The sequence below is a fragment of the Paenibacillus sp. JNUCC 34 genome (assembly GCF_058269055.1).
The window spans coordinates 2,271,617-2,329,287 of sequence record NZ_CM177770.1 but is presented as its reverse complement, the minus strand read 5'-3'; the positions used below and the strand labels follow the sequence as shown (position 1 = coordinate 2,329,287).

Below are 57,671 nucleotides of genomic sequence, written 5' to 3'. Positions count from 1 at the left end.
CTCATTCCGGAAAAAGATCGTAACGATGCCGACAGCGACAACCCACGATAAAAAGTGAGGCATGTATACTACCGACTGCATCACCCGTTTCAGCAGTGGATTAGCGATCTCGTTAAGCATGATGGCGAGCAGAATCGGTGCAGGAAACGCAAATGCAATCTGTAAAAATGAGATGATCAGAGTGTTCCATATGACCTGCAGCACTTCGGGATTCTCAAATATCCTGCGAAAGTTGTCTAACCCGACCCACGGGCTATCCGCAATTCCTATGAAAGGACTAAAATTCTTAAATGCGATGGTAATACCCAGCATCGGCAAATAGCGATAAATGAGAAAGTACAAGAGACCTGGTAGCAGTAGCAGATATAAGTAACGGTCCTTCCACATTCTCGTTTGAACCTGCTGCCAGCGATTACGTTTTGGTACGGTTTGTTTCAAATCATCAGCGGTCTGAATGACGGTTTCCAATCCCTTCACTCCTCTCTCGAAAATGCACCGATGCATTAAATAAAGTAAACGCTAACATTTTATGTTGGATGTATTGACCGATTATGTATTCTGACAGAGCTATACATGTCTCATTAGCTAAATATCCTTTGAGTGTCAATCATGTCAGTCAATATACATACATGTATTTTACTTGTATATAAAGTTAAATGTCAATTCAATTTTAGGACATAATTTCATGAAATTTTAATTAGAGATGACATAGACGCTTCTTTGGCTTGGTTTGCAGATCATAAGAATCATAAGAAAAAGACTCTACGATAGTTCGCAGAGTCCTCCTCGATTCAGTTCCCAATTGCTATTCAGCTAACAATTCATAAATCCTTCTTAAGTACTTCGATCAACCCGGCAGGCAGCTTAAATTGTTGATTGTTCATTTGAAAGCTTCGAAGTTCTTCTAACAAAGCTTCCTCAGCATGCGAGTCCTTGATAAGCTGAACTTCACGCTGCAGTCGCTCCATTTGATGATCAAGGTCATTTGCCGTATCCGCCGCAGCTTTCAGCTCAAGCAGCAGCTGTTCCGGTACAGACTGATTGTATTTGTAAAATATTTTGTGCTCCAGACTTGCCCAGAAATCCATGGCTATGGTCCGTATCTGCACTTCTACACACACATTCTCTACACGGTCAGACAAGAACACGGGTACTTCAACGAGTAAATGAAGACTTTGGTATCCGTTTGGCTTCGGATCTTTAATGTAATCCTTCACGTTTATCACTTTCAGATCGCTTTGCTTCTGCAGCATTTCACTGACTTTGTAAGTATCGGAAAGAAAAGAGCAGGTGATGCGCAAACCCGCAATATCTTTAATATTTTCTTCAATGGATTCCAGAGAAAGATCGTTTCCTTTACGGTACAACTTCTTTAAAATACTCTCCAAGGATTTTAACCTTGATTTCGTGTGCTCGATTGGGCTGTAGTCATGTAGAGCCTGAAACTCCTCTTTCAATATCTCGATTTTTGTCTCGATTTCATCCAAGGCGAATTTATATTTCATCATAAAACGGGTAATTTCATTTCGGATTGTTTTAAGTTGTCCTATTTGCTGTTGGTTCATTTCAAGTCGTCCTTTCGGTTACGTGATGGATCAAATGAATAAATAGCATCATTTCTTCTCCCCTATAGATTTTAAGCCTTTAAGGAGCATCACTGCAACTTTCTATGGTTATGATGTACTTTAAGTATCCGTTTTCGTTCCGAACCTTCGGCTAATTGTCAAATTTTTCACGCTTTTTTAATAACATACAAGCTCTTTTTCGCTCCATCTGCCTTTATCCTTTATATTTTTTGTGCTGTCTTAGCTCTAACAGTTGCGATTTGCGGATACGCGATACCTAAAAGGATGACCAATACCCCAATCCATTGCAATCCCGTGACAAGCTCATTCAAAAAAAGGACAGATACGATCACTGCAACCGGTAGCTCTCCTGCTCCAAGTATGGTTGCCAGCCCCGTGCTAATCTTAGGCGCACCCATGGCGAACAACAGAACTGGAAGCACCACCCCGAATGTGCCCAGTATTAGCCCATATACCCACAGGCCGCCGGCAGGCGATACTTCTAAAAATACTTTGGGTGTAAAAAGCACGGTTAACAGGATCAAGCCGCCACATGACATATAGAAGCTGCGGGTAATCGACGGCATTTGTGTCTCCACTCTCCCGCTGAAAAATACAAACAACGCCATCATGAGAGCAGCAGCGAGTCCAAGTAACGTACCTTTCAGATTAAGCTGGAGATGATCTGCTCCAATCAATCCTCCTGCTAATATCGTACCGATGAACAATATAACGATAGACACCAGTTTTGATTTGTCAGGCATTGACCTGGTCACAATCGCTTCAATAATAACCCCCATCCATGTGAACTGAAACAATAGCACTACTGCAATAGATGCGGGAATACTCTGCAGAGACTGGTAGTAGAACACCCCTGTTAAACAGGTGCATAGACCGACACCCGCGAGTCTGACAAATTGTTTGAGCGATACTTTTCTCCTCGCAAAAAATAGCATCAGAACAAGCAGAATCATCCATCCCGTTCCGAATTGGCTTATCATGATCTCTTCGAACACAAACCCTTTGCTATAAGCCAGCTTGACTACCGTCGACAGAATACCGAAACAGCAGGCTCCCAAAAATACATACAGCGAATTTTTCAGCAATTGAAACAAGACTCTCTCCTCCATAGAAAAACCCCACTCCTTTTTGTTTTGGATACCAGAAAACAAAAAAAAGTGGGGTAGAAAATTTCAATATATTATTAATATATTGTATGATAAATTATGGTGAATGTAAATGGTCGCGACTCTTATCTTTCGCGCTTTACAACCCTTTCAGAATCTTACGCAGTACCTCAACCACCTTCATCTCTTCTTCTTTAATAAGACGCATTTGTTCAATATCCTCAGCTCTTGACTGTCCATTCGGCGTCCCTCCTTCAGGGAACGGATACCGTTCATGCAGCTTATCAAAATGTTTCGTAATATTTCGATAAGCAGCTTCCGCTTCACCGAACCAATCCCGGATGTTCCGGTCTTGATCCTGTTCCGCCGGCCAATTTTCCAGAAGCTCCTTGAAAAATGCAGCCGCATTACCTCGAGCGTCTCTGACCACAGCGATATTGTAAGCATTCCCGTTTGGCTCAATGCTACCATTCTCGAAAGCTTTCATCCACACATCGTATCCTGCCAAACCTTTAACACTATCAACTGGGATATTTCCCTCTTCCCCATCGTAATGCTCCAAAATCGATTGCAGTGCATTTTGCAGCTGTTCACGTAATGAGACCTCGGTGAAGTCCTCAATAGCAAGAACGAATATTTCTTCGAGCACACTGCGTCCTAGATTATCGTAAGACAGCGTATCCTTTCTTCCACATTCCTCGGCGAACAGGGAGCTCTGTGCATCATCATACCCATATATAATACCAAACTCCGGGAAAAATAGATCCCACGCCAGCACCGGCACTCCACGGTCCAAAGAACGATGTATAAGCTCCAATGCCTCCGGTAGCGCCTGATGGATATCACGTTTCTCCATTGCGTTAACGTTTAGTTGGTCTTGTTGAAGCAAGTTCGTATTGGGACCTATTCCAGCCAACTTCCCATCTACCGTCTTAGAGCGGAAGCCCATGTTTTTTAATCCTCTTGTCAGAACTTCTGCAAAGCTGTACGCTGTTGGACCCGCAATATGAACACTCTCTGGTACGATATTGATTCGGAACGCATGACCTGTAAGCCCCATGATCATAGGGAGTGACAGCTTATGATCCGTATATTGAAGCATTTTATAGATTGACTCTGCAGCCGATGTCCAAGTTTTGACCTCTGATAGAGTCTCTTTGTACGCAAGTACCGTTTTTTTCATAATCCCCAAATCCCTTCTCGATTTAATATAAGAGTCAACTGTGACACGGATTTTTTGTTGAATAACTTTTTTTCGCGATCGAGAAATAATCTGGTACACGTTGGATGTCTTAAGCTGAAACAGATTCGCGATTTCTTGTGGTGACAGCTGTTCGAAGAAATGGGATTCAAAAATCAGACGTTCCCTCGGCTTAAGACATTGAATGATCTCAGCCAAGACGCGAAGCGTTTCCTTCTGCATCAACCGGCTTTCCGGGACATCTGACATAAACATGTCCTCCATGTGGGTCTGGTTAAGACGCCGCAAAATACCATCGAGATCATTCCAATCTGCGGAATCATTAACCTCCCGCTCCATGATGGAAGCCAGCGCGGTAAACGACTGTTCCTTCACAGCTGCTGAGCTGTTCAGTCTAGAGAACGCTTGGTTTCGAACAATTCGGTGTACCCAGGGCAGGAATCGTTCCACATCGACCAGTTTACCAAGATGCATAAATGCTCGAATGAGAGCATCCTGCACAATATCCTCTGCTAGGGAGGATTCTTGAGTATACGCTCTGGCATAGCGGTACACCTTGGCGCGATGCCGACGAACCAGTTCTCCAAACGCCTCGTTTTCACCAGACTGAGCCCGCTTCACCAGTTCTCTGTCTTCTAGCTCTTCCCAATCCTTGATGCTGCTGTCTTCCAAAGTATTCAACATATAACCCCGCTTTCAAAAAGTTGACCTGCTATATAGACTCGGGAAGTTCTTGGTTTCTGACAATTTCTCAAAAAAAATGATCCATAATTTAAGTTACCATATAGCACCTTTGATTTGGGGACATGATTTCTATCTCTTCTAACAAATTTTGAACGAAAAAAAAGACTGCCATGACAAGCAGCCCGGTCTGATTCATATTGGTTTAATAGCTTTTTTCATTCCCTGTGTTTCCAGCGTATTTATGGGTATGCGGAATTGCTCCATTAACCGTAGTGTAGCCTTCAAAATGATGATAATGGCCCCCTTCCGATAAAGGGAATGCAGGCCCTGTCGTGCCCCTAATCGTATGCTTGTGCCCATCATTAAATGAAGTTACGGCATAATAATTGTGGACATGCGGAACTCCGGATGGTGCAGCCTCTGTAATGCCGGCATAGTGATGATAATGACCTACATCATACGAGGTATTACCGGAAAATGGATGAACATGAAGGTTAACAGGTTTACCGTCCCAAGAAGTAATAAACAGCTTATGAGAATGCTCAGAGTTAGCATCAGAATCGTCTAAACAGAACAAAACCCCTTTTACTGGTTTGCTCATGAAAAAGCCCCTCCCTAGATCCCATTTAAGATTCAATATATGGAAAATAGAGAAGATGGTTCAATGACTTTGCAGCTTAAAAGAGCAATTCTCTTTTGTTGACATGATGACCTGATAAGGATCGATCAAACATTTCAAGAATGAAGAGGAACCTTTCGGCTTCGCGGAACACGTGGTCTGCCAACAACGGATGAATAATGCTCTTTATTCGGCACTGCTCAATCAAGTCAGCCGCTGTTTTCTTGAAATCGCGAAGGGACTTTACCGATACTTTGTTTTCATCGACAAATTGACTTAATAACGGTACGGTTTGTGATTGTGGTCGCATCGAACTTAAATCTATAGCCTGAAACATCAATTGGTCAAACTCATGACCGAACTCCCTAGCCTGCTCTACAAGCTTCCGCTCTGAGGGGTCCAGCAGATGGCCTATAAATTTTGCATGGTCAGCCATGATTCTTAAGAAAAATACATTTTCGTCGATAATCGCATCATGCAAAGGCTCCAGTTGCCCAGTATTCAATTCATGGAGCCGATTTCGAAAATAATTCGCTTCTCTGCTTACATGATCGACCAATAGCGGAAAATTGGTTTGCCCGGGAAGTTTACATCGTAATATGAGACCGAGCACCTTTCTTTTAAACGCCCAAATATGAGTTGCTGCGTTTTGCACTTCCGAATTAAACTCCCTAATCGTGGAAGGATCCGTATTTAAAGAATATGCGTGGGACCTTCTCTCGATATCTTCGAAAGTGGCTTGAAACTGCATCGCCTCGGCAATAAGCTGGGTATCTTCGCATCTAAAGCCTAATCGAAGAAACAAGGAGTGCTCCTTCATGATTCTTGACCAGAATTGTATCTCGTCTAACGACCGTGCCACGAAAGCATCTGTCAACCTCATCCCTCCTCCTGTAAATTTTACTTATCCTCATTTATTTACAATATATGTAATATGCTTGTTTCAATATGTCAAAACTCAACGCCACTATTTGATATATGGATTTTGACGGATCATCTGAATGAGGTTCATTGAGGAAGCTGATAATGGTTCGTTTTTTCGTGTACAAATAGCAATTGAATTTTTTAAATGGATTCCTTCAACATAAACTCGGGACAGCTCACCACGTTCTACATATTCGCGCACAACCAATGATGAGACGAAATTTGCACCGTATCCGGCAATAACAGCTGTGATAGCTTCATGCAGTCCGTTAAATTGCAAAGAGATTGTGGGAACTGATGAATTGTATGTACGACATAAAGATAATAGTCTCTCCCTAGTTGAACTACCTTCCTCACGCATAACAAAAGGTTCTTTCATCATTTCGGACAGAGTAACTTGCTGATTCGCATATCGGTGATTAGGTGCAACTACAAACCATAACTCGTCTTGAAACAATTCCTCTGTCAGAATCGTGTCCGGATATTTCTCGGCTATCCCCCCATAAATAGCGATATCCACATCTACATTTAAAAGTTGCCTCAGCGCATCACTTGAATTGGTCGTAGTAATCATCATTTCAACCTGTTCATATTGTTGTTTGAACTTTGCGATCCATGCGGGTATCAGGAAGTGAGCGGGTAAATACGTTGCGGCTAATCTAATGCATCCTTTCGTACCATTACGATAATCCTGAGCGAATTGTTCAATTTGCTGTTCAACCGCGAAAAGTCTTTTTGCAAGTAAAGCAAGCTCTTCACCAGCATCAGTTAGTGCAATCCCTCTTCCTAGAGGCTTAAGCAGGGTGAGTAACAACTCTTTCTCAAATTTCTTAATTTGAGCGGTAATAGCTGGCTGACTTATATTTAACAATTCTGAAGCGCGTGTCACGCTTCCAGTAGATGCGACCACATGAAATAAGCGTAATGCATGTAAATTCATTTATACGCCCCCTTCGCTTTAAATATATATATTATATGTATGAATCAACCAGAAACATATATTATTTTTATGATTAATTCTCACATACAATACAGCTGAAGGTAAAAAAATTAAGAGGAGAAGTGATAAGTATGAATCAAGCGAATACATGGGTGAAGGTTGATCAGTATATTACGGAGCGTCTGATTCCACATGACTCTGTACTGGAAAAAGTGTTGTCCGCAAATCAACAGGCAGGGTTACCACCCTATGATGTTACACCAAGTCAAGGGAAGTTATTAAACTTATTAGCTCAAATGAAAGGCGCAAAACGAATTTTGGAGATTGGTACATTGGGGGGATACAGTACAATCTGGTTGGCGAGAGCACTACCGTCTGATGGACAATTAGTGACATTGGAACTCAACCCAGTTCATGCTCAGGTAGCACAGGCGAATATATCCCTTGCTCAGCTAAGTGATATTGTAGAACTTCGAGTAGGAGAAGCTTTAGATCAATTGGCTCAAATGGAAAGGGAGGGTGTAGAACCCTTTGATTTTATATTTATTGATGCTGACAAACCAAATAATCCAAACTATCTAAAATGGGCACTTCATCTCTCTCATCCTGGAACTGTTATTATTGGAGATAATGTCATTCGTGAAGGCGAGGTCATTAATGAAAATAGTCAAGACCCCCGTGTCAAAGGAGTAAGGACGTTTTATGATCTGTTAGCTGAGGAACCCAAGATTACGGCAACTGCCATTCAGACGGTTGGCAGTAAAGGTTATGATGGTTTTGTATTAGGTATCGTAAATAGCTAATACAATCTTCATCAGTAGCAAAAACCATCGTCTTCTGGTTTACAGAAGACGATGGTTTCATGAACACTGTTTTATCAACAAACGCAGATCGATCACCAGTACCGATTTTCGTATTGTCAAACGTTTTTTCTGACATGCATTTCCTCATACCACTGCTTAGTGAAGAATTTCAAAGAAGGACTCCGGTTGGCAACGTGAAGTTTCCGTCCTCATCTGGTATAAACTCTACAATCTGGGTGACCGCATCTAAATTTAAAGGTCCATATATATGTGGAAAAAGCTTTCCTAACTCGTACAAATCTTCATATACGATATTTGATTCAACCTTCTCTTCATCTATAAACAACAGGAAGAGTCCGGTTTGACCTTTGTATATAGAATTCGCAACGTCAACAACCTGATCCGGTTTGGAGCAGTGAATAAAGCCTTCCTTTTTTAAACTTGCTGGAGCGTACTCCCCATCCTGAAGGGTCTGTCTCCAAGCCGAATAACTCAAGATATGCATAATCATAGATTCGCCCACCTTTCATTCATATAAGTAAATCATATATTATCTCTATTTAATTCGCTATATGGACCTCTCTCTAAAACTGTCAATGAAACGCTGAGCACTTTTGGATAAATAATGGTCCTTAAGCCAGACAATCCCCACTTCGGATTGGAAGTCTGCATCCTCGATTTCAAGCATTTGAACAACGCTGACGGGGTATGATGACATGACCGATTTAGGAAAGATCGTCGCTCCGATCCCGCTTGCTACAAGTGACATAATAATCGCCACACTCGAACATTCACAGATAATATTAGGCTGAAAGCCGTGACGTTTACATTCATTCATGACCTGCTCATGCATACGTGTCGTCTTGTCCGTCTTCAGGGTCAGGAATGGAAAGTGTGCAAGTTCCTTCATCTGTACGGACTTTTTTCCGATCTGAGAAGTCCACGAACTTGGAATGACGGCTACATAAGGATCTGATGGAAGAGGAAGCACCTCACAATGATCAATATGTGTCAGTGCTTCAAAAGGAAGCCTGGCTACAACCAGCTCAATGACTCGTTTCTGCAGCAGCTCTCCCAAATAAATATGATCACCTTCCAGAATCTTAAAGGTCACCTGCGGGTATGTTTCTCTAAACAACTGGATGCGGTGCGGCAACAATGATATACAAGATACCACGGATCCAAGTGAGAGAACTCCCCTTACACCTTCTTCTATCTCCTTGACTTCCTTAATGGTTTCATCAAACTGTGCCAGCAAAATCTCTGCTCTCTGCCTAAGAAGCTCCCCTGCTTCCGTCAGGTTTAGGCGTTTGGAGGTTCGATCAAATAATCTGACGCCCAGCTCTTCTTCCATCAGCTTCAGCTGACGGCTAAGCGGTGGCTGCTCCATGTTCAACTGCTTGGCCGCACGGGTGACTTGACCTTCCCTGGCAATGGCAAGAAAATACTTCATTTGTCGCATGTCCATAACATTCACCTGTCCGCCCATACCTAAATGATATGATAATTAAACAAAATAGATACTTTAAATATACCTTCTGAAGTGATAGCATTCAATTAAGAATAAATATGTTAGGGAGCGATGGGAACAATGGCTAGATCAATAGATATCCAAACAACAACAAAGAAAAAACAAAAACCGCTTCAACATGAGTTAGGGTTCGGTATTCACTTTACAGATCACATGTTCATTATGGATTACACTGACGATCGAGGCTGGCATGAACCCCGGATCGTGCCTTATCAACCGATCGTACTGGACCCCGCTGCCAAAGTATTTCATTACGGCCAGACGATTTTTGAAGGATTGAAAGCATACAAAACCACAGAAGGAAAGGTCCTTCTTTTCAGACCGGAAAGAAATATTCAGCGTCTAAACCGCTCGAATGAACGTCTGGGTGTGCCGGCATTGGATGAAGAGTTAGCTCTTGATGCATTGAAAAGCCTAATTGCCGTTGATCAGGAATGGATTCCTACGGAACCCGGTACCTCTTTATATATCCGTCCGTTTGTTATTGCAACGCAGCCGGCGCTTGGGGTTGATGCTTCAACCCATTATCAGTTCATCATCATCATGTCGCCAGTAGGCAACTACTACGCAGAAGGTGTGAACCCAGTTAAAATATTTGTAGAAAGTGAATATGTGCGTGCGGTAAGAGGCGGAATTGGTGAAGCTAAGACCGCCGGTAACTATGCTGCCAGCTTGAAGGCACAAGAAATTGCTAAGGAAAAGGGTTACTCCCAGGTTCTGTGGCTGGATGGTGTCCACCGTAAATATATCGAAGAGGTCGGCAGTATGAACGTCTTCTTCAAGATCAATGGAACCGTTCATACCCCTGCACTAAATGGAAGTATCCTGGACGGCATTACCCGGAGCTCGATTATTCAGTTGCTACGGCATTGGGACATTCCCGTGGAAGAGAGTACGATGTCCATCGAAGACCTGTTCAACGACGCAAAGAGCGGCGCTCTGGAAGAAGCATTCGGCACAGGTACTGCAGCTGTCATTTCTCCGATCGGTGAACTTGACTGGCTTGATGAAAAACGTGTCATATCTGATGGCAAGACAGGTGAAATCTCCGGTAAGCTGTACGACACATTAACAGGCATTCAGCGCGGAACCATACCGGATCCGTTCGGCTGGATGGTAGAAGTAAATATCTAAATAGTAATAACAACAAGGTTCCTGGAGATGTTCATTCCTGGGAGCCTTGTTCCTTTTATATTGTAGAAACTGGGGCTTCTGAAATCGGTAGCCTTATCGTGAAGACAGTTCCCTTCTCCAACTCACTTTGAACGGAAATCGAGCCTCCATGATCCTCCACGATTTTTTGGCATAAGGATAACCCAAGCCCTGTTCCTTCTTCTTTGGTTGTATAAAACGGATCAAAAATTTGATCGATATCTGCTTCGGCTATTCCCTTCCCTGTATCCGAAACTTCAATTATTGCAGTCTTACCCTCTATATGTAATGAGAACTGGACATGACCTGTCGTCTCCATCGCCTGAAATGCGTTACGTATAAGGTTAATCATGACCTGGATGATTTTGTCCCTATCCATATAAACCATAGCCGAATCATCCAGAATATCCATCGTAAACGAATGACCGCGAGAGGCTGCCTCGGATTCACAAAGAGAGAAGACTCTGGTCATACAAGAACGTAAAGAGTCCGGCTTCATATTGCTCGCATGAGGCTTGGAAAACTGAAGAAACTCTGCGGTCAGCTCTCCGACCCGCGTTATTTCACCCATGATGACTTCATACCATGGCTCAATGTTGTAATTTTGAATTTTGGAGAGCTGGACAAACCCTTTAATCGCTGTTAATGGATTGCGGATTTCATGAGCCATACCGGCCGCTAATTCGCCGACCGTTTTCATTTTAGCGGAGCGCATGAATTCTTCCTGGGTTTTTAGCCAGCTTTCTCTACGCATTTGGAATATTCTTTCTTCGGCCATGCTGATGATTTCTTGAAATGTTGATGCTTCTTGGGGAAATTTAGTTACGCTGTAGGTGATCTGTATGCCGAGTTCATCAAAAGGCATTAAATCCCTTACCCTATCAGTAGATGGTAGAAGAATCGCAAACCGATCTCCTGCATATCGGGCGGAACCAAGCATGTTCGTGAAGTGGTTTTGTATAGAGCGTGAAAAATGAATAAGAATCTCATTTGCTGTGGCTATATCTTTGGCATTCAATGATTTGAAGTTGTTAATATCGAGCAGTACAAGCTGAAAGTTAGTCCTGTTATCGGTAAGCTCTTGAACGGTTTTCATGTAGCCTTCGTAATTCAGGAAACCAGTAAGCGAATCATGATTAATGAGGTAATCGTTCTGCTTCGTTAAAGTTATTTTCTCCGATTCAATACGGATAATAATGTGGAACGTCATAATGATAACAAACAATGATATGATATCAAAAATCGATACGAGCAAGTTGTATTCATCTAATGGAGTGTAGGTCAGTCGAATGATGGAGTATTGCAGGACTAGCAGAAAGCCCACGGGCATCGTCTCTTTAAACTTCTCTTTGTGCTGGTTTAGATTAATAATCACGATGTAATACAGCAGTATACACCAATTTAAATTGCTGGCGAAATGAAATGCACCTAAAAAGATAAACTGAAACGCTTTGAGTCTCGGGTATTTACAATCCAGAGCCAAACTCACTGATAATAACAAAGCTGTAAAAATCATCAGTCCCAAACTCACATGTTTCCCTAATAAAATCGATGAGACGATAATAAATAGGGAAATAAAAGGAACAAACAGGAGTTTGATAATATTAATAGACAATCGAAATCACTCCCAAACTCAACTTACAAATGTTACTAATCATTCACTTTCATATGTTATAACATAAATAGGTGTTCTGAACAGTTAAAGTACAAAAAAACTTCACTGACAGTTTCGGTCAGTAAAGTTTAAAAAAGACACTTTTAATTGATGATCCAAAGAAAACTTTAATCCGTATGGGTATTGGCACAGGTACATCTGTCCTTACCGTCATACTATACCCAAGATAAACACACAACTTAACAAGAAGGAGCTGTTGTAATGGCTGGTCTGGGTGGAGTAACAGGCGGAGCAGGAACGGGACCCTTAAGAACTGAAAAAGGTGTTCCTGATGTTCATATGAAAACAGAATGGGGTGGTGGGCACCACATGACTGGACATGGATATGGTCACATCCATCACGAACACATGCATGGTCACGTCCATCACGATCACATGCATGGTCACGTCCATCACGGTCACATGCATGGTCACATCCATGGTCACGGTTGTGTACCTGCCCCAGTTCATGTGCCTGTTATCAAAAAAGGTGTCGCTCCAGAACTGGTTCTGTTTATTTTACTCGTTATCGCGATTCGGTGCTGTCACCATTAAATATAGGCTGGATTAGACTAAAAGATTGCATTGTAGTCAATTGACTGCACTGCAGTCTTTATTTTCATAAGATTTGTTATTTACACACACCACCTGATAATGAGAAAATGATATGTACTTTACATGTTCAACGGGAAAGGAAATGAGAATGGCACAGTTATATTTCAAATATGGAGCAATGAACAGCGGAAAATCGATTGAAATTTTGAAGGTTGCACACAACTATGAGGAACAAAGTAAACCGGTCCTAATCTTCACTTCAGCCTTAGATAACCGCGATGAAGTTGGATATGTCTCCTCCCGGATCGGCCTTAGAAGACAAGCTACTCCGATCATGGAGAATACCGATATATACGGAATTGTAAGTAGTCATGAACCTAAACCTTACTGTGTTCTCGTTGATGAATGTCAATTTTTAAGCAAGAGCAGTATCCTACAGCTGGTTCGTATTGTGGATGAGCTAGACGTCCCAGTGATGGGTTTCGGGCTCAAGAACGACTTTCAGAATGAGCTCTTTGAAGGAAGCCGCCTCATGTTGACATACGCAGATAAAATCGAAGAAATGAAAACGATCTGCTGGTTTTGTGAACGTAAAGCGATTATGAACCTTCGGGTAAAAGACGGAAAGCCTGTCTACACCGGAGAGCAGATCGTCATTGGCGGGAACGACACCTACTTCCCTGTCTGCCGCAAATGTCACACCAATCCCCCACTATAATAAAAGGAGACACAACCAACGTCATGCCTATTGTCAGACCTTTGATTACAGACCAGGATTTTCAGGAAGCAGCGGATCTCCAGTACAAAATTCGAATATTTAAAGATAATCATCTCATTGATTCCGGTACGATCGTTATCCGGTTTACAAATGAGACGATTATTACACAATCCGGTGTCAGCTCTCTCGGTTACCATAAACGTGATGAATGCGAATTTTTTGAGATACGGAAATAAATCAATCTATAACAAAAAGCCCTTTGCTAGGTTATACCTGTAAAGGGCTTTTTGTTGGATTTAAATGAATAAAGATTACTAAATTTTTTCAAGATAAATTAACTATTTGTATGAAATAAAAAAGCATCCCATGCGTTCTGACACATGAGATGCTTTCTGTAGTCTATTACGTCTAATGAATATCTTTCTTCACATTGCTGCCGCCAAGTACATCCGCAACATTTTGAATCGAAATAAATGCGTTCTTATCAATTTCCTGGACGACGGTTTTCAGTTTAGATACTTCAAGTCTGTTAACTACACAGTAAATCATTTGAGTCTCTCCCTTGGAGTAACCTCCTCTACCATACAGCAGAGTCGTGCTGCGTCCTAGGCGATCGTTAATCGCATCTGAAATATCCTCATAATCATTGGAGATGATTGTAACGGATTTGGACTCGTCCAAACCTTCAACAACTATGTCCATAACTTTCGCGGCGATATAATAGGTGAAGATGGAGAACATCGCTGAATCTGCACCGAAAACAAAACCGGCTACAATAAAAATAAATACGTTGATGAACATAACGATCTGGCCAACGGGTATACGCATTTTTTTGGAGAGAAGAATAGCAACGATTTCCGTGCCGTCAAGCGCCCCGCCGTTACGGATTACCAGCCCTACCCCAAATCCAAGAATCAATCCGCCGAAGAGAACGGCCAATATTTTTTCATTCGTAAAAGGCTCAACATTATGAAGCAGCGCCGTTGTAACTGATAGGACGATAATGCCGTACAGCGTGGATATGGCAAACGTTTTGCCAATTTGCTTGTAACCAATAAACAGAAAAGGCAGGTTGAACAAGAAAAGGAACAATCCAAGTGCAATAGGAGTAATTTTGGATAAAACGATAGAAATACCAGTTATCCCTCCATCAATGATGGTATTAGGGACGAGGAATACTTCGAGTGCTACGGCCATCATGATAGCTCCAAGTGTAATAAAAATGAAGCGTTTGATGATCTCGCCGACAGATAGCTTTCGGTGCTTTTTGGACATGCAGAGGACCCCTTCAGTGTAGAATATCATCGCTTTCGCGATAATTGTCGAAAATTACTTAAATAATAATATAGGAATTCTTAGCAATGATCAAATATTGTTGCTTTACATCAGCATTATCTCCTGACAAACTAAAAAAATTACCCGCATTCAATATCTTCTAACAACTGTTTTTCAAACCCCCGATTTGCTCATATGCGGCCCAATGGGTTAATATGATATAATAAAATTCATTGATTTTTTACATAAAACGACTGCATAAGTTTATCAAATAAAAGCATTATTTAAATAAACAGATAACCATAGGGGAGATCGTACTTATTATGTTAGATTGGATTGAGCAGGTTTTGACGTTTATGAAAAATATCGACATGAATCAGGTAGAATCCTGGCTTCACAAGTATTCCAGCCTGGGCCCTCTGCCGGGCATATTACTTCCCTTCATTGAAGCATTTCTTCCGATTCTGCCGCTTATCGTCATTGTAATGGGCAACGCAGCCGCCTATGGCTTGTGGTTGGGGTTCCTGTTCTCATGGATCGGCGTGTGCGCCGGCTCCATTGCTGTATTTTGGCTGGCACGTAAACTGGGAGGAAAGCTCGGACTGTACATCCAAAAGCGAATGCCGGGAACACAGCGTTTCTTTCACTGGATTGAGGAAAAAGGTTTTACTCCAATATTCATACTCTACTGCTTTCCCTTTACCCCATCATCGCTCATCAATGTAGCCTCCGGTATTAGTACCGTATCCATAAGAACATTCATCATTGCCGTTATGGCAGGCAAATCGGTCATGATTTTTATGGTCGCTTTTATCGGTCATGACTGGCAGGGATTCATTCATCAGCCGTGGCGTATACTGATTGCCATTGGTGTCCTTTGGCTGCTGTGGCTCGCAGGAAAAAAGATGGAGAACCGCTACCAACATGCCTAACATAAACACTTCTATACATTAAAAAACCGCCATATCGGCGGTTTTTTCGTTCTTCTATTCCAAATAAACAAATTCATCGGGATGAGAACGGATATATTGAGCAATCCTTTGATGAATTACCTCAGTGTGTTTTTGAAGCCTTTCATAGTAATCGTTAAATGAGTTCAGAAGTTCAAGGTTCTCCGTCATATCCGAACGGGAAACATTAAATATTTCTAAACTCTGGGAATACCCTTTAGCAGTCAATAAGCTTTCTATATCTTCCAATAACCGGGTAGCATCCTCATCTCCATGAACCTGGAAACTGCCTTTCAAGGCCCACCATTTCGGTGGCTGAGCCAGGAAATATGCGCTCCACCAAAATAATTCCTCCGGCGAGTGATGTACGTGATTATAATACACGCGAAAGATAAACAGCTGCTGTTGCCCCTCTGATAGACCCGCATAGAAAGTACGCTCATCCCCTCCACGCATACGAACTTCCTTGAAAGCTTGAATTAACGGTTCAAAACACGTTGTTCCGAGTGACATCTCATCCAGACTATTGAATTCATGACGGTTCAAATGGACCATTGACAATATATCAGCTCCTTCAGCATTATTATATCGCCAACGATCCAGTAAATGTCAATATACTTATTTTTGTGTGATCCTTCTATTTTGCACCTCTATCCTTGCTGTTTTTATATTCCTTCTCGAGTGCAGGGCGAAGGTCATCATGCGTGCTTTGATCCCACAGTGGAACACCTGAGCGGTAAGCGGCTCTCCCATTCAGATGGCCTGCAACCGGTGCCGTGATGAATACAAAGATAATACCTAACACAAGCTTAGCGCTAACATGGTCTACATAGAACATAAAGTACAGAAACGCACTTGCTAGTATTAAGAGAACGCCCAATGTTGAGCTTTTGGTCGCCGCATGCGATCTCAAATACACATCAGGCAGGCGGATTAAGCCAAATGCGCTCACAGCGCTTATCAACGCACCGATCAGCACCAATAGCCCGATCAACAGTTCTCCAACTTCACTCATCGTTACTCCGTTCAATGACATCACCTCTTTCAATAAATCTTGCCAAGGCTGTAGAGCCTATAAATGTCAGAATACCAATCAGCAATATGATGTCAAAATACGCTTCTGTCCGAAACAACATCGAAAGAACAGCGATCATAGACAGCAAAATAATTCCGATCGTATCCAGCGCCATAATCCGATCGTTCATGGAAGGACCTTTGATCAACCGATATAAGCATCCGAGCATAGCAAGCGACAATATAACCAGGGAAGCGATAAGCATGTTATTAAGCATTACTTAGTCACCTCCAAAATTGCTTTTTCAAAGGTATCCTTGATCTGTTGAACAACATCGCCCTTATCCTCTATATCCATGGCGTGAATGTATAACGTCCGTTTGTCATGGGACACTTCCATGGTCAGCGTGCCAGGGGTCAGACAAATAAGGCAAGATAACACGGTGATCTCCCAATCACTTTCCAGCTCCGTCTCATATGCAAAAATACCCGGGCGAATATCCAGTCTCGGTCTAATAACTTGACCAAGTACGGTAAAACTCGACTTAAACAGCTCTTTCAGAAACAGCAAGAGCAGTGCAATAATCGCCCATAACTTCCGTAAATAAAATCCACGTGGCCAGAATCGGTTTAAAAGTCCAATGAGGATGGCACCGATCAGATATCCAAGGATGAATCGCTGGGGAGACCAGTCCGAATAAAGAAACATCCAGACGAAGGCGATGATTAGATTTAATACAATTTGAAGGCCCATCTCCACTACTCCTTTAACACGGCTTCAATGTATATCGACGGATTGGTTAGAACCTCAGCCGCCTGTCCGGCGAAGGAATAAATCCATTCCGAACCGACCCCAAGTCCAATAACCAATACTAATAGACCGATTGCAGATACATAAGCCGAACCATGCCATTTTTTCTTGTCCCGAACAGGCAGCATGTGATCTTCCCGCCAGAATGCTCCTATAAATACACGCATTAAGGAGTACAACACAATCAGGCTCGAAGCTACCGCAACCGCCGTCAGCAGGAACTCACCTTCACTCAGACCGCCGCGAACCATCAGTACTTTACCTGGAAAACCGCTAAGGGGTGGAATCCCAACCAGAGCCAAGGCTAGAATGAAAAACATCCATCCTAGAAGCGGGTAACGTTTAATTAATCCGCCCATCTCGTTCAGCTTGTTCGTACCAGCAGCGGAGATGATCATTCCTCCCAGAATGAACATCAGCGCTTTTGCAATCATGTCATGAATGAGATAAAGCACCGCGCCATCAAGCGAATCCTTCGTTGCTACAGCCAAACCGAAAGCGATAAATCCGACACTGATGACCACATTATAGTTAAGAATCCGATGAATATCCTTGTACGCCACAGCTCCAAGCCCACCCAGAATCATTGTAGCCATTGCCATCCAAGCAATGATATTGTGCGTGAAGCCTTGGTCGTGATAAAAGATGAGCGTAAACGTACGGATGATCGCATACAACCCTACTTTTGTCAGCAGTGCACCGAATAACGCAGTTACAGCTGCGGGAGGAACACTATAGGACCCCGGCAGCCAGAAGAACAGGAACAGCCCTGCTTTCAATGAGAATACAATCAAAAACATGATGGCGATCACACTCAGTAAGCCGCCTTGTCCTGCTTCTGCTACACGAACGGATAAATGGGCCATATTCAGTGTACCGACCACACCGTAAAGATTAGCCATGGCAGCAACAAACAGCGCAGACGAAATGATGTTGATCAAAATGTATTTTAGCGTCTCTCTAAGCTGTCGTTTGGTACCTCCCAGAACGATCAGCGCATAGGAAGATATAAGCATGACTTCAAAGCAGACAAACAAATTAAACAGATCACCGGTCAGAAATGAACCGATAACACCCGCTAATAGAAATTGAAAAAACGGATAGAAGTAATACTTCTCTCTCTGCTCGCCAATCGTGTAAAAAGCGTATAAGAGACATCCTGCCGCCACAATTAGTGTTGTCAGCACAAGCAGTACCGCAAACATATCCGCCACGAACACGATGCCATATGGCGGCAACCAGCCACCCATATATAACGTCTGAATCCCCTTCTCCTGAACCTGATCCATAATGAGCACAACCGATACCCCATTAAGGAAGACACTGACCAGACTTATCCATCGCTGCACCTTTACTCTTTTAGAAAGGAAAATGAGGATAACTGCTGTGAGCAATGGAATCAGGAGCGGAAGAACGATCAAATTATTCATCCTCTTCCCCCCTCAATTCTTCCATATCGTCAGTCCCGAGCCGCTGATACGCTTTATAAGCAAGTACGAAAAAGAACGACGTCACGCCGAAGCTGATAACAATGGACGTCAAAATAAGCGCCTGTGGGAGCGGATCAACATACGATTCCGCCTGTTCCCCTAACAGCGGTGCTGCACCTGTCTTAAGCTTAGCCGTTGTCAGCAGCAGCAAGTTAACCCCATGTGAAATTAGAGAAGTTCCCAAAATGATGCGAAGCAGGCTTTTGGAGAGAATCAAGTACACCCCAACAGCAAACAAAACACCGATCGCAAGTGACATATATAATTCCATGGCTAGTTGTCCCTCCCAATTGAATAAATGATCGTCATGGTGACCCCTACAACAGCCAAATATACACCCGTATCGAACAGCAGAGCGGTAGCAAGCTCAGTATCTCCCAGCAGCGGCAGTTCAAAATGGCCGAAAGCATGACTGAGGAACGGCATGTCAAACAGGAAGGATCCCATGCCTGTAAAATACGCGAAAAGAAGGCCTATAGCCGTGACCGTTCTGAAGTTTACCGGGATCATTTTCTGGCTTACATTCATACCAAACGCCATCGAAAGTAGCACTAACGCTGAGGAAGTCATTAATCCCCCGACGAAGCCTCCACCTGTGCTATTGTGTCCGGCAAGGAATAAATAAAGCGCAAACGTCAAGATGATAAAGATGACCACTTTCGAGATCGTTTTCAGTATTACGTCGTTGCTTTTCGGTAAGAGGATATCCAATCTCATCTCCCGTTGCCCGAGAATAGCATCACCCGGATCGATCTTGATCATGGCATAGATACCCAAAGCTGCAATACATAGCACCGTGATTTCTAGCATCGTATCAAATCCACGGAAATCTACTAGAATGACGTTGACAACATTTTTACCTCCGGCTGACGTATAGCTTTCTTTCAAGAAGAAGTCTGAAATAGGCTCAAACATTCTGTCACTGGTTGCTCCTAAAGCAATGAGTGTTATCACAACACCTACACCGATCGAGATTAGCGCATTGGTCCATTTGAATCTCAGAGGAACATGCTCCTTCTTGAGTTTCGGCAGATGATAGAAGCACAGCAGGAACAGCATGACGGAGACAGTCTCCACAACCATCTGTGTAAGAGCCAAATCCGGCGCCCGAAACAATACAAAGAACAATGTGACCATATAACCTGACATACCTGTCAAAATGATAGCAACTAGACGTGAGCGGACAAATGGAAGCGCCAAAACTGATATCATAAGCACGATAATGACGATCGATTCGTAAAACGATATCGGAGCGTATTGTGAAATATTAATCTTGATCCCATCCGAATACACCATGGCGTATCCTAAAAGTAAGATCATGAACCCAAAAATATAAATCATGTAGTGCCGAATAGACCCGGTCATATAGCTGCTTGTCAGCTTTCTCCCGCCCTGTTCAAGAGAAGTTAATCCACGGTCGTAAAGCTGGTTGAACGTAACACGGTTGAATAATGGGCGATTAAGCACACGAAGTTTCCCATAAAGCTTGTACAGAATCGTACCCAGTACGATAATGCCTATCGTCATAAAAATCTCGGTTGTCCAGCCGTGCCAGAAGTCGATCTTCACCATAAATTTTTCACCCGGTGCGAGCATATCTGGCATAATGGCAGCCATCGCCGGTTCAATAAGTGAGTAGGACAACAGGTTTGGGAACAAACCGAATACAACGGCAAGTGATGCCAAAATCACTGGCGGTATCAGCATTCCAAGCGGCGCCTCATGCGGCTTCTTATCCAACTTGGCCGGCTGCAGTTTGCCTGTGAAAGTCTTGAACACCAAAATCATGCTGTACAGGAATGTGAATACGCTCGCGATCCAAGCCACAACAGGAATGAGTACGCCCCAAGTCTGTACATTCCAGAAATCCATTTCCGTTGCATGGAGAACGGCCGTAAAGAACATTTCTTTACTCAAAAATCCGTTGAACGGCGGTAACCCGGCCATAGAGAAAGCTCCAATGGCAGCTACCGTAAAGGTGATTGGCATCAGTGCCATCAGACCACCAAGCTTCCGGATATCACGCGTTCCAGTTTCGTGGTCGACAATACCAACCACCATAAACAGCGCACCCTTAAACGTAGCATGGTTTATCAAGTGAAAAATAGCGGCTGTCGTTGCTTTCGTGTAAATCAGAGATTCGGGACTCCCGGAATAAAAAGCGGCAGCCGAGCCAAGCCCGAGCAAACTCATAATCAGACCGAGTTGGCTTATCGTTGAAAACGCAAGTAGTGCCTTTAGATCCGTCTGTTTAATGGCCCGGATGGATCCGTATATCAACGTAGTAAGACCGACAGCTGTAACCAGCCAGAACCATTCCGCCTGCCCGGCAAACACCGGACTAAAGCGAGCAACCAAATAAAGCCCTGCTTTAACCATTGTTGCCGAGTGAAGATAGGCGCTGACTGGAGTCGGTGCTTCCATCGCGTCCGGCAGCCAAATATGAAACGGAAATTGAGCCGATTTCGTAAAGGCGCCAAGCAAAATCAAAATCATGGCGGGGATAAATAAGGTATGGTCTGTTATTTCAGGGACCTGACCAATGATCTCCCTTACACTCATGCTTCCGGACATTATGGAAAGCATAAGGAAACCGGTAAACATGGCAAGACCACCGAATACCGTAATGAGCATCGATTTCAGAGCTCCGTATCTTGACCGTTCCCGGGAATACCAGAAAGCAATCAGCAGAAAGGATGAAACGCTCGTCAACTCCCAAAAGCCGTAAAGAACCATCACATTATCGGACAAAACGACACCAAGCATCGCACCCTTGAACAGAAGCAGGTATACATAAAACCGATGAACCGCTTCCTTGTTCTTATCCATATAAAAGACGGAATATAGGATGACAAGTAAACCGATTCCGGTAATCAACAGGGTGAACAAAAGACTGAGCCCATCAAGGTATACCGAAAAATTGATGCCCAAGGAAGGTATCCACGGTAAGCTTGAGAGCACTCCCTCACCTTCCTGTACAGAAGGAATTCTGTTTAGGAAATAAACAAATAAGATGACCGGTACAGGAAGGACAAACCATCCTGTGTGAATACGTTTCGTAAACTTGTAAATAAGAGGTACCAGAACGGCAAAAATAATAGGTGCCATAATGGCGGCATGAAGCAGCGACAAGTTGATTCCTCCTTAACCCAAATATGTTAGTCGTTCCTCAGTATTACCAATCCAAAATTCGTAAGACCAAAAAAACGCAAAAAGAGCCTGCTGTTGGCAGGCTCCTCCGGTTATTTCCATATGTAGTTATTAATTCAAAAGTAAACACGTCTCAAACTGTGAATCAGTATAGCCTATGAATAACGCTTTGTCAAAGGTATTGTGAATGAAAACACATAAAATGGGCATCACTCATAAGTGAGGAGTGATTAGAATGATCGTCCGAAAGATTATAGTATGCTGTGTTTTATTCGCTTTTCTTGTGTTGGGTGCCGCTATGCTGAACAGGCATGTCAGCCAGGTGTACTACCCTGAACCCAAGTATGCACCACACAGTCCCAAGTATAATATAAACACAATCAACGCAAAGGAAACGGATGTAGGAGCCCAATTCTTTGGCCCACGTGAATACATCCGGATAATTCAACGTCCGACTGACTAATTTTCTCCGAACACAACACATAAATAAAGCCAGATGGCCTTCATTGTTTATAAACTTTTAAAAGCTTCAATAAAACCTGATGGGTCTTCCTTAACGGTGTACGAATAAACTCCAAGCTTTGTATGCAGGTATAAAAATCCCCCTGCCTCCCCCATCTGACGGTAAGACAGATCAAACACATCAGCAATGGGAAATTCACGATAATGGGTTACGATCTTATCGCGATACAAATATAACGTTCGGTTATCCTCATATGTCATTTGTTCCGTACTTCCAACTTCCCTTTGAATCTTATAATAGGGCTGTACAGCTAACCACTCCATATTCGCCCTCCTTATAAATATACTCAAACTTATGAATTCAACGTTCTTTCAGCGGCATCAACCGTATGTTTTAGCAGTGTTGCAATCGTAACAGGTCCTACTCCGCCTGGAACAGGAGTAATCGCACTCGCATGCGGGAAGCAAGCTTCATAATCGCAATCTCCTATATTTCCTTCGTTATAACCGGCATCCATAATAACAGCACCCGGTTTAATCCAATCTCCCTGTATGAAGTTTGGTTTTCCGACCGCTGCCACCACGATATCACCTTGTGACACCAGTTGATCCAAGTTTTGCGTTCTGGAATGGCAAATCGTTACCGTTGCATTCCGGTTTAAAAGCATCATAGATACCGGTTTACCGAGGATCGGACTTCTTCCAACGACAACCGCATGCTTTCCTTCAATCGGAATGTGGTAAGCATCCATAATTGCCATAATCGCTGCAGGTGTGCAGGATGGGAAAAGGGCCTGGCCAAACGCATTTTGAGCAAAACCGAGCATCGTTACACCGTCTACGTCTTTTTCAATCGAAATAGCTTCAAACGCAGCCCGCTCATCAATGTGATGCGGTACAGGATGCTGCAGCAAAATCCCATGTACAGAAGGGTCGTTATTCAGCTCTTTTATTACATTAATTAACTGTTCAGTAGAAGTCATCTGATCCAATACCACACGTTTAGAGTCAATCCCCAGCCTCTTGCATGCATTTCCCTTCATACGGACATACGTCTCTGAAGCAGGGTCATCTCCGACGAGGACCGTCGCCAGGCAAGGTGTTGTCCCTTCTTGAACCAACCTTTCCACACGTACTTTCAATACTTCTTTTATGCTGTTCGCCACTTGATTGCCATCCAAAATCAACGTTTCCTTGCTCATGTGATCAGCCCTTTCGACAATTTATGTTTTTAGAAACACAAAGAGGTAAGGAGATCCTATGGAATCTCCTTACCTCTGCCCAGGCGTACGGCTGTTATCTATGTGCTCCCTCATGGTATTCCATGTTACGCCAGTTACACATAGTGACTTTTTCTTAATATATCACGTTTTGGTGAGGGGCGCACCTTTAATTGCAGATGAAATTATTAATCTTTTTTTCGCTTGCCGAGCCGGTCCATGACTTCCAGCGCCGCTACAAATAAAACGAATAAAATGAACAAAGGAACAGATCTTCCATAGTCAATCAGTCCGAACTGAGGCGCAACCGCTGCGGTAATTCCAACGATAACAATACCCAGCACAGAAAATTTCCAACCTTTAAGCATAATGAATGACTCCTCGCTTCTTCACTTCCTGATTCGTCCATTATACTATGCGCACGGATAAAAATTACATATCTCTTTTGAACCTATGCCCGAGCCGATCAACGCATGACGTCAAACATGCGATACTCTAATTCATACCGCTTCACAAATAGAATCACGCATAGATTTCGGAAGACTTTTAAATACCAGCTCGTAGGAGTGATCAATCATATCCTGTAAATCTGAAATCGTTAAGGAGCCGTCACAGATGACCGTATTCCAATGTTTCTTGTTCAGATGATAGCCAGGCTGAACGGCAGCATGCTGTTCCCGAAGATTCTCAGCGATTACCGGATCACACTTTAATGCTATATGGGTAAACCCGTTCTCTTCAGATTTGGAGATCAGCGCAAACATTTTACCCCCGACCTTTATGACGAGCGGAGATGGACCGAACGGGTAGTCTTCTACAGCTCCTTTTTGGGTTAGACAGTATGTTATTAGATGGCTATGCACGAGATTTCTCTCCTTCATCCTTCATTTTACCTAAATATAACATGTACAAAGGACGTAGGAAATAGAGCTACAATACAGCTCTATCAACGGATAGTAAACCGAGCTGTCGAAGTCCATGCATGATGCCATCCTGATCCACATCGCTTGTTACATATCTGGCTATTTTCTTGACCACTGGGTCAGCGTTTCCCATTGCTACACCATGGCCAACAAACTGCAGCATTTCCAGATCGTTCAGATTGTCTCCAAAAGCAATAACCTCTTCCCGCTTATAATAACCGAGATGCTGAATAAACTTCTCAATTCCAACTGCTTTGGAGCCCCCGGTCGGAATCACGTCAACGGCCACTTCATCCCACCGCACAAGTCGGAGCAGATCATTATATTCCACGAGATATGCTGACTCTTCTTCTTCAGTACAAAAGAGAGCCGCCTGATAAATATGTCTGCCCAAATAGTAATCGGGATCACATCCCGGTACAGGTATTTTATGCGGGGCATAACTAGCTTCAACGCGCTTATGGTAAGTCATATTCATTTTCGTATTTTCTTCACTGGTGTAAATGATAGGTTGATCCAAGCTTATAGCATATTCATTAAGTGAATGAAGAACCTCAGGCGGGATCGGATTGCTGTAAACTACGTTTCCTTTATAAACAACATACTGACCGTTTAAACTGACATAAGAATCGATGCCTAGCTCTTCCCGCAGCTCCTTGAACAGAAACGGTGGGCGTCCTGTCGCAATTGCAACCTCGTGTCCGTTTGTTTTTAATTCATGAATCGCTTCCTTTGTTGACAAGGGCACCTTTTTATCATGGTCCAATAGAGTCCCGTCTATATCAAAAAAAACTAGTTTTTTGTCCATATTTATTTCCTCCTCATATTTCTGTCACCTATGAAGCATAATTCATGAAAAGCATTTCAGGTCAAGGAAACACATTAGACATTTTTTTCTGAATACCTCATAATTAACCAGCTGCTAATTAATCAGCTGGTTTTTTCTATACTTATGGATGGATTTTTGTTCTTTTCTCTGGGATAATGTGGGATAGTAATTATTTTAATTTATCCACACATATCTGATTAGGGGGATTTTAGCATGAGTGAAAAACGTGTCATTACCGCCGAAGACCTGCACCGTATGCACTGGGTGAATGATCCGGTCGTCTCTCAACAGAGCGGCGCGATAGCGTACGTCTCAAAAACAGTCAGCGATAAACATGACGGTTATCGCTCCCATATTCGCCTGATGGATGCAGACGGAAGCCGTGATATTCCTTTTACGGCGGGAGAACAAGATGCTGCTCCAGCTTGGTCACCGAACGGTTCCCATATCGCTTTTCTTCGAAAACATGAAGACGCACGACAAGTATGGATCATTCCCGCTGATGGCGGCGAAGCTCGCGTAATCACGAATGTTGAGCATGGAGTCAGCGCATTTAAATGGTCTCCAGATGGAGAATCTTTACTGCTCAAAGCTGAAACAGCTGATGGGGAAGAACTGGAACTTGAAAACGAAAAAGCTGATCAGCCTAAAATGCCTGAGGAAAAAACGATAGATCGCATTAAATTTAAAGCCGATGGCGGTGGGTTGTGGAACGGCCGTAGAAGTCATCTTTTCCTGTGGGACCTCTCAACGGAGCATTGCACTCAACTTACTTCCGGAACTTTTGATGTATCTTCCTTTGCCTGGTCAACGGATGGACAAGATATTGCCTATACTGCTAAAATTTCATCCGATGATTATCAGAATCCTGATTTAAGGCTTACGAGTGATTTGTTTATCGTAGATCGTGAAGGCAAGTCGACTAGACAAATGACGGACGGAAAATTATCGATTGATTCCATAACATATACACCGGATGGAAATTCCATTCTCATGCTGGCAGATAACTTGTCCCATGGATTTGCTACTCTGACCAGAATCTATCTGATACCTACACACGGCGGATCATATCGCGCACTATACGATGATATTGATGTTCAGCTCGGTCACAGCTGTGTCAGCGATATGCGTTCTGGAGCCGGAACAGCACCTTTGTTCAGCCAAGATGGGCGGTATGTCTATGTACAGCTCAGCCGTAATGGCGGTGTTCATATTGGACGCTTTGCATTGGATGGTTCGGAACATCATGTGGAGGTCAGCGGGGATCGTGAGATTTACCAGTTTGCACTAACACATGACGAGAACATCGTATTTGCAGCCGCAGATCCTTTGCAGCCAGGTGATTTGTTTACATACAACCGAACCAACAGTGAAGAGAACCGCTTGACCCGCTGCAATGAAGAGTTATGGGCAGAGCTTGAGCTCAGCGAACCGGAAGTGTTCACGTTTGAAACTTCAGACGGCTGGCCGATTCAGGGATGGATGATGAAGCCTGCAAATTTCAAAGAAGGCTCTAAGGTTCCGGCCATTTTGGAAATTCACGGTGGTCCTCAAGTAATGTACGGCCATACCTTTATGCATGAATTCCAGCTGCTAGCTGCTGCAGGTTATGCTGTGTTCTACACGAATCCCCGAGGTGGTCATGGCTACGGACAGGTTCATGTGAATACGGTCCGCGGTGATTACGGCGGAAGAGACTATCAGGATCTCATGGAAGCAGTGGATTATGTACTGAAGACATACACTTATGTAGATGAAACACGCCTCGGTGTAACGGGCGGCAGCTACGGAGGCTTCATGACTAACTGGATTGTTGGACATACGGACCGCTTTAAAGCAGCCGTTACTCAGCGCTCCATATCGAACTGGATATCTTTTTACGGGGTAAGTGATATTGGATATTACTTCACGGAAGATCAAATTTGGGGCAACCCTTGGGATGATCTAGAGAAGCTCTGGAAGCATTCCCCTATCGCTTATGTAAAAGATATTCACACACCTCTGCTCATCCTTCATGGCGAGCAGGATCTGCGCTGCCCGATTGAGCAAGGTGAACAATTGTTTGTGGCGTTAAAACGACTGGGCAAGGAAACTCAATTCGTCCGTTTTCCTGGGGCAGATCACAATTTATCCCGAATCGGTAACCCGCACCTTCGTGTAAGACGATTAAGCCATATCGTCCGCTGGTTTGTAGAACATATTGATCGCTAGAACACAAAAGACTTTGACCGCTTTTACTACGGGTCAAAGTCTTTTTAAATGCGTCTGATCTACACATTAACCATTGGGGATTGAGGTCCGATCTTAAGAACCTCAATGTTGTGTGACTCGGCCCATTTTAAAATTTCACGGATTCCTTCACAATTGGCATCCATAAATTTAAATGTGCTCCGAACCCACGGTCTCTTCTTCCCCTTCAGCTTAAAGCCGAATGCTGCACTTCGGCAGCCTGAAACCCGGATAACCTCAATGTCTTCAGCCTTTATAATCTCTCCATGAATACGAATTACATTAGAATCGCTTTGAATTTCAACACCGCGTCTTACCATTCTGGCGTATATTTCTACAATGAGTGCGATCACCATGATGACGTTCACTGCCATCTGAGCGTAGAACAGCACCGGGAACGATTGTTGGGACCAGACCCCGATCTGAAACATGATAATGCTGAACACCAAGGAAACGAAAATAACTTCTTTCATACGGGTGGCATATTTGATTTGATAGTTCATAATAAATACACTCCAATCTCTGTAAATAAACTCATTAAATGAAAGTGCTTACAAAACATCTTACCTTATTATACCACCTTTGTACATAATTTAGACACATTCAAGCCACATTTTTGTCAATTATTTTTCGGAAATATTCTTGCTTTAATGAATTTTATTGATCTCAATTATAAGTATTTGTCCCATGAAGTGATTTAATAGTCCTGCAAAATAAACAAAAGGCCTCCTTCTTGACGAAGAGGCCTTTACCTTTTTACCCATATTCTTAATGGATCGATCATTTAATGCGGTAAAGCTTCATACCTGTTGCAATGGAATCAATTACTGTAATGAGTGCGATGACATAAATAAGCCCTTCCCTAGAACGCTCCCAGATCGTACTAACCGTTTGGAAACCCTCACTGCCTTCTGTAATAGCACCTGCCTGCACCAGCTCATTCATAAAATGATGATTCCAAATGGATACGTCTGTAAACATGAACAAGGTTAGAATCAGAGACATTACATTAAAAAACAGATGAAAGACAACGATTTGTTGGGTCCACTTTCTCGTAATCATTTTCATACAATCCCTAAGGATACCAATCGCTGCTAGCACCCAAATAAACGGAATGTATTTACGAAACACCTCTTCGTTAAACACAGGTATGATCGTAGACTGTCCGTCACTGATCCGAGTTACGCCTACCAGATTTAGCCAATAGGTAAACAACACAAGAAATACAATTGAAAAAATAATTCCGATAATGGGCTCAATCGGCTTAATTACGGTTTTGGGATCAGGGATGGATGGCAAATCAGATAGTTTCCACCTCTTCTTCGCACCATCTCTGTTATCTGAAGGGCGATCTCCCCGGAGTTCAATCAGCGCAAACACGATTGTCACCCATGCAAAGCCCTGAATACTTACGGAAAGCAAGGAAGCCAAGTATTCTGAAATATGTTTTGCAATATTGACCGTTCCCATAAATAATTCGATGACAAATCCGACGCTTATCGCTATCACAACCGAAAACAAAACAATCTTGAGTACAGCTAGGTAAGGGTCAAACCGTTCTGGACTGATTAAGTATCGTTCCTTCCCCCGATACTTATCTGCCAAGACAGATGGATCACCGAGTTCAAGCAGCACTTCTTCCACGTCGCTGTCTTGCACCGGCCTACCATGACTCCGTTCGTCCAGCATATCTTCGATCAGACCCGTCAATTCTTTTTCAATTTCCAATCTTTGTTGCGCAGGCAGCTTTTGTGTTACCGCATAAACATACTTTTTAATGAGCTCCATTTATTATCCTCCTCCATGGTCAATTAAGCCTTCCAGACTGCTGATCATATTTCTCCATTCCAGACAAAGCTCTTGGTACACTACCTGACCTAAAGGGGAAAGTGAATAGTATTTTCGCGGGCGTGCTTCGTTAGTATCCCATTGACTTTCTAAGAGTTGTTGCTTTTCCAACCTGCGAAGGAGCGGATACAATGTTCCGGGATCTACACTGATCCCCTTTTCCTCCAGAACGGATACGAGTGAGTATCCGTATTGGGGCTCTGACAGTTGACTTAGAACACCGAGAATAATCGTTCCTCGACGCAGCTCCTGCATCAAACCATTGATGATTTCATTCACTTCAGTCATATGATCAACTCCTATGGTTATCATACTGTATGTCACACACTATTGTAAATATACAAATATCATATCTCGCATAATATATTTTATGAAAGTTCCCAGAACACCATAACGCGTCGCATTAACAGTGGTCGAAAAATTGTCCTTATTAAAAAAGCTGGCCCGATTTATTATCGGCACCAGCTTATTGTGATCATTTTATTCCGCTATCTTTCTGATCGCGGTCTACTTCCCACCATCTAACGTATTGCCCCGTATAACAACTGCTTCCTGTTCCCACTTAATGTTCAAGGAGATCGACCCTTCTTCAAAAAGATCAGGATTGTCCGATACCTGAAAATGTAAGTGGGCTTCCGTGGAGTTACCTGAATTGCCGCATAATCCGATCAGATCGCCTTGGCTCACCTGATCTCCCGCTTTCACTATCACAGAACCTTGTTTCAGATGGGCGTATATACTGTATTCGCTATTCCCATGATCAATAATTACGTAATTACCCATAGGCTGATCCTCGTTCGTAACACCTACCGGGGAATTGTCCACTATATCATTTTCTGACATAAGGACTTTGCCTTCAGCTGCGGCTATTATATCTTGACCAAACACATAATAGCTCTCATTGTGCACTGGATCACCCTGATATGTGTACCCATTCTTCATCTGTACTAAGTCCACAGCATAACGCTGACTCTCATGTTCGTAATGATAGTTATTCATCACGTGATGGCCTCCCCAAAACACAAACCACTCCCCTCGAAAAGGAAGCTTGAATGTCGTCTCGGTCTGTTGTTGATCGGTCTCCGGAAACCTTTCAAGCGGACACAACAAAAGGCCGACTATCGTCCCCGAGCCATCCATAGCAGCTTGAATCCCCTTCAAACCACTATTGTCGATCCAGTTCAGTGTTGTGATTCCATCGAAATTACTCTTCAAATCCACCTGAAATGAAATTACACCTTGTATGTATTCGTCGCTCATCGACTTGAATTGGTCAAAAGTTACAATGGATTGAAGTTCTTCACTCATGTTCTGATAGATTTGGCTGTGCTGCCCTATCATTATTAAAGCGGGTATATCTTCTATAAATACCTTTTGTAACATAAACATATCCCCCATCGTAAAAATTTATTGCCGGATTGAATGTTTGTATTTTTTATATTATTCTCCAATCCGACGCTTTCTCATATCTATATGATCAGTATAAGCTCAGGACCTTATGGCAGCAAAAACACAATCTTAACAGACATTGAATTTTTCAAAATTACCCGTAAGCATGTTAAGCGGCTGTTAAGGTACCTAGAGAGAAGGACATAAGTCTTTATCGGGCAACAAAAAGAACCTCAGAATAAAAATCTGATCAAATGAGCAACATTACAAGAAAAAGAGCGAGTGTTGGTGGGGATATGACCCTCAAACTCGCTCTTTTCGTTACATCATTGCTTCTATAATATTTCTAGCTATTTCATGCTTGTATTTCCTCAACTGAATCCCAGCGATGGCTGAACTTCTCGAGGCGCAAATGAACCTGTTCCGGCTTCGACGACAATATAAGTCTCAACTTGACGATCCATTCCTCAAATGAAGAAAAGGAAGCGAAAACATTAGCCATCTCCGGCGACATATAAATAAAATACGGTGCCGGATATTTCTCAGTCAGATGACGAAGCGCCGCATCAATCGGGGTATACTTCTTCCGTTTCCCTTCCCATGACTCCACAACGACACTGCCATGGTTTAACTCGTCTGTCCATGCAATCAGCGGCTTTTCCCGCTTATAAAATGCACTGGCTGGCTCCTTCGACATCCGTTTCACGGTCTCTTCATGAAGTGGATATAGAACCAACTTGGCAAAAGACTGGCTTTTCAGCAGTTCAAGTGCCGTATTCAGATCCGCTTCCCGGGTATCGCCAAACGTATCATAATAAATTAAGGTTCCTTTAGCTCCTTCTTTTGGTGGCTCGAAGCCGTACGGAACATGCTGTAAATTGCGTTTCATACAACTTCTCCCTTCTCTCTTGATGTTACTGTTTCCTATATCATGCTGTCCTACTTATCTATTCCCCATTATTGGAGAATCACTAACACGACGGATCCATAACGGGAGGTTTACGATATTTGGTTGCCTGTTCGTAACCATAAGCAAGCTTGAATAATGTAGGCTCACTGAAAGCAGTTCCTACAAAGGTAACGCCCTGCGGTCCCTTGGTGTTATAACCACCAGGTGCAATAACTCCCTCCTGCGCATAACCACCTGGAACGGTGATAGTCGGGTAACCCATTTGAGCAGCAAGATCGTTGCAGTCTTCATCACCTAGAAACATAATCGCATCTAACTGGTGTTCTCTTAAAACAAAATCGATCCCCTGTTCACCTGCAAGCTCCAAGTTTTGCTTTATACTGTCCAAATACTCCTGCTCTGTAAGTGTACCGCTCGTTTCTTCACACATAATCAATAGATTTTGCCCATATTTCAGAGCTTTGTCAGCATGTTCTTCATTAAAAGCGATCACGTCCGCCAATGAATGCACAGGAATGGATTTTTCTAGTTTGCCTAAATAATCATTGAGGTACTTTTTAAATTCATACTTAAGAACGACCGATTTCCATTGTGTTTCTTGGCTTGGAAGGTCTACCGGATCAATGACGGTTGCCCCCTGCTCCTTCAATACCTCTATGGCTGCCTCAATGACCTCGAGTCTGTCCTTGTCCAGATCCTTGTAATAATGGCGGGGAATGCCGATTCTAGCCTTCTTCAAATAGGCTTCATCCAAAAACTCCGTATAGTCCAGATTCACATGCGCCGCACTTGCCAGCGTTTTCTCATCACGTTCATCCACGCCTGCTAATGCACTAAGGATAATCGCCGCATCGCTAACCGTTCTCGTCATCGGTCCAGGAGAGTCCTGTGTGTATGTGATCGGAATGATACCTGTGCGGCTGACTAAACCAACCGTTGGCTTGATTCCGACAAGGCAAGTCTGACTAGCCGGATTAATGATGGAGCCGGATGTTTCGGTGCCTATGGCAGCTGCGCATAAGTTAGCCGCCGCTGCCGCTGCTGAGCCCGAGCTTGACCCGCCAATGAATAAATCCCCGGGACCATACGGATTTAATACCAGTCCTCCACGCGAGCTGTAGCCTGCCCACATGGTCGTTGACATAGAATTGGCCCATTCGGTCATATTGGCCTTTCCGAGCAGCACCGCCCCAGCAGACCTAAGCTTAGCGGCAACAAAAGAATCCTCAGAAGCATATGAATCAGCTAATGCAAGCGACCCAGCGCTCGTGTGCATCCGGTCACCTGTATCAATATTATCTTTTAGCATGATCGGTATCCCGTGCAGCTTGCCGCGAATCCCTCTTTCCCGACGTTCCATATCGAGGCTTCTGGCGATCTCGACAGCATCCGGATTGACCTCAAGGATAGAACGGAGCTTCGGATCATACTGGTTTATGCGATCTATATATAACTGAACTATTTCTTCTGAAGTGATCCAGCCATTCCCCATCGCCTGCTGCATATCGGTAATGGTTGCTTCAACAATCCAATTTTCTTTATCTACTAGCATATATTTGACCTCCTAATTATTCGGTTCATAAGTTATATCATGACAAATTAACGTTTCATATTTTCACCGCCATTAACAGATTATGTTACGGATTCGGGAACAGAGGACAAAAATCCTCTAATCCGTTCAAAAAGAATGAAATAATCGGAAGGAAGAAACAAACTATTTCTTAACCCTTATATGTAAACACAATAGACAATAAGTTCATCCTTTCAAAAAAAATCAAGGGCTGTCTCCATTGATGAAATCTTATGGGACAGCCCCTGTCATGCATTAACTAATAGTAATGATTGGTGCTGATATAGTCGGCTGTGTTGTTATTGTTGATGTTGTGTCAGCAAAACTAGAAATTTCCACAAGAACCGGGACACCTACTGAAACTTCTGTTGTATCCAGAACTAAATCGGCAGTCGTAAGTGTTGAGAGAGAGCTTTGCTGCAGTACTCCATTGATATAAACATTGGAATAATCGGACCCCGTTAAGGCTGGAAATGCGGTAATCGCTGCATTTGCATCATCTACAAAGCTGGTTGCAGGCATCGTTGTTGAAACTGCACCTATCATATCAGCAGTGATTGAAGCAAAGTAACGTGTTACTTCAGGAGTCACCGAAGTACTAATTGTTCCTCCAGTTGCTACGGGAGCAGTAGCGACTGCATTATATACCGGCTTGATAACTGGCATGTTCTCACTCCTTTCTTTTGTTTTTTTAATAAATGGCAGAAACGATAGCCAATATTAGTAAATGATTAATATCTTTAATTTGCTTCCGCTATAATTACTTTTATTTTCAACTAAATCGATCTATTGAACATAAACATAGTTACATTCACTCCATAAAACAGGTAGATGTCCACTCATCTAAGCGTTCAACCACATATGTTAAATGAACGTATACTGAGGAGGTGATTACACAGATGAAATCCATTACCCCAAGAAAAAAAAGCACTAAAAATAAATGTAGGAGAAGATCTTATACCATTAAAAGGAGGAGAAAGTGCCGCCCTCCAAGAAGGGCTAGGCTATTCTGTTTTAATCGAACTTTAAAGCCTCAAGTGCTGCAAGGACCCCAAGGTCCTCAAGGTCCTCAAGGTCCTCAAGGTCCTCAGGGTTCACAAGGTGCTCGGGGTCCAGAAGGACCGCAAGGATTGCAAGGTCCTGAAGGTCCTCAAGGTCCTCAAGGTCCTCAAGGTCTTCAAGGTCCTCAAGGACTACAAGGTTCACAAGGTACTCGGGGTCCAAAAGGACCAAAAGGTTCTCGGGGTCCAGAAGGACCGAAAGGTTCTCGGGGTCCAGAAGGACCGAAAGGACAGCAAGGACCCCAAGGTTTAGCAGGAACGCCAGGAGCTCCAGGTCCGCAGGGACTCCAGGGTCCACAAGGAGATCAAGGACCTCGTGGGCCCAGAGGTAAACCGGGAGTTGTGACTATCCCCTCTATATTTATCTTACCGGACGTACAAAGATTTTTTTATGAGCTTGACTCGGATATCGTTTTAGATGCTCCCCTCGTTATAAACGCTGATCAATTTACGGATGATAATGGAAACACCGCAGTTTCCTTAGCGGACTCTGGTCCGAACAGTTATACCAATCTATTCATTAACGGCATGATCCAGGAAGGCCGTATATACAAGGTTAATTCTCAGGCTATGATCATTGAATCACCAGGTGATTATATCTATGCAGGTACTCCTATTATTTTGGAGACTCATCGCTTCACTGCGCAAATCGTATCATGATGTGTTTATACTTTATTATCTCTTAAAAAAACCACTGATTTCATCGAGGCCACTAAAAAAGTTCACTTTATGCTAAATAGGTGCAGTTTCCCAAAATTTTGAGGAGACTGCACCTATTTTTCTGTAATAATTTGTTAAGTAACAATAAAGTTGTTTAATTGATGACTCAAAAAGAAAAAACAGTTTCTAAATTAGCACAGCCTTTTGATATGTCTTTGGCTGCTATTTCAAAGCATATAAAAGTTCTGGAGAGGGCAAAATTAATTGATAGGAATGTAAATGGAAGAACATTAGGGTTTACATTTATGTTTTTGGGACTTAAACAGTTAGTTGAAACAGAGAGACAACAACAAAATATTATGTGAAGAAAGGGAAGTTAAATATGAAGAACGTTACACCATTTTTAATGTTTCAAGGCGGAATTGCAGAAGAAGCTATGAAATACTACACATCACTCATTGAGGATTCAGAAATTAAAAGCATTACTCGATACGGGTCTGAAGGACCCGGTGAAGAAGGTACAGTTATACAAGCTGTATTCTCATTAAAGGGGCAGGAGTTTATGTGTATCGACAGTTACATTGACCACGAGTTTACGTTTACCCCATCTTTTTCTATCTACCTTACGTGTGATACCGAAGAGGAAATCGACAGCCTTTATAAGAAAATGATGCAAAATGGAACAGCACTCATGCCTATAGATAATTATGAGTTCAGCAAAAAATTCGGATGGCTGAATGATCAGTTTGGCGTATCTTGGCAGTTGAACCTTCCTGAGTAATCTAGTTGCAATGGAGTGTGATGAATCTGATAAAGTAAGAAACAAACCAAACAGGCCTGCTTAGAAAATGAAAAGACGCCCCTCACCCCAAAAAGCTGGGGATGAAGGTCGTCCTACAAACTATAAGAGAATATTATTCTACAACGACACCTTTCTTCAGAATCACGTTAGCGTAAAGTGCTTTTTCTCCCGTTGAAACAATGGCATACGCTTTTTTCGCACGTTCATAAAAAGCAAATCGTTCAACCTCTTCTAACTCGATCTCCACTGAATGATGCTCTCTTACGATATTTCGGTATTCATCCCAGATTGGTGTTTCCACCGTGTCGCCAGGTGTGACAGCCATCAAGGCAACCGGAGATTCAACATAAACATCCAAAGGGAACAATGGCAGTATCGCATTTAGCAGCTCCGGAATTCCGTGACCATCACAGCGAATCAGACGCTGCGCATGGCTTGCTGCCGGAAAATTGCCGTCACCGAACACAATCTCATCAGCGTGACCCATTTCCATTAATATTTTGAGCAATTCGGGTGAAATCAGGTTCGAAATACCTTTTAACATCGCTACGCAACCCTTCTCTTAGATATCATGCAAGGGTAAGAAAAGTGATACATTAACTTGAGCGCAGACCGCGGGTGATTCCGCTGTATTTGGCAAATGCTTCATTCCATTGTTCTGTGCTGTGTGGATCAAAAGACACTATCGGGAAAGATTTCTTGACGAGCTCTATGCCCTCTTCCCGGCTTTGAAGTGTACCGTTCGCAATAAATTGGACAAGCATGTTGCCTATGGCGCTAGCCTCAACCGGACCCGCCCATACCGGGCGTCCCAGAGCATTAGCAGTGAACTGGCAGAGAAGTTCATTTTGGATACCGCCGCCAACCATATGCAGCCCTGCATACTGATTTCCGGTGAGTTGCTCGATTCTTTCCAATACCTCACGGTATCTAAGTGCAAGGCTTTCCAATATACATCGCACAATGTCACCCTTACTTTGCGGAACCGGCTGATCCGTCTCGCGGCAGTAGTTCTGGATGGCAGCTGTCATATCCGGAGGATTCATGAAACGTAAGTCATCCGGATCAATGAAACTGCGGAAATGCTGGGCCCCTTCGGCCAACTCCACAAGATCACTGAACGAGTATCCGTCCCCCTCACGATCCCATTGTCGTTTGCATTCCTGTACAATCCACAGTCCCATAATGTTTTTCAGTAGCTGGAAAGTGCCATGAGCTCCGCCTTCATTGGAGAATCCATGCTCCAGTACATCCGGGTGGATCAGAGGCTCACTTAGTTCCGTACCGAGAAGGGACCATGTTCCGCATACCAAATATGCAAAAACTGGAGAGTCAGCAGGTACGGCTACTACAGCAGATGCCGTATCGTGAGAAGCAACAGCGATCGCATGAATAGCTGGAACATCAAGCTCCTGGCACACAGAGTCCTGAAGATGCCCGATGATCGTCCCTGGTTCCACAGGATCTATGAACAGAGACGGATCAAGTCCCAGTTCTTCGATAAGCCGTGTGTTCCATCTTCTGTCCTTCACGTGATACAACTGTGTCGTTGTTGCCATAGTAAACTCACATACCTGCTGTCCCGTCAGAAAATAATGAAGCAGATCCGGCGTTAACAACAGCTTATCAGCAATATCCAGCTTCGGAGAACGGGCCTCCACCATCGCATGTAGTTGATAAATCGTGTTAAACGGCATGAACGCCAGGCCACTCTCATCAAATAAACGCTCCCTACCAACCTGTGCACATGTCTTCTCCACCATACCGATCGTTTGCGTATCCCGGTAATGATAAGGAATGCCTACGAGCTCTCCATTTCTGTCGATAAGTCCAAAGTCCACGCCCCATGTATCCATACCATAACTTTTCGGTGTGTACCCGGATTGAAAGGCCTTCTGGATGCCATTCTGCACTTCCTGAAAAAGCTTAGCTATATTCCAGTGCAGGTGATTTCCGAATTGGACCGGAGTATTGGGGAAACGATGAATCTCAGTAATTTTGAGCAGCCCCGGCTTTCCCTTTTCCTGCTGGATGATTTCTCCGATTAACGCCCGGCCGCTGCTTGCCCCCATATCAAATGCCAGTACCGCAGATGTATCGTTCATCAAAAGTACCACCCTTCAAGAAAAAGATTACTTCATCTTTTGCAACAGCTGAATACGGTAATCCTCACTCTCAAGCGCCGCAATATCATCCACTTCCTGATCACTTAACGGCTTAGGCGTACCGGCTGCACGAGCGCTCAAATAAATTTTCGCGCTTTCTTCAACAACTTGGGTACGGTAGTAAGCCTCCCGAAGATTACGCCCAGTTGTGACCAAGCCATGGTTTCCGAGCAGGATCGAGCTTGCTTCGGTCACTTTCTCAGCTACTGCATCGGCCAGCAAATCTGTTGTCGGAATGATATATGGGATGTAGGAAGTTCTGCCGACAAGTGCCGCCTGATCAGGAAACATAATTGGAAGTTCCTGCTCAATCAGTGTAAAAGCGATACAATGCGATGGATGGGTGTGAACCATGGCTCCCATGTCCGGTTTCGCCCGGTAACCATACAGATGCATAAGGACTTCAGAAGATGGTCGTAGACCGATATCTGTAATAGCTCCTGTTGGAATATCTACTTCAATCCACTGCTCCGGTTCGATTTCCTCTAACGCGAAGCCGCTCGGAGATAAGTACATCTTATCTCCGGCTCTCGCACTGATATTTCCACCTGGTCCAACAACCAATCCGTTATCCACGATTTTACGGGCATATTTGCAGAGCTCGTTTCGTGTATCTATGTTTTGCATAAGGTTTCTCCCTTCGTCAACTCCAGCTTATTTATAAAGCGGACCGAAATTTTGACATGCACGGAAATCTGCGCTTTCCGAGTGTTCTGTGCCGAACATGCCCCATGCTCTTGGACGGAACATCTTGTCAGCAGGGACATTGTGCATGTTGACCGGAATTCGGAGAATAGACGCGAGCGTAATTAGGTCTGCTCCGATGTGTCCGTAACTGATTACACCATGATTCGCTCCCCAGTTATTCATCACTTCATATACACTTGTAAATGCTCCTGTACCTGTCAAATTCGGTACGAACCAAGTGGTCGGCCATGTCGGGTCCGTCCGCTGATCGAGCGTATCATGCACATGCTCAGGCAGATCAACGGAATAGCCCTCTGCAATTTGCAGCACCGGACCGAGTCCCTTCACCAGATTCAGCCGGGACATGGTCATAGGCATACCACCGCGGGTCAAGTAGTCGGTCGAGAAGCCTCCGCCTCTGAAATACTCCAGAGAAGCCGGTCTCCATTGTGATGCTTTCAACGTTCTTTCAACTTCCTCGTCCGTAATTTCCCAGAAAGGTTTCATGGCAGGCTTGCCATCCCGCTCCTGTTCACCCGTACCGTCTAAAGCCGCAGAACCGGAGTTAATCAGATGAAGAATTCCTCCCTCTGCTTTCCCTTCCAGCTTGTATCCCGTAACACGTTCCACCGAAGCCGGACTCCAGTATGTTCTGACATCCGCAAAGATTTGCGCAGTGTTCGTCAGCAAGTAACCGAACAGCATATTCACACCATTCAAGCTGTCGTTCTCGGTAGCAACAATGTACGGAGAGCGTTTACCATTCCAATCAAATGATGAATTCAGCATCGTCTCTAGGAAATCACCATTTGGTGAATGATCCGTCCATTGTCTCTGCCCTTGAAAGCCGGAGGCAATAGCTCCATGGCCCTGCGCTTCTTCCCCGAAACCAAGCTCCGCCAGACGAGGGTTTCCGATCATCAGATCGCGAGTAATTAGCGTCATTTTGACAACTGTTTCCCATTCCAGGTCTTTTCTCTCGCGGCTGCTCTGCAGATGCTCTGGATTGTTGTCCTTGCCTTCCTTACAGCTTTCCTTCACCCATTTCAGCGCCGCCTCATATTCCTCCGGATCATAGATCCCTTCTTCCAGACGGCGAGTAAACTCACTCATATCAACATATTCGTTGCGCATACCTAGATACTCCTGGAAGAACGTGTCGTTCACGATGGAACCGGCAATACCCATCGAAACGGAGCCCATCGATAAATAAGATTTTCCACGGAGGTAAGCTGCTGAAAGCCCGCTTCTTGCAAAACGCAGTAGCTTCTCCTGAACGTCATCCGGAATGACGCTATCTCCTTCATCCTGTACGTCCTCACCGTAAATGCCGAACGCAGGAAGACCTTTCTGTGCATGGGCTGACAGCACCGCCGCCAAATAAACCGCTCCCGGTCTGCCCGTTCCATTAAAGCCCCATACCGCCTTCGGAAGTGATGGATCGGTATCCATCGTTTCTGTACCATAACACCAGCAAGGAGTGACGGTAATGGTTAATCCTACTTCGGAGTTTTTAAATTTTTTTGCTGCCGCTTGCGCTTCCGCAACACCACCGATACATGTATCGGCGATCACACACTCCACCGGTTGTCCATTGGGATACCGTAAGCTTTCGGATAACAGCTTCGCAACCGCTTTTGCCAAATTCATTGTTTGGTCTTCAAGTGATTCGCGAACCCCTTTTCTTCTGCCGTCAATCGTCGGCCGTATGCCAATCTTCGGAAATCCATCTCTCCATCTGTAATCGCTTTCAATCATGATCTAATACCTCCTGGAATTTTACTATTATAGATCTATTGTAATGAGGTTTGAGACAGGCGATAACCCACTATATTGTTGTATCCTGACAACAAAACAGCAATAAAAGTGAACATTATTATATAATGAGTCTATCACTGGATTTTTGGAGGGACTTACGGTGCCTAAAATCGAAATACCATACAGCAAAAGTGATCAATTCTGTTTTAAACGCAACCCAGAACTCCTTTTTGCCGGTCAAGTTGTAGATGAGTCATTTTTCTACGGGCCTCCGCAAATCCACGATTACTGTGAAATTATTTATATTGTCGAAGGAAGCGGAGAGTTTATTATCGGTGGCAAAACCTATGAGCTGCATCAAGGAGATGTAGCCATATATAATCCGGGAGTACCTCATGAAGAGCGATCCAGAGCATCGGGACCTTTTAAGGTCATATACTGTGGTGTGGACAACCTTCATATCGATGGTGTTCCTCAGGGGATGCTGCTTCCCCCTTATGTTGATCCGGTCATTTCATGTGAGAAATATGCCTATAAAGTGGAAAGCTATCTGTCCGAAATACTGCAGGAATGTGATTCCCAGGTACTCGGATACGAGACACTGAGTACGAACCTTCTCATGTCTCTCATTACGGTCATCTACCGCATTGTGGATGTGAAACATCAATTCCAGTCGCTTAAAGGCAAGAATGAAATCGCTCTTCGTACGAAACATTTTATTGATAAGAATTATACGCAGAGCATCAGCCTTAAGGACATAGCCGATACACTGTATGTGAGTCAGCATTATTTATCCCATTTATTCAAAAAAGAACTCGGCGACTCCCCCTTCAACTACCTCATATCCCGCAGAATTGAAGAAGCCAAGCGCCTGCTGGCAGACTCCGACAGCCCAGTGCACGAGGTGGCATCCCTTGTGGGCTACGGGAACGAGAAATACTTTTCCATGTTGTTCAAGAAAGTCACGGGACTAACACCGAGTTCATTCCGGGATCAGGAACGCAGCGGACAATCGAACATGAACAAGAGCTAATGACAGACACGAAGCTGGCTTGAAGGGTCTATTCAAACCTTTCAAGCGGCTCCGTTCTCTATCAACAAGCTTAATTATTCATAAATGACCGCCTTAATTTCTTCGCTATCGATATTGTTCTTGTCATACCAGTAGAATCCGGTGTCGATTACAGGTTCGAGCTTCTCTCCCTTAATGGCTGCAACAGCTGCTTTCACAGTCTCATAGCCAATGCCGACCGGATTTTGCGTGATTGCCCCCGCCATACTACCGTTTTTAATGGCGTCTATTTGTTGTTTACCGGAGTCAAACCCGATGACGGTAATTTTCCCTTCCATCTTCATCTCTGCGACCGCGTTGATTACTCCAATCGCCGAACCTTCATTAGCTCCGAAGAAACCTTTGAGATCTGGATGAGCCTGCATAATGGCTTTGGCAAGATCCGTCGATTTCAAATGGTCTCCTCCTCCATACTGAATGTCGACAATTTGAATATTGGGGTACTTCTCCTCAATCTGTTTTTTGAAGCCATCCCGCCGGCTTGCACCGGTTACACTCGTCTGATCATGAACAATCATGGCAATCTTGCCTTCATTACCAATCAACTCAGCCATTTTGTCTGCCGCGAGTGCTGAAGCTGCCATGTTGTCAGTCGAAGCCGTGGCAAGCGGTATATCACTATCTACACCGGAGTCAAATGCGATAACTGGGATATTGTTCTCCTTCGCTTTTTTCAGAAGCGGAATAGAAGCCTGACTATCCAATGCAGCAAACCCGATTGCACTTGGCTTTTTATCCAGAGCGGCCTGCAGCATTTCAATCTGCTTATCCACTTGGGACTCTGTTTCCGGACCTTCGAATGTGATCTTAACATTGAATTCCTTCCCAGCTTGCTCAGCACCTGCCTTAACGGCTTGCCAGAACTGATGCTGAAATCCCTTGGATATAATCGGGATATAGAGTTCTCCTTCCGTTTTTGCGCCGGATCCTGAATCACCTGGACTAGGCGTGTCACCACCAGAAGCTGTATTTTTCGTCGAGCTGCATGCCACCAGCAAACTTGTGGTCAGCATCAAAACCAATGCCAATACGGATAGCTTTTTCATTATCAAATCTCCCCTTATTTTTGAAATGAGTACTATCTATAGATCTTCCTTCTGGAAGTGTCTACCGCAGCGAATGAAACAGATGTGTATACCGGGACAACGTCTTTAAGCCTTACGTCGACGAAGAATATCTGCATATACAGCCAAAATAATGACGATACCGACAACAACCGTCTGCCATTCCTGAGGAACCGAAAGAATACGCAGGCCATTCGTGAGCACACTCATTATAAGTGCGCCGATAACGGTGCCAACAATCGTGCCTTTCCCCCCGCTAAGTGAGGTACCTCCAATAACGACTGCAGCAATCGCTTCAAGCTCATAACCGGCGCCCAGAGCAGGGTTGGCAGAATTGAGACGCGAAGCCATCAGCACACCGGCTAAACCTGTAAAAGCACCTGTCAGAGTGTAAATGACTATTTTCCAAAAGTGAACATTCACCCCTGACAAGCGGGTCGCCTCTTCATTACTACCGAGCGCGAAATTATAACGACCGATAATGGTCTTTGACAAAATAATATAGCCAAGAATGGCAGCGAGGAAGAAGATCAGGACTGCGTTCGGAATATCAAATCCAGGAATGATAGCCCCCAATACGGAACCCTGTGAAACCTCCATAAAAACTTCTGCATCGTTAAAATAGATCGGTTTCGCACCCGAGATGACCAAGGCCAGGCCTTTAGCAATCATCATCATGGCCAGTGTCGCGATAAAGGGCGGGATTTTCAATTTGGCCACGGCTGTTCCGGATAGCAATCCGCAGAACGCACCTGTCAGGATGCCTCCAGCAATGCCTAAAGGAACAGGCAGACCCCAGAAGGTTATAAATACACCGGTCATCACAGCGCTTAGCGTCATCACCGTACCGACAGACAGATCGATCCCTCCCGTGATAATAACGAAAGTCGATCCAAGTGCCAGAACTCCAATAACCGCAGTAGAAAACAGGATGCCAACAACGTTTGAAAATTGAAAGAAGTTTCCTGATGAGAGGGAGAAAACAACGATAAGAACGACCAAGCTGGCAAGAGCCAGCACTTGCTGAAGAGCTCCTGATCTGGTTCTGAGTTTAATATTCATTGTAATAATTCCTCCTGACGTGATTGGTCGATGACATTACATTCTCGCGGTCGCCAGGTGCATGATCTTCTCCTGCGTGGCTTCTTCGTGTCCAAGCTCGCCGGTGATGCGTCCTTCGCACATGACGATAATCCGGTGGCTCATACGCAGTATTTCCGGCAGCTCCGAAGAGATCATGATGATCGATTTCCCCTGCTCCGTCAGCTCGTTTAACAGTTTATATATTTCGCTCTTGGCTCCAACATCGATACCACGGGTTGGTTCATCAAAGATAAGGATGTCGCAGTCCCGCGTCAGCCATTTTCCGATAACAACTTTCTGCTGATTACCTCCAGACAGAAACTTTACTTCCTGATCGATATGTGGCGTTTTGACTCTAAGTTTATCAACAACCTCTTGGGTTGACCTTCTGACCTTGGAAGATTGGATGAACCCGCCGAGCGTAAAATTCTTGTAGGAAGCGATAACAACGTTAGACTTTACATCCAGGTCAACAACGCAGCCGAAGCGCTTGCGGTCCTCTGACAAATATCCGATTCCTTGCCTGACGGCATCATGCGGTTCTTTAATCGTGACTTTCCGGCCATGGATGTAAATCTCCCCGGACTGGATTCTATCAGCTCCGAATATAGCCCGTGCCAGCTCTGTCCGCCCTGCACCAACTAACCCAGCGACTCCAAGAATCTCGCCCTTTTTCAGTGTGAAGTTGATGTTATTTAGTATCCTGCCGCGATTCAGACCAATCACTTCAAGCACCGTTTCACGGTCGCTGCGGGCATTCTCAGGTCTGGATGAATCATAAATTTGTCTGCCTACCATCATGGAAATAATCTGCTGATTACTTACGTCCGAAGTGAGTACCGTATCGATATAACGTCCATCTCTCATGACAGTAATCCGATCTGTAATTTGCTTGATTTCATCCATCCGATGGGAAATGTAAACGATTCCAACTCCAGTCGAGCGAAGCTGCCTTATGATTCTGAACAAGTCCTCAATCTCCGTATCGCTCAGAGCCGCTGTAGGCTCATCCATCACTAACACTTCCGAGTTAAACGATAGTGCTTTGGCAATTTCGACCATCTGCTGCTTTGCTACTGTTAAATCCGCAACTACGGTTGAGGGGTTCATATCAAGTCCCATTCGCTCGAAGAGCAACAACACCTGTCGATTAAGCTCCTTCTCATCCAGAAAGAGTCCCAGCTTCCCCCTTGGCTCACGCCCCATAAAAATATTGTGTGCAACGGTTAGATCCAGAGCCAGATTCAGCTCTTGGTGGATCATGCCTATACCGGAATCTTGGGCGGCTTTAGGACTTTCAATTTCAATCGGTTGACCTTTATATACAATAGTGCCCGCGTCCTTCTGGTAAACGCCGGTAAGCACCTTCATCATTGTGGACTTACCCGCACCGTTCTCGCCCATCAGGGCATGAACCTCACCGCTGAACAATTCAAACCGGCTGTCTTTAAGTGCCTGAACGCCAGGAAACTGCTTGTCGATCCCTTGCATAGTAACAAGTATCTCTCCCAAACTTCTCACCTCTTTACACAGAGTCTGTATGGCTTATTGTATAAGCCGCCGGAAAAAGGAGGAATGGAATATTCTCTTCTAAACGTTGAAAAATCCACTTAAATTAAACAACTTAAATTATAAAAAAACAAAAAAAAGACTACTCTTCCACAAAGGGAAAGAGCAGTTTTTGATTTTCTTCTGTATACATATTGTTTTTGTAAATAACGACCGAATCAGTGTAAACATTAGGCGGAACTTTGTCTCCTTCCAAAACAGAAACAGCCGTTTTGATACCAAGATATCCGATGTTGAACGGCTTCTGAACGACTGTAGCCTGAAGCACACCTTCCTCAAGCATCTTAACCTCTTCAATAGAGCTGTCGAAACCGACAAGTTTAACCTTGCCTGTCAGTCCAAGCTCCTTAATGGCTCGCCCCGCTCCCACCGTTGAAGTCTCATTCAAACCGACGATTCCGTCTAAATCTTGCTGTTCCTGCAGCAGCTTTTTCGTAATCTCATAAGCCGTCTGCTCCAAACCTTCGCTGTAATACGTTCCAACGAATTCTGTCCCTTCGCGATGATCAAGAATACTTCGAACCCCTTGCTCCCGCTCGATCTGTGTCGACGTTCCCTGAACAAAGCTGACAATTGCAACTTTGGCTTTGGAAGGGAGCAGGGCGGCCATTTCTCTTCCGGCCTTCTGCCCTGCATCCCTATTGTCCGTCGAAATGAGGCTGTGCGCATAATCTTCATTGACGTCCGAATCAATCATGATCAGAGGAATACCTGCCTTTTCAATCTTTTTAGAGACAGACACAAGACGATTAAAATCTCCTGCTGCCATCAAAATGGCGTCCGGTTTCTCTTTAATAGCTTCCTCCAGCAGCGAGATTTGCAGATCTACATCGATCTCTCTCGGTGGACCAATGACCGTAGCCTCCACACCGAATTCTCTGGAAGCCGTCTGTACACCATCGGTCAGCACGCGCCAGAAATCAATCTCCTCCGTAGCTTTTACTGCAACGATAATTTTTTGGGGGCTTGACGATTCCTCGTGCGATATACGATATAAAGCATAACCGATGATGGCCACAGCCAGAAGAATCAGCAACACATAACGTGCTTTGATGGATCGCATCAGGTCGACTCCCCCTCCATATTGTCCTTCTTACTCTCATCCATATGGATCGCAGGAATCTTTATTATAGCCGTCGTTCCCTCATTCAATCTGCTTTCATAGGATAATCCGTAGTCCGAGCCGAAGTAGAGTTGAATGCGCTGGTGAACATTTACGATACCGACGCCAGCTGTCGGTTTATGATTCTTAGGTGAGCACATAATCGTCCTGAGCATCTCCTCATCCATACCGACTCCATCATCTTTAACTCGAAGATCAATATCATCACCGTTTCGGATTCCGATAATTTGTATCGTACCGCGACCATGTTTATTTTTAATGCCATGGTATATCGCATTCTCCACAAGCGGCTGAAGGAGAACCTTCAACGTCAAATAATGACGCAGAGAGGAATCAATATCCACACTAAATCCGAGCTTATCCTGATACCTCATCTGCTGAATTTTTAGATAACTGGTGATGTGCTCGATCTCCGTAGCAATCGGTATCAGTTCCCTACCTTTGCTTAATGAAGCACGGAACAATTTCGCTAAGGCAGAAGTCATCAGAATGACCTCATCGTGTTTTTTACTCTCAGCCATCCAAATAATAGAATCAAGCGTATTATACAAAAAATGAGGATTGATCTGCGCTTGCAGCGCATTCAGCTCACTCTTTCGCTTGAATTCCTGTTCCATCACAATTTGGTTCATCAACTCTTTTATTTTTAACATCATCAAGTTAAAGCTGCGCGCCAAACTGGAAATTTCTTTCGAGTGTCCAACCGGAACCCGAATATCAAAATTCCCTTTTTCGACCTCGGACATTTTCTCCTGCAATTTTTTAATAGGGAGTGTCAGATTACGAGAAATGAGATTAGAGATCAACACACCGACCCCCAAGCAAAATAAACCAGCTACGGCAAAGGAGATCTTCATTTGTTTCTTATTATCGACCAGTTCATTCTCGTAAAAAACCCCGACAATCTTCCATCCAAAGCCCGAATTCTGAATCGTATAAATCCGGCTTCCCCCATCTTCCTTAGTGACAAAACTGCCACTTGACTCCTGCAGCACTCTATCGATCTCCTCTGTTTTCAGATTACTGTAGAGCAGCTGCTGCTGGGGATGGTACACGATATTTCCTTCCCGGTCGACGACAAATACATAACCTCTGCTGCCTAAATCTAGTTTACTCAGCATGTCAGTGATAACCTTAAAATTAAGATCAATCAGTAGTATGCCGAGTCCTTGCGAACGGTCGATGCCACGAAGCTCCCGGCTCAGAGAGACGACCCAGCGATATTCATCCTTGATGACAGGTTGCACATGAGACGACGAAATGACGGCCAGACCTTTGGCTTCTTGAGCCTGCTTGTACCACAGTTGGTCCGCTGGGCGAATGTTCGGATTCAGTTCCACTCCTTTTCGATCCGAGATAAACGTTCCGTTATATCCAAAAATATTAATCGACGTTATATCTTTTCTCGAAATGAGGATGGAATAGAAATATTCCGATATTTTGGATTCAAGCGCAGACTTTTCTTCGGGTGGCATGGAGTCTGCGTAAGCCAGATATTCGCGTACGTCCGGATTGTTCATTGCCGTTAGTGAGATATCCTTCATTCCCGTAATATATGTCTGTATATTCGCATTCACTTGTTTAATCAATTCAGTTGTATAACTCTCCGCGGTTTCCCGGACGGCTGACTCCGATAACCGGTAAGAGATAAAGATAAGCAATAGAGCGGTCAATAAAATGAGCATGACGAATGTGCCGGCGATTCGAGATTGAATACTTTTGATTTTCATCGAACGCCTCATCTTCATACTCGGTCCACCAGCATTTTTTGTCGGTATTCCGTTGGTGTATCACCTGTGTATTTTTTGAATAACACGCTAAAATACTGTGCATCCTGATACCCTGTTTTGTTAGCGATTTCATATGTTTTCAAGTTGGAGTGCTTTAATAGTTCTTTGGCCTTCTCCATCCGGAATGACGTGACATACTCTACAAAAGTTTTTCCTGTGTGAGCCTTAAATAAGGAGCTGAAGTAGCTGGCGCTCATAAAGATTCGGCTGCAGACCGTTTTCACGGAGAGCTCGGTATCATCGTAATTCCGTTGAATATAATCAACGGCATCAAGCATCTGGTTACGGGATATATCTCTTCGGGTTTCGGCTACACCCTTTATCGCCTTTCCACACATATCCTTCAGCCAGCGTTCGATCTCATCCAGTGAACGGAAAGAATACAGCTCCGTCAAGAGACGAGTTTCTTTACCTAGCAACTCTTTTTCATTACATCCAATCTCGAACAAAGCCTGTAGGACTGCCAACATCGTTCGAAGCACTCTTACATAGCACTGCTCCAATGAGATCGAAGCGTTGCCAAGCTCTGCTATAAGTTTGCCGATGGATTGCTCCACATCATCGGGTGTTCCGGTTTTGATCGCCGACACGAGCGTTTTCTCTATCTCCGTACCATCATAAAGAGGCATGGAACCCCGTTTTTCCAGATCCGAAATACTGACGACCTGATCACTTCCGATGAGCAAACGATATTCCAGTGCAGCAACGGATGCACGACAGGAATGCCGAATGTCCTTCAGATGACGGCAGATCGTGCCAACGCCAACGGTAACTGTGAAATTTAAATATCTTTTGATAGATGTCCTGATCTCCTCGGCCAGTTCCTGGACTCGGCTATATAACTCTTCTTCTCCTTCTCCAGATAATATGGTGATGACCTTGTTCCCTTTATAACGGAATACGGCAGAAGTTGCCTCTGTATCAGTTATTTCCTGAATGATGTTATAAACTGCGAAAGCATACAGCTCATTATCTGTACCTTGTTCTTCCGTCCTCCATTCATCCATATCCGAAGCGATCGCTACAAAAAAAGGACCAGGAAGCGGTATATTGAAAAAAGCCATTTTATTGTTGATTTCCCATTCATTCAGGGCGGAGGATGCCAACCGTTCGAGAAATCGCTCCTTAAGCAGCGGAAGACTCTCATTCAGTTGCTGTTTAAGCCGATTCAAATGTTCCCAGTGACCCCGCTCTTCATCCATCTCGGCTTTGAGTTTATCCAGCATTTCGCGTAACTCCGCCGATGTAACCGGTTTCAAAATAAAGTCTGCCACTTGGATTTTAACGGCCTGCTGCGCATATTCAAAATCGTCGTAACCCGTTAAAATAATGATTTTCGTTCGTGGATATTTTTCGGCAATATGACGTGAAAGCTCCAGTCCGTCCAAAAAAGGCATATAAATGTCTGTCATCACGACATCCGGCTCAAGCTGCGCAACGACTTCCAACGCATCCCTGCCATTCTCACAAACTCCTACACATTCAAATCCATGTTCCGCCCATTGAATACGGTTTCTGATTCCTTCACGGACGATCGGCTCGTCATCGACAATGATGATTTTGTACAGTTGAATCGCCCCCATTCCAACGATTACGTATGTGGACATTACTTTAACAGTAAATTTGAAATTTCTCCAGTGGAAAACCGAGGTTATTCAACTACTCCTTGCATACCATCAGCAAATTACCATCTGGGTCCTTAATGACAAACCAATGCTCATGTTCAATGCCCGTTACCAGATTGACACCTGTAGTCTTGGCATAATTATAGGAAGCTTCCAGGTCATGGGTCAGCAGCATAAAAGCAGGCGTAGAAACAGGGGGGGCTCCGCCCGGCTCCTTGCCGCCCCACATAGGCATCGTATCTAGAATGACCCCAGTACCTTGCATTGGAATTGGACACAGATGACCGTTCATAATGCTGCAGCTCTCAAGATCGATGCCAAGAAGAGTGCAGTACCATTCACGTGATTTCTCAATGTCTCGTACAGGAACAAAAATGCTGCCAACCTTGTTTTGAATCGGACTTTCCGGTGCAGCTGTTTTGATATCGTTCTCATTACTCTTCATATATACCCCTCCAAATAGCTTTTTGGCAGCCTAATAAGTTCCAGTTATGAACATCATAGCAAACATTAAAAGTGAAATGTGCTATTTTTTATCAAATTCATTCGTTATCATGACTGCCTCTGATAGCATCAAAAAACCGGATGACCTGCTTGCTCAGGCCTCCGGCTGTTCGTGAATTAATATCTATTAAAAATAAGGTGCATGTTTAATGGATATGGCGCCTATTCTCTCCAATTTTGCCTGGCAACCCAGACGGTATCCCTCATCAATCTCCTCTGGATCAAGCCGCTTCTCCTCCGCTTCGTTTGGATCGGATAAATATTCCAATCCTTCACTGACATGACATCGGCAGCGGGCACATGTCCCTCTTTTGCAGAAAGAATTCCAGTCCACTTCATTCTTCTCCGCCAAATCCAATACCGTCAAACCAATGACCGGCGCAACGAATCGTTGAACATTTCTGCCCTTTAATTCTACGATTTGCTCTTCCGTTTCTTCATATGCGTCATTCCCGGGCGCAGCGGTACTCTCCGGAACCGATTTATTCTTCCCCTCCCGGCCTTTCCAAAATTTAAACACGCTGTATCTCCCTCCTCAATGAGTCCATTAAGTTTATATATTCTGGGAATGTGACATCAGATGGGTATGAATCAACTCCTTATACTCAAAAATGTCTAACATCTCACCGACACCTTTTCCTGTATGTTTTTCATAAATGGATTTTACAAAGTTCGCACCAAAGTCATGCAGCAGCGTCCCCGCAAATAGCAGGTCAATGAACTCACTGTATTCCAGATTCCTACATTTTATAAACTCATGAACAGTTTCTACATCACTTTGAAACAACTCAAACACAATCCCAGGATACTCATATTCTACCGGTGCAATGGTACTGTCTGCAAAATCTATAATATAAACCTGATCTTTCGAATCAATCAATACATTGTCACCCGTAAGATCTCCATGAACATGCATGCAGGTACCAAACTCATAATGGTTCAAAAAGTGCTCAATCTGTTTTCTTACCTCAGAAGATACGATCTTCCAGCGCTCATTATGGATTGCTCTCTCAATGATCGCAGCACGACTCACTTCTTCATCCGGCAGCGTGTTCAACTTCACCATATCATCTTGTAACTCACCTACGAAATCTCGCTTTTGCTCATATGTAAAGCCATTTATGGCATCCCCAGCACTTTGACCTTCAATAAAATCCATAATGATATACTTAAATTCATATTTATCATTAATTTTGGATGCAGCTACAATATTCGGGGTCCGAACTCCTTGGTCTATCGCTCGTTGCATCGCAACTCGCTCAGCTTTAAAGTCCTGATCCGTATTCATTCCAGATGAAATCGGTGCAAAAATTTTGATCACATGGGATCCTGTTTTGAAAACGGCATTTGTTCCCGGTGTTAAATGAGAGATATCTTCTGCTCCTATCAACTGTTCCCTTGCAAAGATTTCATGAATCAGAGGTCTAAAATCCTCGATGGATTGATAAACAGCTCCCCAGCTGTTCCAATCATGAATTTCCTTCTTAAATAAATTTGACATTATAGTAATCTATCCCCCAGCTATATCTTCTCATACAATGAGCTCAACACTCTTTACCTAAATATAGTAATATCATACAACAAAAAGCCCGCGAAATTCATCGCGGACTTCTATTCGTTGAGGAAATATTAATTCATACTACCTACCATCTGAACATAATTGTCTTGATCGATGACACGACGTGCTGTTACATAACGATTCTTATAGTAGGATTCCGAAAGCTTGCTGATTCTTACTCCTCTGCTAGTGGATGCATGAGCGAACTCATCATTTCCAATATAAATTCCTGCATGCGAGATACCTCGGCCACTCGTATTGAAGAAGACCAAATCTCCCAATCGAAGATCATCTTGCTCCACGTGAACACCAGCTTCTGCTTGTGATGCCGAAGTTCGCGGCAGATCGAGATTATATTGATCGAATATGTACAAAATAAATCCGGAGCAATCGAATCCGCTTACAGTTGTTCCTCCCCATTTATAAGGAGTTCCTACTAATTGTGTAACTTCACTCTGAAGCTTCGGCTGGTCCGCATATGCCGTGAAGGCGCCAGAGGAAAAAATAAGTGCAGACCCTAGTACAGATAATACGACTTTCTTCAAAAACACTTTCCCCCTTCGGTGCCTACGGAGTTAGCTAAGGGTTCGGTTGAAGGTTTCCTATATTCCCTTGACTTCAAGAATAATTCACCCAGATTGGTTCCCCCGTTTTCAAAACGAAATTCGGCAAATTCATTAAAGTTTTGTAACTCTATCATAATGTAGTATATTTTGAGGTGATATGTCAATCGTATTCAGTAACAAAATTGTAATTTTATTCTGCAAATCTCGCTAATCACCCGTCATGCCCTGCAGTGATGTCGACTAACAGCTAATTGACCCGTTTTTCTATCTATCGCTCGTATTTTCGTTGGACTCTCGCTATCGCTTGTGTACTAGACTCATTTGTTGACTAGCCCTTTCTCTTTCTTTAAACTGAAATTGATTATCGGTTTTCAAGGAGGGAATTACGAATGTTGGCTTACCAGAACTCTTTATCAACTTGCAGGTATCCGCATTGTCATCGTTTTGCACAGGTGACTTATGAATAGAGAAGTATTTAATCGTGAAATGACGAAGATACTCGACTCCGAATTGAAACTTCCCTTGATTCAAATTGGATTAATCCGTGATGTCATGCTGAAAGAAGACAAAGCAGCGATGACTCTAATCGCCACAGAGCAAGAACAGGAGCAAGGCATAACAGAAATACGCTGTAAACAGATTGAAGGGCTATTGCGCACAATGGGAATGACAGACATACATATTAGGGTCAAGCAAGTTTCTGCCGAGGAGAGGCATAACATAACTGCTCGAGCGCAGGAGATGAAACCTTCTGGCCAACAGCCTGCCAATAGAGGGGGGGCGCAGGGTTCTTTTCCAGTAAGTCCTTTGGTTAAAGCGGGTGTCAAATTTATAGCGGTAGCCAGCGGAAAAGGAGGCGTCGGAAAATCTACAGTTACACTGAATCTGGCTCTTTCATTACAGAAGGCTGGAAAGAAAGTTGGAATCATTGACGCAGACATCTACGGCTTCAGCATACCAGACATGATGGGAATACATGAGAAGCCAGAGCCTACGAATAGCCGGCCCACACCGATAGAAAGAGACGGTGTTCAAGTCATATCAACCGGATTTTTTGTTAAGGGTAACGACCCTGTCCTGTGGCGGGGACCCAGACTAGGAAGAATGCTGTCCAGTTTTTTGAATGATGTGATGTGGGGGCCGCTGGACTATATGCTTATTGATCTCCCGCCTGGGACAGGCGATATCGCTCTGGCTGTTCATCAGATGATACCTGAATGTTCTGAAATTATTGTCACTACACCACAGTCCACAGCAACAGTCGTTGCAGAGCGTGCAGGACTAATGGCCCTTCAGACCAATCACCGTATTCTCGGCGTTGTGGAGAACATGTCTTATTATGAAGATCCTTCAGGCACCAAGCATTATATCTTTGGCAAGGGCGGCGGAGAAAAGCTGGCGAACCAGCTGAATACGTCCCTACTCACCCAGATTCCAATTGTTCCTGATGAAATGGAATCGACTAAGCCGAATCTTCTCAGCTCCATTTACGATGATCTGGCTCATCACATTATTCAATCTTCTCCATAAATGCATGACAAATACACCCTTCCAATATGGTGACCGGATCGCTCCGCACCTGCCCGGAAGGGTGTTATTTTCGTATGATTTAATTTTTGTTTTTGTAGTATTCTACAGCCTTCTCATAGTAAGGCTTTTCTTCTTCTGGCAAATCATCGATATAGAATACTGCTGTTACAGGACAAGCCGCTTCACAAGCACCGCAAGATATACAAACATCCGGGTCAATATAGAACTGGTCCTCTCCTTCTTCAATGCAATCAACAGGACATACGTCAACGCATTCTCCCGCTTTCTCGTCTATGCAGGCTGAACCTATAACATACATGTGATTACTCCCCTCTCCATTGTACTAATCTAGCTTTCTTTTAATCATACATCATAAATAGGAATAATAGGACAAAAAAATCTAGATTCAGTACTTTTTATACATAAACATATAATAATTATGTGGATCATTGTTAATTTTGTCAATACTGCCCTTCAGCCGTATAAATAAATGATATGCCAGCTAACGGTAAGTATTGGATAAAGATTTATTCCATTCCAGACATTTACATGTTACGCTCGGATATATCGGTATTTTTTTGCAATTTAACCAGATCTGAAGGAGTGTGGAGCAATGGGTCCATTTGCTAAGGATTTGTTGAAGGACAAGGTTGTGCTGATAACAGGTGGGGCTACAGGGCTGGGAAGGGCCATGGGGGAGAAATTTCTGAAGTTGGGTGCGAAACTCGCCATTTGCGGACGGCGTGAAGACGTACTGAAGGCTGCTGCAGAGGAAATGAGCAGTTACGGGCATGCCGTATATTTCAAAAGCTGCGATGTTCGCGATCCATCCCAGGTGCATGAACTGGTGGAAGAGGTAGAACAGCATTACGGGGGCATCGACGTGCTGGTCAATAACGCAGCTGGTAATTTCATCAGTCCTACGGAACGCCTCTCTCCTAGAGCCGTGGATGCCGTTCTCAACATCGTGCTTCATGGCACATTTTACACAACTCTGGAAGTTGGAAAACGATGGATTGAGCAAGGGATTTCCGGAACGATGCTGAATATCGTCACGACCTATGCCTCTACAGGATCCGGTTATGTTGTCCCTTCTGCGGCGGCAAAAGCTGGAGTATTGGCATTAACCCGTTCACTCGCTGTAGAATGGGCACCTTACGGCATTCGGCAGGTGGCAATTGCACCCGGGCCGTTTCCAACGGAAGGCGCTTGGTCCAGATTGTCTCCTACACCGGAATTTGAGCAAAAGATGATTAACCGTATCCCTCTCGCACGCGTGGGAGATAAAGAAGAGCTCAGCAATCTTGCTGCTTATCTTATTTCAGACTACGCCGGATACATAAATGGTGATGTTATTACAATCGATGGCGGTGAATGGCTTCAAGGCGCCGGTCAGTTTAATGAGCTGGCTGAAGTAACTGAGGAACAGTGGGATGAACTCGCTAAACTGACGCGGCGCGGCAAGTGACCCCGCTCTAATTGATCAGACATTTCATTTTCTTTTCATAAAAAGCCCCTTTCTCACACCTGAACATTGCAGGGTAAAGAAAGGGGCTTTATGATTCAACTTAAAGGCTCAAGGCCAGCTTAACTATTGATTCTGTTACATATGATCCACAATGAGTGCGTACACAATACCCGGTCCATGAACCCCGATGGTCAGATCGTTCTCAATATCAGCCGACCTGCTCGGTCCTGAGATAAAATGAATGCCTGCCGGAAGATTTCCCCTTCCCTCTGTGTCGAAATTCACCAGTATCTCTCCAAGCCGCGTCTTAAGGCGCTCCACAGGTATAATGGCAATTAGGACCGTCGGCAGCAAGCTGACCGCTCGGCCTTTATCCTTCGAGGACAATACAACCATAGAGCCCGTATAGGCGGCCGCATAATCCGCCACGACAATACCGAAATCGGATTCTGCCGCTTTTGATCGCCAATCCGTTTCACGATTCTCATTCCAGACCGAAATATCCGTATCGGGGAGTGCGCTCGCAAGGTCAAGTTGAGCCAGCACTTCCTGATTTTGTCTCAGAATCTTGCCTGCACTCATCTCTCCTGCTTTTGCTGTGATAAACTGCTTAACCTGTTCCATATCCGACAGATGAACGGCATGCCCACCCGCGGCTTCAAAATTCACTGTGAATTGATGAATTCGGTTATCCAGAGACCAGTTGAATTCATTCCAGAAATCTGGAGCCCCTCTATAGGGATGATCAGGTTTTTCCCGAACACGAGACCTGTTCAGCTTGGACGCAATACCGTTCATGAATGATTCTTGTTTCTTTCTGGACTGTGCTTCCAATTGCTCAAGCCACTCCTGATCACTTTGCTGATTTATCATGATGTCCCGCCCTTCTTCCGGTCATTCACGATCTGCTTCAGCCTGTTCTCTATGCCAGAATCCATTTCTCTGACCCCTTGGGAAATTTCCTGCTCAAGGGTCGGCCATCTGTCCCGGAACGATTCCTTAGGCAGGCTTGGTGTAACACGGTATGAGTTCCACCCTTTTAACGGACCGGCCTTCGTACGGATTTCACCGCCACGGACCACCAATTTCTGTCCAAGCTTTCCGATTCGGATCACGGTGCGATAGCGCTTGGAATTCCCCATCACGGCTGCAAAACCCTTCATACCCACTCCCTCAGCCTTACTCCCACGTCCGCCCTCGATCTTGCGCCGGCGCAGGGATACAAGCATGTCATGCAGCGGAATTTTTACTGGACAAGCTTCATAACAAGCACCACATAAGCTTGAAGCATTAGCGATATCGTCCCATTCCGCAACATTCTTTTTCAGGGCAGGTGTAAGAACAGCTCCAATCGGACCGCTGTATGTCCCACCATATGCGTGGCCACCGATCTGTCTGTAGACCGGACAAGCGTTAAGGCAGGCGCCACAGCGGATGCAGTTCAGCAACTCCTGGAACTCCGGATCGCCAAGCTGCAGTGATCGGCCATTGTCGATAATAATGATATGCATTTCTTCTGGGCCATCACCATCATCTTCTCTCCGAGATCCTGTAATGCCCGACATGTAAACCGTCAGCTTCTGACCGGTTGCTGAACGCGGCAGCAGTGTCGCCATCACTTCGAGATCGGACCATGAAGGAATAATCCGTTCCATTCCCATCAACGTGATCTGTGTCTTCGGAAGCGTTGTCACCATACGGGCGTTGCCCTCATTCTCGAACAGGACCATGGAACCCGTCTCGGCAATGGCAAAATTACATCCGGTCATACCGATGTCGGCATCCAGAAATTTCTCTCTTAGTTTATTCCTCACAAATCCAGCCAGAATCGATGTATCCGGCGGAAGTGTCTCCCCAGCCTCCTTGGATAACAGATCTGCGATCTGATAGCGGTTCTTGTGAATCGCGGGGATAATAATATGTGATGGAGTCTCATCTGCAAGCTGAATAATATATTCGCCTAGATCCGTTTCTACCGCTTCAACACCGATGGATTCCAAAGCTTTGTTCAGGTGCAGTTCCTCGGAAACCATCGATTTTGAT

The 57,671-nt window shown here is 44.1% G+C and carries 61 protein-coding genes and 2 riboswitches (2 of these 63 running past the window's edge); of the genes, 13 read left to right on the top strand and 48 right to left on the bottom strand.

All coding sequences use genetic code 11. The features are described 5' to 3' along the window. The 7 genes from AC2TF5_RS11045 to AC2TF5_RS11015 form a co-directional block, all read right to left on the bottom strand. Positions 1-468, bottom strand: partial view of an ABC transporter permease gene (locus tag AC2TF5_RS11045; RefSeq protein WP_491302201.1) — the start only. Its footprint begins 501 nt before the window's first position; the window shows 468 of its 969 coding nt (coding positions 1-468); it begins with the start codon at positions 466-468; the stop codon falls past the left edge of the window. A gap of 353 nt (positions 469-821) precedes the next feature. Then, positions 822-1,565 (bottom strand): GTP pyrophosphokinase, encoded by a 744-nt coding sequence (locus AC2TF5_RS11040; protein ID WP_491302200.1) that lies wholly within the window; start codon positions 1,563-1,565, stop codon positions 822-824. A gap of 221 nt (positions 1,566-1,786) precedes the next feature. Continuing rightward, positions 1,787-2,695 carry an EamA family transporter gene (locus tag AC2TF5_RS11035; RefSeq protein ID WP_491302199.1) on the bottom strand — a complete coding sequence of 303 codons (909 nt, stop codon included), beginning with the start codon at positions 2,693-2,695 and terminating at the stop codon, positions 1,787-1,789. 136 nt (positions 2,696-2,831) lie between these two features. Next, positions 2,832-4,577, bottom strand: a complete 1,746-nt coding sequence (locus tag AC2TF5_RS11030) for an RNA polymerase sigma factor (protein WP_491302198.1) — start codon at positions 4,575-4,577, stop codon at positions 2,832-2,834. Positions 4,578-4,779: 202 nt separating this feature from the next. Next, positions 4,780-5,178: a YmaF family protein gene (locus AC2TF5_RS11025; protein WP_491302197.1), complete on the bottom strand. Its 399-nt coding sequence runs from the start codon at positions 5,176-5,178 to the stop codon at positions 4,780-4,782. A gap of 76 nt (positions 5,179-5,254) precedes the next feature. After that, complete coding sequence (locus AC2TF5_RS11020; RefSeq protein ID WP_491302864.1) at positions 5,255-6,016, bottom strand: DUF2935 domain-containing protein; 762 nt, start codon at positions 6,014-6,016, stop codon at positions 5,255-5,257. 147 nt (positions 6,017-6,163) lie between these two features. Then, positions 6,164-7,060, bottom strand: a complete 897-nt coding sequence (locus AC2TF5_RS11015) for a LysR substrate-binding domain-containing protein (RefSeq protein WP_491302196.1) — start codon at positions 7,058-7,060, stop codon at positions 6,164-6,166. Between the two features lie 131 nt (positions 7,061-7,191). On the opposite strand from AC2TF5_RS11015, the gene AC2TF5_RS11010 reads away from it, so the two are divergent. Next, positions 7,192-7,863 (top strand): O-methyltransferase, encoded by a 672-nt coding sequence (locus AC2TF5_RS11010; protein WP_491302195.1) that lies wholly within the window; start codon positions 7,192-7,194, stop codon positions 7,861-7,863. Positions 7,864-8,032: 169 nt separating this feature from the next. On the opposite strand, the gene AC2TF5_RS11005 is transcribed toward AC2TF5_RS11010, so the two are convergent. Further along, on the bottom strand, positions 8,033-8,374 hold the full coding sequence (locus AC2TF5_RS11005) for a DUF952 domain-containing protein (protein ID WP_491302194.1): 342 nt from the start codon (positions 8,372-8,374) through the stop codon (positions 8,033-8,035). A 57-nt stretch (positions 8,375-8,431) separates the two neighbouring features. Then, positions 8,432-9,331, bottom strand: a complete 900-nt coding sequence (locus AC2TF5_RS11000) for a LysR family transcriptional regulator (RefSeq protein ID WP_491302193.1) — start codon at positions 9,329-9,331, stop codon at positions 8,432-8,434. A 123-nt stretch (positions 9,332-9,454) separates the two neighbouring features. Here AC2TF5_RS11000 and AC2TF5_RS10995 point away from each other — a divergent pair, with 123 nt between their 5' ends. Then, positions 9,455-10,528, top strand: a complete 1,074-nt coding sequence (locus AC2TF5_RS10995; protein WP_491302192.1) for a branched-chain amino acid aminotransferase — start codon at positions 9,455-9,457, stop codon at positions 10,526-10,528. A 55-nt stretch (positions 10,529-10,583) separates the two neighbouring features. On the opposite strand, the gene AC2TF5_RS10990 is transcribed toward AC2TF5_RS10995, so the two are convergent. Next, a complete protein-coding gene (locus AC2TF5_RS10990) occupies positions 10,584-12,161 on the bottom strand; it encodes a sensor histidine kinase (RefSeq protein WP_491302191.1) in 1,578 nt (525 codons plus the stop codon). A gap of 261 nt (positions 12,162-12,422) precedes the next feature. Between AC2TF5_RS10990 and AC2TF5_RS10985 the strand changes: the two genes are divergently transcribed. The 3 genes from AC2TF5_RS10985 (at position 12,423) to AC2TF5_RS10975 (ending at position 13,709) form a co-directional block, all read left to right on the top strand. After that, on the top strand, positions 12,423-12,755 hold the full coding sequence (locus AC2TF5_RS10985; protein WP_491302190.1) for a hypothetical protein: 333 nt from the start codon (positions 12,423-12,425) through the stop codon (positions 12,753-12,755). 148 nt (positions 12,756-12,903) lie between these two features. After that, positions 12,904-13,473 (top strand): thymidine kinase, encoded by a 570-nt coding sequence (locus tag AC2TF5_RS10980; protein WP_491302189.1) that lies wholly within the window; start codon positions 12,904-12,906, stop codon positions 13,471-13,473. Positions 13,474-13,496: 23 nt separating this feature from the next. Next, positions 13,497-13,709: a hypothetical protein gene (locus tag AC2TF5_RS10975; RefSeq protein ID WP_491302188.1), complete on the top strand. Its 213-nt coding sequence runs from the start codon at positions 13,497-13,499 to the stop codon at positions 13,707-13,709. A gap of 172 nt (positions 13,710-13,881) precedes the next feature. On the opposite strand, the gene AC2TF5_RS10970 is transcribed toward AC2TF5_RS10975, so the two are convergent. Continuing rightward, positions 13,882-14,748: a YitT family protein gene (locus tag AC2TF5_RS10970; protein WP_491302187.1), complete on the bottom strand. Its 867-nt coding sequence runs from the start codon at positions 14,746-14,748 to the stop codon at positions 13,882-13,884. Positions 14,749-15,071: 323 nt separating this feature from the next. Here AC2TF5_RS10970 and AC2TF5_RS10965 point away from each other — a divergent pair, with 323 nt between their 5' ends. Beyond that, positions 15,072-15,680, top strand: coding sequence for a TVP38/TMEM64 family protein (locus tag AC2TF5_RS10965; RefSeq protein WP_491302186.1), 609 nt, complete (start codon positions 15,072-15,074; stop codon positions 15,678-15,680). Between the two features lie 54 nt (positions 15,681-15,734). Here the strand turns inward: AC2TF5_RS10965 and AC2TF5_RS10960 are convergent, their stop codons facing one another. The 12 genes from AC2TF5_RS10960 to AC2TF5_RS10905 all read right to left on the bottom strand — a co-directional run bounded on the left by AC2TF5_RS10960 (position 15,735) and on the right by AC2TF5_RS10905 (position 25,576). After that, a complete protein-coding gene (locus tag AC2TF5_RS10960) occupies positions 15,735-16,259 on the bottom strand; it encodes a hypothetical protein (RefSeq protein WP_491302185.1) in 525 nt (174 codons plus the stop codon). 76 nt (positions 16,260-16,335) lie between these two features. Continuing rightward, positions 16,336-16,713 carry a monovalent cation/H(+) antiporter subunit G gene (mnhG, locus tag AC2TF5_RS10955; RefSeq protein WP_491302863.1) on the bottom strand — a complete coding sequence of 126 codons (378 nt, stop codon included), beginning with the start codon at positions 16,711-16,713 and terminating at the stop codon, positions 16,336-16,338. Next, on the bottom strand, positions 16,706-16,990 hold the full coding sequence (locus AC2TF5_RS10950; RefSeq protein ID WP_241929555.1) for a Na(+)/H(+) antiporter subunit F1: 285 nt from the start codon (positions 16,988-16,990) through the stop codon (positions 16,706-16,708). The genes mnhG and AC2TF5_RS10950 overlap by 8 nt, the downstream gene beginning before the upstream one ends. Continuing rightward, on the bottom strand, positions 16,990-17,466 hold the full coding sequence (locus AC2TF5_RS10945; RefSeq protein WP_491302184.1) for a Na+/H+ antiporter subunit E: 477 nt from the start codon (positions 17,464-17,466) through the stop codon (positions 16,990-16,992). The genes AC2TF5_RS10950 and AC2TF5_RS10945 overlap by 1 nt, the downstream gene beginning before the upstream one ends. A gap of 5 nt (positions 17,467-17,471) precedes the next feature. Next, entirely contained in the window at positions 17,472-18,953 is a 1,482-nt protein-coding gene (locus AC2TF5_RS10940; protein WP_491302183.1) for a Na+/H+ antiporter subunit D, read from the bottom strand. Next, entirely contained in the window at positions 18,946-19,284 is a 339-nt protein-coding gene (locus AC2TF5_RS10935) for a Na(+)/H(+) antiporter subunit C (protein WP_241929558.1), read from the bottom strand. The genes AC2TF5_RS10940 and AC2TF5_RS10935 overlap by 8 nt, the downstream gene beginning before the upstream one ends. Positions 19,285-19,286: 2 nt before the next feature. After that, the gene (locus tag AC2TF5_RS10930; RefSeq protein ID WP_491302182.1) at positions 19,287-22,145 is read right to left on the bottom strand and encodes a Na+/H+ antiporter subunit A; all 2,859 of its coding nucleotides are present in this window, start codon (positions 22,143-22,145) and stop codon (positions 19,287-19,289) included. A 528-nt stretch (positions 22,146-22,673) separates the two neighbouring features. Then, positions 22,674-22,949 carry a hypothetical protein gene (locus tag AC2TF5_RS10925; protein WP_491302181.1) on the bottom strand — a complete coding sequence of 92 codons (276 nt, stop codon included), beginning with the start codon at positions 22,947-22,949 and terminating at the stop codon, positions 22,674-22,676. Positions 22,950-22,978: 29 nt separating this feature from the next. Then, the gene (locus tag AC2TF5_RS10920) at positions 22,979-23,827 is read right to left on the bottom strand and encodes a bifunctional 5,10-methylenetetrahydrofolate dehydrogenase/5,10-methenyltetrahydrofolate cyclohydrolase (protein ID WP_491302180.1); all 849 of its coding nucleotides are present in this window, start codon (positions 23,825-23,827) and stop codon (positions 22,979-22,981) included. A gap of 70 nt (positions 23,828-23,897) precedes the next feature. Further along, positions 23,898-23,975: riboswitch (ZMP/ZTP riboswitch) on the bottom strand. Between the two features lie 58 nt (positions 23,976-24,033). Continuing rightward, positions 24,034-24,213, bottom strand: coding sequence for a hypothetical protein (locus AC2TF5_RS10915; RefSeq protein ID WP_491302179.1), 180 nt, complete (start codon positions 24,211-24,213; stop codon positions 24,034-24,036). A gap of 132 nt (positions 24,214-24,345) precedes the next feature. After that, positions 24,346-24,708 carry an MmcQ/YjbR family DNA-binding protein gene (locus AC2TF5_RS10910; RefSeq protein ID WP_491302178.1) on the bottom strand — a complete coding sequence of 121 codons (363 nt, stop codon included), beginning with the start codon at positions 24,706-24,708 and terminating at the stop codon, positions 24,346-24,348. A gap of 67 nt (positions 24,709-24,775) precedes the next feature. Further along, complete coding sequence (locus AC2TF5_RS10905; protein ID WP_491302177.1) at positions 24,776-25,576, bottom strand: Cof-type HAD-IIB family hydrolase; 801 nt, start codon at positions 25,574-25,576, stop codon at positions 24,776-24,778. A gap of 234 nt (positions 25,577-25,810) precedes the next feature. Between AC2TF5_RS10905 and AC2TF5_RS10900 the strand changes: the two genes are divergently transcribed. Beyond that, a complete protein-coding gene (locus AC2TF5_RS10900) occupies positions 25,811-27,808 on the top strand; it encodes a S9 family peptidase (RefSeq protein WP_491302176.1) in 1,998 nt (665 codons plus the stop codon). Between the two features lie 59 nt (positions 27,809-27,867). On the opposite strand, the gene AC2TF5_RS10895 is transcribed toward AC2TF5_RS10900, so the two are convergent. From AC2TF5_RS10895 to AC2TF5_RS10860, 8 genes are all read right to left on the bottom strand, one after another. Continuing rightward, positions 27,868-28,329, bottom strand: coding sequence for a hypothetical protein (locus AC2TF5_RS10895; protein WP_491302175.1), 462 nt, complete (start codon positions 28,327-28,329; stop codon positions 27,868-27,870). A gap of 277 nt (positions 28,330-28,606) precedes the next feature. Continuing rightward, positions 28,607-29,614 carry a hypothetical protein gene (locus AC2TF5_RS10890; protein ID WP_491302174.1) on the bottom strand — a complete coding sequence of 336 codons (1,008 nt, stop codon included), beginning with the start codon at positions 29,612-29,614 and terminating at the stop codon, positions 28,607-28,609. Between the two features lie 3 nt (positions 29,615-29,617). After that, positions 29,618-29,962, bottom strand: a complete 345-nt coding sequence (locus AC2TF5_RS10885; RefSeq protein ID WP_491302173.1) for a PadR family transcriptional regulator — start codon at positions 29,960-29,962, stop codon at positions 29,618-29,620. A gap of 219 nt (positions 29,963-30,181) precedes the next feature. After that, the gene (locus AC2TF5_RS10880) at positions 30,182-31,057 is read right to left on the bottom strand and encodes a M23 family metallopeptidase (RefSeq protein WP_491302172.1); all 876 of its coding nucleotides are present in this window, start codon (positions 31,055-31,057) and stop codon (positions 30,182-30,184) included. Between the two features lie 361 nt (positions 31,058-31,418). After that, positions 31,419-31,952, bottom strand: a complete 534-nt coding sequence (locus AC2TF5_RS10875) for a hypothetical protein (protein WP_491302171.1) — start codon at positions 31,950-31,952, stop codon at positions 31,419-31,421. Between the two features lie 82 nt (positions 31,953-32,034). Then, positions 32,035-33,525, bottom strand: coding sequence for an amidase family protein (locus AC2TF5_RS10870; RefSeq protein ID WP_491302170.1), 1,491 nt, complete (start codon positions 33,523-33,525; stop codon positions 32,035-32,037). 273 nt (positions 33,526-33,798) lie between these two features. Next, positions 33,799-34,209: a DUF4183 domain-containing protein gene (locus tag AC2TF5_RS10865; RefSeq protein WP_491302169.1), complete on the bottom strand. Its 411-nt coding sequence runs from the start codon at positions 34,207-34,209 to the stop codon at positions 33,799-33,801. Positions 34,210-34,557: 348 nt separating this feature from the next. Then, positions 34,558-34,902, bottom strand: coding sequence for a hypothetical protein (locus tag AC2TF5_RS10860; RefSeq protein ID WP_491302168.1), 345 nt, complete (start codon positions 34,900-34,902; stop codon positions 34,558-34,560). A 44-nt stretch (positions 34,903-34,946) separates the two neighbouring features. Here AC2TF5_RS10860 and AC2TF5_RS10855 point away from each other — a divergent pair, with 44 nt between their 5' ends. The 3 genes from AC2TF5_RS10855 to AC2TF5_RS10845 all read left to right on the top strand — a co-directional run bounded on the left by AC2TF5_RS10855 (position 34,947) and on the right by AC2TF5_RS10845 (position 36,045). After that, positions 34,947-35,264 carry a DUF4183 domain-containing protein gene (locus AC2TF5_RS10855; protein ID WP_491302167.1) on the top strand — a complete coding sequence of 106 codons (318 nt, stop codon included), beginning with the start codon at positions 34,947-34,949 and terminating at the stop codon, positions 35,262-35,264. A 161-nt stretch (positions 35,265-35,425) separates the two neighbouring features. Beyond that, positions 35,426-35,629: a helix-turn-helix domain-containing protein gene (locus AC2TF5_RS10850; RefSeq protein ID WP_491302166.1), complete on the top strand. Its 204-nt coding sequence runs from the start codon at positions 35,426-35,428 to the stop codon at positions 35,627-35,629. Positions 35,630-35,646: 17 nt separating this feature from the next. Further along, on the top strand, positions 35,647-36,045 hold the full coding sequence (locus tag AC2TF5_RS10845; protein WP_491302165.1) for a VOC family protein: 399 nt from the start codon (positions 35,647-35,649) through the stop codon (positions 36,043-36,045). 133 nt (positions 36,046-36,178) lie between these two features. On the opposite strand, the gene fucU is transcribed toward AC2TF5_RS10845, so the two are convergent. Genes fucU through AC2TF5_RS10825 form a run of 4 tightly spaced genes read right to left on the bottom strand, consistent with a single transcriptional unit; the run spans position 36,179 to position 40,676 of the window. Continuing rightward, positions 36,179-36,610 (bottom strand): L-fucose mutarotase, encoded by a 432-nt coding sequence (gene fucU, locus AC2TF5_RS10840; RefSeq protein WP_491302164.1) that lies wholly within the window; start codon positions 36,608-36,610, stop codon positions 36,179-36,181. A 52-nt stretch (positions 36,611-36,662) separates the two neighbouring features. Further along, positions 36,663-38,171, bottom strand: coding sequence for a rhamnulokinase (locus AC2TF5_RS10835; RefSeq protein ID WP_491302163.1), 1,509 nt, complete (start codon positions 38,169-38,171; stop codon positions 36,663-36,665). A gap of 27 nt (positions 38,172-38,198) precedes the next feature. Next, positions 38,199-38,858 (bottom strand): class II aldolase/adducin family protein, encoded by a 660-nt coding sequence (locus tag AC2TF5_RS10830; RefSeq protein WP_241929580.1) that lies wholly within the window; start codon positions 38,856-38,858, stop codon positions 38,199-38,201. Positions 38,859-38,885: 27 nt separating this feature from the next. Beyond that, positions 38,886-40,676 carry an L-fucose isomerase gene (locus tag AC2TF5_RS10825; protein ID WP_491302162.1) on the bottom strand — a complete coding sequence of 597 codons (1,791 nt, stop codon included), beginning with the start codon at positions 40,674-40,676 and terminating at the stop codon, positions 38,886-38,888. A 160-nt stretch (positions 40,677-40,836) separates the two neighbouring features. Here AC2TF5_RS10825 and AC2TF5_RS10820 point away from each other — a divergent pair, with 160 nt between their 5' ends. Then, positions 40,837-41,709 carry an AraC family transcriptional regulator gene (locus AC2TF5_RS10820; protein ID WP_491302161.1) on the top strand — a complete coding sequence of 291 codons (873 nt, stop codon included), beginning with the start codon at positions 40,837-40,839 and terminating at the stop codon, positions 41,707-41,709. A 74-nt stretch (positions 41,710-41,783) separates the two neighbouring features. On the opposite strand, the gene AC2TF5_RS10815 is transcribed toward AC2TF5_RS10820, so the two are convergent. The 10 genes from AC2TF5_RS10815 to AC2TF5_RS10770 all read right to left on the bottom strand — a co-directional run bounded on the left by AC2TF5_RS10815 (position 41,784) and on the right by AC2TF5_RS10770 (position 52,609). Next, positions 41,784-42,794 carry an ABC transporter substrate-binding protein gene (locus AC2TF5_RS10815; RefSeq protein WP_491302160.1) on the bottom strand — a complete coding sequence of 337 codons (1,011 nt, stop codon included), beginning with the start codon at positions 42,792-42,794 and terminating at the stop codon, positions 41,784-41,786. 105 nt (positions 42,795-42,899) lie between these two features. Further along, a complete protein-coding gene (locus AC2TF5_RS10810) occupies positions 42,900-43,874 on the bottom strand; it encodes an ABC transporter permease (protein WP_491302159.1) in 975 nt (324 codons plus the stop codon). Between the two features lie 36 nt (positions 43,875-43,910). Then, positions 43,911-45,407, bottom strand: a complete 1,497-nt coding sequence (locus tag AC2TF5_RS10805; protein WP_491302158.1) for a sugar ABC transporter ATP-binding protein — start codon at positions 45,405-45,407, stop codon at positions 43,911-43,913. A 139-nt stretch (positions 45,408-45,546) separates the two neighbouring features. Beyond that, positions 45,547-46,527: a substrate-binding domain-containing protein gene (locus AC2TF5_RS10800; protein WP_491302157.1), complete on the bottom strand. Its 981-nt coding sequence runs from the start codon at positions 46,525-46,527 to the stop codon at positions 45,547-45,549. Then, positions 46,527-48,317 (bottom strand): cache domain-containing sensor histidine kinase, encoded by a 1,791-nt coding sequence (locus AC2TF5_RS10795; RefSeq protein ID WP_491302156.1) that lies wholly within the window; start codon positions 48,315-48,317, stop codon positions 46,527-46,529. The genes AC2TF5_RS10800 and AC2TF5_RS10795 overlap by 1 nt, the downstream gene beginning before the upstream one ends. Before the next feature lie 14 nt (positions 48,318-48,331). Then, positions 48,332-49,984: a response regulator gene (locus AC2TF5_RS10790; RefSeq protein ID WP_491302155.1), complete on the bottom strand. Its 1,653-nt coding sequence runs from the start codon at positions 49,982-49,984 to the stop codon at positions 48,332-48,334. A gap of 52 nt (positions 49,985-50,036) precedes the next feature. Then, positions 50,037-50,447, bottom strand: a complete 411-nt coding sequence (locus AC2TF5_RS10785; protein WP_491302154.1) for a VOC family protein — start codon at positions 50,445-50,447, stop codon at positions 50,037-50,039. A gap of 186 nt (positions 50,448-50,633) precedes the next feature. Continuing rightward, the gene (locus tag AC2TF5_RS10780; RefSeq protein WP_491302153.1) at positions 50,634-51,026 is read right to left on the bottom strand and encodes a 2Fe-2S iron-sulfur cluster-binding protein; all 393 of its coding nucleotides are present in this window, start codon (positions 51,024-51,026) and stop codon (positions 50,634-50,636) included. Positions 51,027-51,059: 33 nt separating this feature from the next. Further along, positions 51,060-52,007, bottom strand: a complete 948-nt coding sequence (locus AC2TF5_RS10775; RefSeq protein WP_491302152.1) for a phosphotransferase family protein — start codon at positions 52,005-52,007, stop codon at positions 51,060-51,062. Positions 52,008-52,135: 128 nt separating this feature from the next. Then, the gene (locus tag AC2TF5_RS10770) at positions 52,136-52,609 is read right to left on the bottom strand and encodes a C40 family peptidase (RefSeq protein WP_491302151.1); all 474 of its coding nucleotides are present in this window, start codon (positions 52,607-52,609) and stop codon (positions 52,136-52,138) included. 4 nt (positions 52,610-52,613) lie between these two features. Further along, a riboswitch (cyclic di-AMP (ydaO/yuaA leader) is annotated at positions 52,614-52,745 on the bottom strand. Between the two features lie 344 nt (positions 52,746-53,089). Here AC2TF5_RS10770 and AC2TF5_RS10765 point away from each other — a divergent pair. After that, entirely contained in the window at positions 53,090-54,160 is a 1,071-nt protein-coding gene (locus tag AC2TF5_RS10765) for an Mrp/NBP35 family ATP-binding protein (RefSeq protein WP_491302150.1), read from the top strand. A 79-nt stretch (positions 54,161-54,239) separates the two neighbouring features. Here the strand turns inward: AC2TF5_RS10765 and AC2TF5_RS10760 are convergent, their stop codons facing one another. Next, positions 54,240-54,479, bottom strand: a complete 240-nt coding sequence (locus AC2TF5_RS10760; protein ID WP_491302149.1) for a ferredoxin family protein — start codon at positions 54,477-54,479, stop codon at positions 54,240-54,242. Positions 54,480-54,773: 294 nt separating this feature from the next. Between AC2TF5_RS10760 and AC2TF5_RS10755 the strand changes: the two genes are divergently transcribed. Further along, entirely contained in the window at positions 54,774-55,628 is an 855-nt protein-coding gene (locus AC2TF5_RS10755; RefSeq protein ID WP_491302148.1) for an SDR family oxidoreductase, read from the top strand. Between the two features lie 135 nt (positions 55,629-55,763). Here AC2TF5_RS10755 and AC2TF5_RS10750 read toward each other — a convergent pair whose 3' ends face one another. Further along, positions 55,764-56,501, bottom strand: a complete 738-nt coding sequence (locus AC2TF5_RS10750) for a LutC/YkgG family protein (protein WP_491302147.1) — start codon at positions 56,499-56,501, stop codon at positions 55,764-55,766. After that, a protein-coding gene (locus tag AC2TF5_RS10745) for a LutB/LldF family L-lactate oxidation iron-sulfur protein (protein WP_491302146.1) crosses the window boundary here: on the bottom strand, positions 56,498-57,671 show its 3' portion. It continues 335 nt past the right edge of the window; the window shows 1,174 of its 1,509 coding nt (coding positions 336-1,509); the start codon falls outside the window, past its right edge; the stop codon is at positions 56,498-56,500. The genes AC2TF5_RS10750 and AC2TF5_RS10745 overlap by 4 nt, the downstream gene beginning before the upstream one ends.

Excerpts from the sequence above, each read along its gene's own strand:
- AC2TF5_RS11040 (WP_491302200.1), bottom strand. The coding sequence starts at position 1,565 with ATGAACCAACAGCAAATAGGACAACTTAAAACAATCCGAAATGAAATT.
- AC2TF5_RS11035 (WP_491302199.1), bottom strand. The coding sequence starts at position 2,695 with ATGGAGGAGAGAGTCTTGTTTCAATTGCTGAAAAATTCGCTGTATGTA.
- AC2TF5_RS11030 (WP_491302198.1), bottom strand. The coding sequence starts at position 4,577 with ATGTTGAATACTTTGGAAGACAGCAGCATCAAGGATTGGGAAGAGCTA.
- AC2TF5_RS11025 (WP_491302197.1), bottom strand. The coding sequence starts at position 5,178 with ATGAGCAAACCAGTAAAAGGGGTTTTGTTCTGTTTAGACGATTCTGAT.
- AC2TF5_RS11020 (WP_491302864.1), bottom strand. The coding sequence starts at position 6,016 with ATGAAGGAGCACTCCTTGTTTCTTCGATTAGGCTTTAGATGCGAAGAT.
- AC2TF5_RS11015 (WP_491302196.1), bottom strand. The coding sequence starts at position 7,060 with ATGAATTTACATGCATTACGCTTATTTCATGTGGTCGCATCTACTGGA.
- AC2TF5_RS11010 (WP_491302195.1), top strand. The coding sequence starts at position 7,192 with ATGAATCAAGCGAATACATGGGTGAAGGTTGATCAGTATATTACGGAG.
- AC2TF5_RS11005 (WP_491302194.1), bottom strand. The coding sequence starts at position 8,374 with ATGATTATGCATATCTTGAGTTATTCGGCTTGGAGACAGACCCTTCAG.
- AC2TF5_RS11000 (WP_491302193.1), bottom strand. The coding sequence starts at position 9,331 with ATGGACATGCGACAAATGAAGTATTTTCTTGCCATTGCCAGGGAAGGT.
- AC2TF5_RS10995 (WP_491302192.1), top strand. The coding sequence starts at position 9,455 with ATGGCTAGATCAATAGATATCCAAACAACAACAAAGAAAAAACAAAAA.
- AC2TF5_RS10985 (WP_491302190.1), top strand. The coding sequence starts at position 12,423 with ATGGCTGGTCTGGGTGGAGTAACAGGCGGAGCAGGAACGGGACCCTTA.
- AC2TF5_RS10980 (WP_491302189.1), top strand. The coding sequence starts at position 12,904 with ATGGCACAGTTATATTTCAAATATGGAGCAATGAACAGCGGAAAATCG.
- AC2TF5_RS10975 (WP_491302188.1), top strand. The coding sequence starts at position 13,497 with ATGCCTATTGTCAGACCTTTGATTACAGACCAGGATTTTCAGGAAGCA.
- AC2TF5_RS10970 (WP_491302187.1), bottom strand. The coding sequence starts at position 14,748 with ATGTCCAAAAAGCACCGAAAGCTATCTGTCGGCGAGATCATCAAACGC.
- AC2TF5_RS10965 (WP_491302186.1), top strand. The coding sequence starts at position 15,072 with ATGTTAGATTGGATTGAGCAGGTTTTGACGTTTATGAAAAATATCGAC.
- mnhG (WP_491302863.1), bottom strand. The coding sequence starts at position 16,713 with ATGAGTGAAGTTGGAGAACTGTTGATCGGGCTATTGGTGCTGATCGGT.
- AC2TF5_RS10950 (WP_241929555.1), bottom strand. The coding sequence starts at position 16,990 with ATGCTTAATAACATGCTTATCGCTTCCCTGGTTATATTGTCGCTTGCT.
- AC2TF5_RS10945 (WP_491302184.1), bottom strand. The coding sequence starts at position 17,466 with ATGGGCCTTCAAATTGTATTAAATCTAATCATCGCCTTCGTCTGGATG.
- AC2TF5_RS10940 (WP_491302183.1), bottom strand. The coding sequence starts at position 18,953 with ATGAATAATTTGATCGTTCTTCCGCTCCTGATTCCATTGCTCACAGCA.
- AC2TF5_RS10935 (WP_241929558.1), bottom strand. The coding sequence starts at position 19,284 with ATGGAATTATATATGTCACTTGCGATCGGTGTTTTGTTTGCTGTTGGG.
- AC2TF5_RS10925 (WP_491302181.1), bottom strand. The coding sequence starts at position 22,949 with ATGGAGTGGTTAGCTGTACAGCCCTATTATAAGATTCAAAGGGAAGTT.
- AC2TF5_RS10920 (WP_491302180.1), bottom strand. The coding sequence starts at position 23,827 with ATGAGCAAGGAAACGTTGATTTTGGATGGCAATCAAGTGGCGAACAGC.
- AC2TF5_RS10915 (WP_491302179.1), bottom strand. The coding sequence starts at position 24,213 with ATGCTTAAAGGTTGGAAATTTTCTGTGCTGGGTATTGTTATCGTTGGA.
- AC2TF5_RS10905 (WP_491302177.1), bottom strand. The coding sequence starts at position 25,576 with ATGGACAAAAAACTAGTTTTTTTTGATATAGACGGGACTCTATTGGAC.
- AC2TF5_RS10900 (WP_491302176.1), top strand. The coding sequence starts at position 25,811 with ATGAGTGAAAAACGTGTCATTACCGCCGAAGACCTGCACCGTATGCAC.
- AC2TF5_RS10895 (WP_491302175.1), bottom strand. The coding sequence starts at position 28,329 with ATGAACTATCAAATCAAATATGCCACCCGTATGAAAGAAGTTATTTTC.
- AC2TF5_RS10890 (WP_491302174.1), bottom strand. The coding sequence starts at position 29,614 with ATGGAGCTCATTAAAAAGTATGTTTATGCGGTAACACAAAAGCTGCCT.
- AC2TF5_RS10885 (WP_491302173.1), bottom strand. The coding sequence starts at position 29,962 with ATGACTGAAGTGAATGAAATCATCAATGGTTTGATGCAGGAGCTGCGT.
- AC2TF5_RS10880 (WP_491302172.1), bottom strand. The coding sequence starts at position 31,057 with ATGTTACAAAAGGTATTTATAGAAGATATACCCGCTTTAATAATGATA.
- AC2TF5_RS10875 (WP_491302171.1), bottom strand. The coding sequence starts at position 31,952 with ATGAAACGCAATTTACAGCATGTTCCGTACGGCTTCGAGCCACCAAAA.
- AC2TF5_RS10870 (WP_491302170.1), bottom strand. The coding sequence starts at position 33,525 with ATGCTAGTAGATAAAGAAAATTGGATTGTTGAAGCAACCATTACCGAT.
- AC2TF5_RS10865 (WP_491302169.1), bottom strand. The coding sequence starts at position 34,209 with ATGCCAGTTATCAAGCCGGTATATAATGCAGTCGCTACTGCTCCCGTA.
- AC2TF5_RS10850 (WP_491302166.1), top strand. The coding sequence starts at position 35,426 with ATGACTCAAAAAGAAAAAACAGTTTCTAAATTAGCACAGCCTTTTGAT.
- AC2TF5_RS10845 (WP_491302165.1), top strand. The coding sequence starts at position 35,647 with ATGAAGAACGTTACACCATTTTTAATGTTTCAAGGCGGAATTGCAGAA.
- fucU (WP_491302164.1), bottom strand. The coding sequence starts at position 36,610 with ATGTTAAAAGGTATTTCGAACCTGATTTCACCCGAATTGCTCAAAATA.
- AC2TF5_RS10835 (WP_491302163.1), bottom strand. The coding sequence starts at position 38,171 with ATGAACGATACATCTGCGGTACTGGCATTTGATATGGGGGCAAGCAGC.
- AC2TF5_RS10830 (WP_241929580.1), bottom strand. The coding sequence starts at position 38,858 with ATGCAAAACATAGATACACGAAACGAGCTCTGCAAATATGCCCGTAAA.
- AC2TF5_RS10825 (WP_491302162.1), bottom strand. The coding sequence starts at position 40,676 with ATGATTGAAAGCGATTACAGATGGAGAGATGGATTTCCGAAGATTGGC.
- AC2TF5_RS10815 (WP_491302160.1), bottom strand. The coding sequence starts at position 42,794 with ATGAAAAAGCTATCCGTATTGGCATTGGTTTTGATGCTGACCACAAGT.
- AC2TF5_RS10810 (WP_491302159.1), bottom strand. The coding sequence starts at position 43,874 with ATGAATATTAAACTCAGAACCAGATCAGGAGCTCTTCAGCAAGTGCTG.
- AC2TF5_RS10800 (WP_491302157.1), bottom strand. The coding sequence starts at position 46,527 with ATGCGATCCATCAAAGCACGTTATGTGTTGCTGATTCTTCTGGCTGTG.
- AC2TF5_RS10795 (WP_491302156.1), bottom strand. The coding sequence starts at position 48,317 with ATGAAAATCAAAAGTATTCAATCTCGAATCGCCGGCACATTCGTCATG.
- AC2TF5_RS10790 (WP_491302155.1), bottom strand. The coding sequence starts at position 49,984 with ATGTCCACATACGTAATCGTTGGAATGGGGGCGATTCAACTGTACAAA.
- AC2TF5_RS10785 (WP_491302154.1), bottom strand. The coding sequence starts at position 50,447 with ATGAAGAGTAATGAGAACGATATCAAAACAGCTGCACCGGAAAGTCCG.
- AC2TF5_RS10775 (WP_491302152.1), bottom strand. The coding sequence starts at position 52,007 with ATGTCAAATTTATTTAAGAAGGAAATTCATGATTGGAACAGCTGGGGA.
- AC2TF5_RS10765 (WP_491302150.1), top strand. The coding sequence starts at position 53,090 with ATGAATAGAGAAGTATTTAATCGTGAAATGACGAAGATACTCGACTCC.
- AC2TF5_RS10760 (WP_491302149.1), bottom strand. The coding sequence starts at position 54,479 with ATGTATGTTATAGGTTCAGCCTGCATAGACGAGAAAGCGGGAGAATGC.
- AC2TF5_RS10755 (WP_491302148.1), top strand. The coding sequence starts at position 54,774 with ATGGGTCCATTTGCTAAGGATTTGTTGAAGGACAAGGTTGTGCTGATA.
- AC2TF5_RS10750 (WP_491302147.1), bottom strand. The coding sequence starts at position 56,501 with ATGATAAATCAGCAAAGTGATCAGGAGTGGCTTGAGCAATTGGAAGCA.